Source organism: Sutterella wadsworthensis 2_1_59BFAA, from assembly GCF_000297775.1.
Lineage (GTDB): Bacteria > Pseudomonadota > Gammaproteobacteria > Burkholderiales > Burkholderiaceae_F > Sutterella > Sutterella wadsworthensis_A.
In genome coordinates this window covers 366,456-413,955 of record NZ_JH815514.1, presented here as the reverse complement: position 1 = coordinate 413,955, position 47,500 = coordinate 366,456, and the positions used below count along the sequence as shown (strand labels likewise).

The window sequence follows — 47,500 nt, the reverse complement described above, 5'->3', positions numbered from 1 at the left end:
CAGTCACACCGGATCCTCACGCCCACCTGCTGCGCGTCTCGCTCGAGCTGACGCCGCCGCAAGACGCCGTTACACTTCACATGCCTTCCTGGACAAGCGGCAGCTATCTCATTCGCGACTACGCAGGCCGCATCCGCGGCCCCCGCTCCAACACAGGCACGCTCGTCCAGACGGACAAGTGCCACTGGACCGTCTCGGGTCTGACACCCGGCGCCACCCTTCGCATCGAATGGGAAGCCTTCACTTATTCTGTAGGCATTCACGACGCTTGGCTCGACGACATCCGCGGCTTCTACAATCCGGCAGCCGTGCTTCTCATCCCCGAAGGCATCGACGCTCCCTGCCTTCTCGACTTTTCCGACTGCCGCTTTGTTCCTCACTGCAGTCTTGAACCCATCGGCACGCACAGTTTTGCAGCCTCCTGCACCCAGGAGCTTCTCGACGCCCCCGTCACCTTCACGTCTGCAAAGGGCGAACACTGCATTCTCAACCTCTCCGTCTGCGGCATTCCCCACACGCTTGTCTTCACCGGCCCCGGCTCCTCCACTCTCAACAAGGACCTCATCCTGCAGGATGCACAAGCCATTCTGAAAACTGTCCTCGACTTCTGGGGCGCCGCCCCCTTCCGTCAGTATCTGTTTCACATCCAAATCGGTCCCCGTCTCTATGGAGGTCTGGAACACGAAGCCTCCTGCGTGCTTCAGACAGACACACTGGCCCTTCCCGGCGCCAGCGAATCCTCCCGTCCGAAAGACTATGAGGACTTCCTCACTGTCTTCGCTCACGAATACTTCCATGCCTGGCTGGTGAAGCATCTTCGTCCCGCATCCTTCCTGCCCTACAAGCTCGAGCGCGAATGCCACACCCACGACCTCTGGGTCTTCGAAGGCTTCACCACCTATTACGAGAACGTTCTTCCTTTCAGAGCGGGCGTACTGGACGAAGACAAGCTCCTCTCCCTGACCTCCGCACGCTTCAACCGTGTTCGCGAACGCGAGGGCTTCCACGTCGAGTCCCTGTCAGACGCCAGCTTCAACGCATGGACGCACCTCTACAAGCAGACGCCCGACAGTGCCTACTGTCAGGCCTCCTATTACGGAAAGGGAGCCGTCCTCGCCTTCATGCTTGACGCAGCCCTCCGCAAGGCGGGATTCTCCCTTGATGAAGTGCTGAAGACCTGGTTTCACGAGGCACTTGCCGACCCGCAGGCAAGATCCCTTCCTGACGGCGGCTTCTTTGAACGCATCCCCGTCGCATCCATCGCCGAACGCTTCAAAAAACTCGTCACGTCCTCGGACCGCACCCTTTGGGAGAACGAATGGCGCTGCGCCCTGTCCACCCTCGGGATGTCGGAGGAAGCGGACAAGAACACGCCTGCGTCCAGAATGCACCTCGGCCTTCAGCTTGACGGGCTTCGCGTCCGCTACGCCGAAAGTCGCGGTTCCGCCTATGCGGCCGGTCTCTTCGCAGGCGATGAAATCATTGCCGTGAACGGCCTTCGAGCCGACGCCGCCACCATCGAGCGCATGATTACTCAGGCCAAGGGCTCAACCTTGCACATACACTACTTCCGCGAGCACCTGCTGCGAAGCGCCGAAATCGAGGTTCCCGTCAATCCTCTTCCCCAACCCGGCACCCTGAAAATCAAAAGCCCGACCGAATTCGGCCGGGCATGGATCAGATCGTCCAATCGACAGGCTTGAGGCCATGCGCCGCCAGCCACGTATTGGCGGCGCCGAAGTGACCACACCCGATGAAAGGCACGGGCGGCCGCAACGCTGAAAGCGGAGACGGATGATTGGCACAGAGGACCAGATGCTTCTCCTCATCGATGAGAGCGCGCTTGCCTTGAGCGAAATTGCCCCAAAGCATGAAAACGGCATGCGGTGCCGTCTCCGACACGGCCTGAATGATCGAGTCGGTCAGCATCTCCCAGCCCAGGGAGCGGTGACTTGCAGCCTCTCCTCCCCTCACCGTCAGAATGGCATTCAGAAGGAGCACCCCCTGATGCGCCCAGGACAGAAGCGATCCCTGCTGAGTCACGGGCACGCCCAGATCCCTCTGCAACTCCTTCTTGATGTTGCGAAGCGACGGTGGAACCTTGATGCCTGCGGGCACGGAAAAGGAAAGCCCTTCGGCCTGTCCCGGACCGTGATAGGGGTCCTGCCCCAAAATCACGACCCTGACCCCGTTCGACGGCGTCTCGTCCATGGCACGGAATACACGGGGCGGATAAACCTGATGTCCTGCCGCCACATCCTCGGCCACGCGCTCCACGGCTCGCCTTCCCTTGTCCGTCGCCATGAAGGCCTCAACAAGTTCATGCCACAGAGGATCCGCAGGCAACGTCATGTCCGGCATGACGCCTTCAGAAAACAGGCTCGCCGTCATTGCTTTGCCGAACTCAGGTAGCGGTTTTCAAGCATGTCGGTGCGCATGCGGTAGAGATTGATCCTGCAGGCAAGCGCCGCATTGTTCTCCTGCGTACTGCTTCCCTTGGTCGTATTCTTCACGAAGTCGCATTCGCGCTTGATGAAGTTGTCGAAGGCCTGATTGGCCCTCATGAGCTTGTCCCAACGCGTCCTGTTTCGATTGGGCTTGTCCCAGGCTTTCGCGACAACCGTCACGCGTTCGACCGCATCCTTGTACTCCGCCTGCACAAGCTTGCTCTCCTGCTCCAAGCAGGCGCCGATCTTCACGGCGTCATCACCCGCCTTCTGGTAGCACATGTTGATCTCCACCATGGGAGAGGCAGCGTGCGCCGCAAAGGACGCAGCGGCCAGCACGAGGCCGCAAAGCAAAATTCTCTTCAGATCCATTTCTCTGACGTCGATCCTTCCGGATTCATCCGCGCGGATCGATCAGGATCCGCGCCTTTAACAAATTACAGTCTGCCTGAGGCCACGATCCGCTCGCACACCTTTCTTGCGCTCGGATAGACGCGGGTGAATCCCGCCTCGCGGGCCCAGTCGGCAATGCTCACGCCTTCGTTGTATCCGGTCTCAACCAGAGCCACCGAAACCCCCGCCGCACGGCCCGCCAGCGCATCGTTCCGGCTGTCGCCCACCATGACGGTTTCCGACGCACAGACGTTCATCTCTGTCATGGCTCGAATCAGCATGTCGGGAGCAGGCTTGTTGTTCGGGCAGTCATCACCCGCCACCACCGTGTCAAAGAGACTCTCCAGTCCACGGGACTGGAGGAATTCGACCGTGAGGCTTCTCTGCTTGTTCGTCACAAGCGCCACCCTGATGCCCTTGTCCTTGAGCTGCTCGACGCCCTCGATCACCCCGGGATAGAAAGCCATGTGCCTGCCGCCCGACTCACTCCATGCCTTGAGAAGACGATCGAACAAATCGCGTCCCTGCTCGGATTCGACGGCAATGCCCAGAGCGGCACAGAGACGCTGAACAAGCACGAGGATCCCCCTGCCGATCATGGCGCCCACCGCCTCCTGGGACGGCGCCTTGAGCCCCATGTCCGACAATACGGTGTGAACGCCGTGGTACAACTCAGGAAGAGAGTCCACCAACGTGCCGTCCAGATCGAACAGAACAGCCTTGACCAGTCGCATTCTTTACTCCAGCGCCGCAACGGCAGCCTTCATTCTGGAGATCACGTCGGCATAACCCGCCGCATTGCCCGCCCCGAAAACGGCGGAGCCGGCAACAAAGGTGTCGGCACCCGCGAGGGCCACTTCGGCAATATTGGCAGGCTTGATGCCGCCATCTACTTCAAGCGCGATGCGACGGCCCGTTTCAGCCTCGTAGCGATCGAGCTTTTCACGCACGGCACGGATCTTGTCGAGCGTCACGCCGATGAAGCTCTGCCCGCCAAAGCCGGGATTCACGCTCATGAGCAACACCACGTCAATGCGATCGAGCTCATAGTCGAGATAAGTGAGCGGAGTTGCAGGATTAAAGACGAGACCGGACTTCATGCCGTGGTCACGGATGAGCTGCAGGGTGCGGTCGACATGCCTCGACGCCTCGCAATGGAACGTGATGATGTCGGCGCCTGCCTTCGCGAAGGCGGGCACGAGCTCGTCAACGGGCTCGACCATCAGATGCACGTCCACGGGCACCTTGGAGTACGGACGAATTGCCTTGAGCACGAGCGGGCCAACGGTCAGATTCGGAACGTAGTGGTTGTCCATCACGTCGAAGTGGATCCAGTCGGCGCCGCCTTCGACAACGTCGCTCACCTCCTGCCCGAGACGGGCGAAGTCGGCGGAAAGAATGGAAGGGGCAATTCGGCAAAGTCGCATGATTGAAAGTTCCTTCTCCGCATGGAATGCGGGTGACGAATGTTGACAGGGTTCATTGTATAGCGAGAGCCGTCGTCGGACTCAGGGCCCGTCCCGCACCTTTCATTTTTTTCAACCGTCCCTATCTTTTCGCCTAGAATCAACGCACGCGACTCGATCCACCTTCTCTTTCCAGACGACTCAACATGCTCTCCAGACTCATCCGCCTTGCGGCGCCTGCCGCTGCACTGCTCCTTGCCGCCTGCACGACGCCCGAGCCGCCGGTCAAGCCCGCACCGCCCGCTCATCCCGAGGTCGCCTTTGAGGAGAGTTCGTTTGACCGCCTGCCTCAGATTCAGGACCACACCTGGGAGCCTGCACTCGCAGCCTTCCAGCGTTCCTGCGAGGTCATGCAGGCAGGCCCCGTCTGGGAGGACGTCTGTCGAAGTGCGCTCGCGACCGACCCCATCGGCGCCCAGCGCTTCTTCCTTGCGAACTTCACGCCCTGGAAGGTCTTCGTCGCCAATGATGACGCGACGCTCGTTCAGGATACGGGCCTGATGACAGGCTACTACGAGCCCGAGCTGCTCGGCAGCCGCACGCGAAGCGCTCCCTTCACCCATCCGATCTACGGCGTGCCGGACGATCTGCTCGTCATCGATCTTGCCGAACTCTACCCGCAGCTGAAGGAGCTTCGCCTTCGCGGAAAGCTTGAGGGCCGACGCGTCGTGCCCTATGACGACCGCGCAACCATTCAGAAACGCACGGATCTTGCGCCCCGCGCCATCGCCTGGGTGAACGATCCCGTCGACGCCTTCTTTCTCCACATTCAGGGCTCGGGCCGCATCAGGCTCCCCGACGGCACCTTCATGCGCGTGGGCTTTGCCGACCAGAACGGCCGCAAGTACCACTCGATCGGCACCTGGCTCATCCGCGAAGGCCATCTGAAAAGCCACGAGCTTTCCATGCAGCGCATCCGTCGCTGGGCCCGTGAAAATCCTTCTCGTGTTGACGAGGCCCTCGCCCAGAATCCCAGCTACGTCTTCTTTGAAGAACGCAAAGGCTCCCCCGATCTCGGCCCGCTCGGTGCTCAGGGCGTGCCCCTTACGCCTGAAGCGAGCGTTGCCGTCGATCTTCGCTACTGGCGCCTCGGCACTCCCTTCATCGTCGACGCCTCTCAGGCCTCCCCCGCTCTGAAGATCGTGCGCCCCGTCATCGCACAGGATACGGGCGGCGCCATTCGCGGCATCATCCGCTTCGACTACTTCTGGGGATTCGGCGACAAGGCCGGCGAGGCTGCTGGCCGCCAGAAGAGCAACACATTCTCCTGGGTGCTCGTACCCAACGGCATGAAGCCCGAGGACATCATGGTCCGCCGCTGACGCCGAAGGGCAGGCCGCAAAGACAAAAAGGGAGGCGTTCGAAACGTCTCCCTTTTTGTCGTCAAAAACTTCGAGGCTTATTCCACCGTCGAGACGAGCTTCTCGAACTGAGAGGCCGCCATGGCGCCCGTCACCCTGTCGCCACTCTTGAAGAAGAAGGTCGGCGCGCCTGTCACGTTGAGGCGATTGGCCAGCACGAGGTTGCGCTGCAGCATGCTCGTGTCGCAACCCGCCAGAACGGAGTTCGGACGCACATTGTTGCCCATCCATTCATGCCAGGCCTTGGCGCGATCCTTGGCGCAAACGATCTCGCGGGCATTCGTCTCTCCGCGCAGCATCGGCGTGATGAAGGTGTAGACCGTCACGTTGCCCACCTGAGCATAGACCGACTCCATGGCGCGGCAGTAGGTGCAGTTGGCGTCGGAGAAGACGACAACCTCGCGCTCACCCTTGCCGAAGACCTGTTTGACAGCATCCTGAAACGGCCATTCCTTCCAGCGCTCGCGAGACCGCTCGCGAAGACGTTCATTCGTAAGGTTCGTCTGCTTGACCGTATCGATCAGGCTGCCGTAGAGCACGTAGCGCGCCTGATCATCGACATAGAACACCCTGTCCTGAACCACGACCTCCCACATGCCGGGCACGGGCGACTTCTGGACAGCGTCCGCCTTGAGGCCGGTCGTCTGCATGAGCGCATCCTCGACACTCTGGGGCGTTGCTGCAAAGACGGTGACGGCAAGGCCCGCACATAGGGCTACAAACAAACTCTTCTTAAGCATGATGTTCTTCAAGATCTCTTCGTTGATCAATTGTCGGAGCGGGCTGAACCGCCTTCTCGGAGTCTACCCGAACGGCACGCGCCTCAACACTTTCTTTTTGACATCCTTCCGGGTGTGAATACCCGGGTTTCCTCGTATTCGCGTCAAGACGCGAAGAAAAGGACGGTTCCTGCCGCTGACTTGTTGCCAAGTTCACTTGACGGGCGAACTGAGCCTGTCCGGCTCTTCTTCAGCACGTTGAGTGCACCTGCGACGTCCGCGTTTTCAGTGCAGCCGCAAAGTTGGCAACCGAAATGCGCCTGCGCAGGTCGATTTGTTGAACTCGTGTATCCGCACCTGGGACGAGTCTGGCTCGTGTACTTCGGATCGACGAGGATGAGCCGTCCGTCGGCCTTGAACAAGGCCCATTGGATGGCCATCCTCATACCATAGGGCGCAACGCGTGCCAAAGAACGGTTCAAGCCGCTCTTCTGCTTTAGGTTCCTGCCCGGATCCTTAACAGTACCTTCAGCAGACTTGGTCATGTTCTTCAGATTCATAACCTTCCTTTCTGGAAACCGCTCAGGACCGGATTATCCGCGCAGTCCACTGCACCACACGCGCTTCGCCTGCCCTCCCGCATCGAGCGAGTACGCCGTCCATACCAAATTTACGGTACAATCCACCTCTTTTACGACCGTACTATTGCCTTTTTCGAAAGGCGGGCATATAATGGTCGTCTAATTTGCGCGGCTGGGTAGCTCAGTTGGTAGAGCAGCGGATTGAAAATCCGCGTGTCGGCGGTTCGATTCCGTCCCCAGCCACCACAACCTTCGTGGGGCGCGGATTGACAATTTGTCCTGATGGCTGGGTAGCTCAGTTGGTAGAGCAGCGGATTGAAAATCCGCGTGTCGGCGGTTCGATTCCGTCCCCAGCCACCATACTGCAAGAAGCAGACTGTGAAGACGGCCTGCTTTTTTTTGTATCCACAGTTTCCCCTTCCCTCCGCCCGGACGGCAAAAACGGACGCGCCTCCCGGCCACGTCCGTTCTCTCAAGGATTCCTCCCCGATTGTCAGCCCGTCATCGGTCGCAATATCGCTCCCAGCCCTTTGCGCGAAGCTGACAGGCAGGACACGTTCCGCAGCCGTAGCCCCACTCATGAACGTGCTCATGATCGCCCAGATAGCAGGTGTGCGTGTCAAGACGGATCAAGTCGACCAGTTCCCTGCCACCAAGCGCTTCCGCCAGCATCCAGGTCTGAGCCTTGTCGAGCCACATGAGGGGTGTCTCAATGACCATCGGCGCATCGAGGCCAAGCGAAAGCGAGACCTGCAGGCTCTTCAATGTGTTGTCGCGGCAGTCGGCATATCCGGAATAGTCGGTTTCGCACATGCCGCCCACGAGCGTTTCAATGCCTCTTCTGTAAGCGAGCGCGGCCGCAAACGTGAAGAACAGAAGGTTCCTTGCGGGCACAAAGGTGTTGGGGATGTTGTTCTCCATGAAGCGAAGCTCCTGTTCGCGCGTCAGCGCGCAGTCGCTGATCTGGCCGAGAAGCCCCATGTCCAGCATGTGGTCCTCGCCGAGCCTCTGCACCCATTCGGGCCTGAAGGCGCGGAGCTTCTCGAGCACGGTCTTCCTGCACTCGAGCTCGACCGCATGGCGCTGACCGTAGTCAAACCCCAGAGTCTCCACCCTCTCGAAGCGCGAGAGAGCCCATGCAAGGCACGTCGTGGAGTCCTGGCCACCGGAAAAGAGAACCATGGCCGCGCCCCTGCGGGCGGGCTGCATTGCATTCGTTTCACTCATGATTGTTGTGCGTTTTTCTTCAAGCTGTCCTTTTCATAAGGCAGGAGTGCGGCCACGCGGCTTCGCACCGCAAGGCATTCACGGACGTGCTGCTCTCCGAGCCACTTGACGAGGCCGTAGGAGAGAGCCGCCGCAGCACCCTGTCCGACAATCGGCACCCAGCGGGCGGTCTTTCCCGCGCACCATCGGCTGCCGAGCTGCTTCGCAATTGTAAGCGCCGCGACGCCCGTCACGGATTTGCCCGCCATCACGGCGCCGACGCCCGAAAGAGCCTCGTAAACCGCCACGCGCTCCTCCATGCCGAGCCTCTCGATCTGATCGGGACTCAGGCAGAAGGCACGGTTGACGGCGTTCATCATGCTCACCAGCACGCCGACATCCACCGCCACATCGAGCCCCGGCAGCGGCACAAGCACGGCGCCTGCGCTCAAAAGCGCGCGCCGCTTCACTTCCTCGCGGGCCCGCCTGGCCGCCAGCGCCAGTTCACCCGCCGCGGGATCCGCCCACTCATCACGCATGACGCTCCTCCTGCAAGTGCTTCCTTCTTAAGCTATACACAACGTTGAGCCCTATATAATTCGCGCATTATTAAACATTGTTGCAACTTTTTCGTTGCGCTCCTCTTTCCCATCCCCGACGCGATGCATCTTCTTGCTATAGGTCTCAACCATACTACCGCTCCGGTTTCCGTCCGCGAGCGCGTAGCCTTTGGTCCCGAAGAAATCGCCGAAACCATCGGCCACATGCGCGAGCGGTTCTCCAGCACGCAGATGGGCGGCATTCACGAAGCCGCCATTCTGTCCACCTGCAACCGCACCGAAATCTACTGCGCCGCCGAAGACACGGACGCCGCCAGAGACTCCGTGCTCGGCTTCATCTGCGAACGCAAGAACGTCAGCCGCTCCGAACTCGAGCCTCACATCTATACGTTCACGCAGGAAGAGGCCGCCAAGCACACCTTCCGAGTGGCCTCCGGCCTCGACTCCATGGTGCTCGGCGAAACACAGATCGTCGGTCAGATGAAGAAGGCCGAGAAGATGGCCCGTGACGCACACGGCCTGGGCACGATGCTCAACCATCTTTTCCAGTCCACCTTCACGGTTGCCAAGGAAGTCCGCACCGCCACCGCCATCGGCGCCAACTCCGTGAGTCTCGCGGCCGCCGCTGTGCGCCTGGCGCTTCGTCTCTTCGGCAGCCTCAAGGACGAGCGCGTCCTCTTCGTGGGTGCGGGCGAAATGATCGAGCTCTGCGCAGCCCACTTTGCCGCGCAGCAGCCCAAGTCCATCACGATCGCGAACCGCACGCTCGAGCGCGGTCAGGTTCTCGCACGCACCGTGCACGCCGACGCCATCCGTCTTGCCGACCTGCCCGAGAAGATTGCCGGCTACGACATCATCGTCTCCTGCACGGCCTCCGCCCTGCCGATCATCGGTCTGGGCATGATCGAGCGTGCCATCAATGAACGCAAGCACCGTCCGATGTTCATCGTCGACCTTGCCGTTCCCCGTGACGTCGAGCCCGAGATCGATCGTCTCGACGACGTGTACGTCTACACCGTCGACGACCTCGGCAAGGTGGTCAACCAGGGCATGGCAAGCCGACAGGCCGCCATCACCCAGGCCGAAACCATCATCAGCCTGCGCATGAGCGACTTCGCCGAATGGCTCCGCCAGCGCGAGACCGTCCCCTTCATTCAGTCGCTTCGCGACCGAGCGCACCTTCTTGCCGAAGCCGAGCTCGCGCGCGCCCTGCGCCACCTCCATCACGGCGACAGCCCCGAGGAGGTCCTGCAGATGCTCGCCTACGGCCTCACCAACAAGCTCACGCACGATCCGACGATCCTGCTGCGCAACGGCGAGGGCCTCGACGACGAGGACCGCGATCTCATGGAGCGCCTGCTCAACCGCTTCTACCGCCGTCACGACCGCTGAGGCGGACAACCCTGACACACCAAGAGGAACCTGCGGGTTCCTCTTATTTTTTTGATATTCTTTAGGCCTGAATTCTCCGGCTGCACGACTGCGACCCACACGCCTTCATCGACAGACAACGCCATCATGATCAACGACAACATGCGTTCCAAACTCCGCCAGCTTGCCCGCCGTCTCGAGGAAATCGACGGCATGCTCGCCGACCCTGCCTGCGCCAGCGACATGTCGAAGTTTCGCGCACTCACGAAGGAGCGTGCCGACATTGAGCCCGTCGTGAAGAAGCATCTCGAGCTCGAGTCCGTCGACATGGACATCAGCACTGCTCAGGGAATGCTTGAGGACCCCGAAATGAAGGCGTTCGCTCAGGAGGAGATTCTGGAGGCCCAGAAGAAACTCGAAGTCATCGAGCACGAGCTTCAGATCCTGCTTCTGCCCAAGGACCCCAACGACAGCCGCAACATCTTCCTTGAAATCCGTGCGGGCACAGGCGGCGACGAGTCCGCCCTCTTTGCGGGCGACCTTCTGCGCATGTACCTGCGCTATGCCGAAGACCACCGCTGGCAGACGGAGATCGTCTCCAAGAACGACAGCGAGCTCGGCGGCTACAAGGAGGTCATTGTCCGCATCATCGGCGAGGGCGCCTATTCCAAGCTCAAGTTCGAGTCCGGCGGTCACCGCGTGCAGCGCGTGCCTGCAACCGAAAGTCAGGGGCGCGTCCACACGTCCGCATGCACCGTCGCCGTTCTGCCCGAGCTTGATGAAATCGGCGAAGTGAACCTCAACCCAGCCGACCTTCGCATCGACGTCTTCCGTGCCTCGGGCGCCGGCGGCCAGCACGTTCAGAAGACGGACTCAGCCGTCCGAATCACCCACCTGCCCACGGGCATGGTCGTCGAGTGTCAGGACGAGCGAAGCCAGACCCAGAACAAGGCGCGCGCCATGGCCGTCCTTGCCTCCCGCCTCCATGCCGCCCAGGTGGCCGAGCAGCAGGCCAAGGAGGCGAGCGAGCGCAAGAGCCTGATCGGCTCGGGGGACCGCTCCGAAAGAATCCGCACGTACAATTACCCTCAGGGCCGCGTGACCGACCACCGCATCAACCTCACGCTCTATCGCCTTGAGGCTATCATGAACGGTGATCTCGAGGAGATCATCACGGCTCTGACCACACAGCACCAGGCGGAGCAGCTCGCCGCGCTGGCCTAACAAAGTACGTATCGCGTCATGAACGAAGTCAAGCTCAACACCATCCGCGCCCTGATCGGCGAAGCGACCCCCAAGATCGGGCGCTTCGAGGCGATGATCCTTCTCGCCCACATTCTGGGCAAGCCCAAGGAATATCTGATCGCCCACGATGACGAAGAGCTTCCCGACACCACGCTCATGACGTTCGACGTCTACGTTTCCATGCGCCTTGACGGCGTGCCCGTCGCCTACCTTACCGGCCGTCAGGAGTTCTTCGGCCGTTACTTCACGGTCGACCACAACGTTCTCATTCCGCGTCCCGACACGGAGGTCCTCATTGAGCAGGCCCTGATCGTCGCCCCCGAAAAGCCCGAGATCCTCGACATGGGCACGGGCAGCGGCTGCATTGCCGTGACGCTCGCCAAGGAGTGCCCCGGGGCGCGCGTGACCGCCACGGACGTCTCCGAAGAGGCTCTCGCCATTGCCCGCGGCAACGCCGAGGCGCTGGGCGCCGAAGTCGAATTCCGCAAAGGCTCCTGGTGGGAGGCCGTCCCCGAAGGCGCACGCTACGATCTCATCGTGAGCAATCCCCCCTACATCCGCAGCGACGACGAGCATCTGCCCGCCCTTCGTCATGAACCTCAGGGAGCCCTGACCGACAGTGGAAACGGCCTCTCCTGCCTCGAGGAAATCGCAGCCCATGCGATGAGCCACCTCCGCCACGGCGGCTGGCTTCTCGTCGAGCACGGCTGGGACCAGGCCCCCGACGTCGCCGCACTCTTCCGCTCCGTCGGTCTAGCAGCGGTCCGAACCGTCCGCGACTACGGCGGAAACGACAGGGTGACGATGGGACGAAAGGCCGACGACTGAGTCAGGTCGACCGCGATTCAAGGCTCCGCACAAACAGGCGGGGCCTTTCTTGTGTCGGCCCTTGGGCAAAAGAAATCCCGCACCGCCTGAGACGGTACGGGATCCGAATTTGGTGCCCCTTATCTGACTCGAACAGATGACCTACCGCTTACAAGGCGGTTGCTCTACCAACTGAGCTAAAGAGGCTTGAAAAGCATTTGATTATAGCATTTCCTGCTTTCCGAGCATCACTTTACGCGCATCGGGCGGCGAACGCCGGGGGCGGGCTGTGCAGGCGCCTCCTCGGGCTCCTCGACGGGCGTCTCCGTCACTTCGAAATGAAGGGCGAATTGCTGGCACTCGAGAGGCGTCACGGCGATGATGCGGTTGAGCGGCACAAGCACGTCGAAGATCTCGTTGTTCTCACCGAAGCGGGCCTGAAAGGTGAGCTCGGTGTCCGAAATGGCAAGCCTGTTCACGGCCTCGTCCGTGAGGTCGAAGATGATGCGGCCGTCGCGCACGTATTCCTGCGGTACGCGGCAGGCATGATCCACCGCCACCATGACGTAGGGCGTCGTACCCGTATCGCGGCAGTAGTCGAGAACCGCATTGATCAGATACGGCTTCATCGGCCTCGGTTCCGTCGTCTGAGTGGTCATTTGAAGGATGCCTCCAAAAAGAAGTGCGAGATCAAAGCAAAACGGCCGGCGGCACTAGGGGCCGGCGGCCGTTCCCCTGAGAATCGGGGCGCGCCGGGAGCCTTTGCCTCCCGGCACTGCCTCAGCCGATCAGCGGCGCATCACGCGCTCGGACGGCGTCATCGAGTCGATGAAGGCAGGGCGCGAGAAGAGGCGTTCGCCGTAGGTCATCAGCGGCGCGGCGCTGCGCGGCAGCTCGATGCCGTAGTGGGACAGGCGCCAGAGCACCGGAGCGAGCATGATGTCGAGCAACGAGAACTCTTCGCCAAGCAGGTACACGCCGTTCGTCAGACGGCTGCCGATGACGGAAAGCTGGTCGTGCAGCTTGTGGCGGGCATTGTCGTGCATCTCTTCGCTCAGAGTACGGTTCTCAAGAATGCGGACCTGGGAGAATATCTCGCGGTTGAGAATGTAGAGGAAGAGACGGGCGCGGGCGCGGTGCATCGGATCAGGCGGCATCAGCTGCGGATGCGGGAAGCGGTCGTCGATGTACATGTTGATCACTTCGGCCTGGTAAAGCGTCAGCTCACGTTCGCGAAGGATCGGCACTTCACCGTAAGGATTGAGGGAACTGACATCGATCGGCTGGAACATGTCAATATCCTGAATCTCGAACTCGCAGCCCTTTTCGAAAAGCACGAAGCGGCAGCTGTGAGAGAACGGGCAGGTCATGCCCGAGTAAAGCACCATCATAAGATCTTATCCTTTGAACACACTGTCGATGCGCTCTTCGAGAATCGAAGAGCACTGGATTTTTCATTTTAGCGGAAGCGCCCACTCTTTTCTACTTGTATTGATTTTGCATCTTTATATTCGACTGTCACCCTAGTCATTAGGAGAAATGTAACCGGATTTCAAGCAGGAAGGTCAGACCGGATTTTCGTCATCAAACCAGAAAATCTCGAGTTCGGGCCACAGGTTCTTGATATGCCTGCCGAGGGCGCGGATGCCGAGCGTTTCGGTCGCGTGATGGCCGCAGGCGAGGTAGAGGATGCCGTTCTCCCTTGCCTCGTAGGTCGTGCGCTCGGAGATCTCGCCCGAGATGTAGACGTCGCAGCCGAGAGAGGCGGCCTCGACGAGCTCGTCCTGCGCTGCTCCCGAACACCAGCCCACGCGGCGGACCTCGGCGCCGGCCTCGCCCACGCGCACGCGAATGCCCCCGAACGCAGCGGCGACGCGCTCGACGAAAGCCTCGACGGGCACGGAACCGTCCTTCGGGCGGCCCACGCAAAGAAGTTCGAGGCTCCCCGCCCTCTGCTCGATCTCGAGTCCGAGCACCCTCGCGATCTCGGCGTTGTTGCCGACCTCCTCATGCGCATCAAGAGGCAGGTGATAGGCGATGAGATTGATGTCGTTCTTCAGGAGCGCCTTGAGGCGGCGCTGCTTCATGCCGACCACTTCGGAGCGCTCGCCCTTCCAGAACCAACCGTGGTGCACGAGAATGCAGTCCGCCCCCATGCTGCAGGCATGGTCGATGAGCGCCTGGCTTGCGCTGACGCCAAGCACGATGCGATGAATTTCGGGCTTTCCCTCGACCTGAAGGCCGTTCGGAGCGTAGTCTTTGAATGACGCCGCGTTAAGATAAGCGTTCAAATGTTCAATCAGGGCTTGAGTCTGCATAATGATCTACTCCCATTTGCTGTTCCTGAGCCTTCCGCTCGGAGGTTCCGTTCGATGATCCGCAAGCTGTGGCTCATTTTTGCACAAGCCGTCACCGTGTCGGCGGGCATTGCGGTCGGTCTGATCACCGTCACGGACTGGCGTCCGTTCGCGCCTGCACAGGAGGCCGTGCACATTCCCGACTTCAGCAGCGCCGTCGAACGTGCGGCTCCCGCCGTCGTCACTATTTTTGCACGGCATGCCACCCCGGGAAAGCGTGCCGAGCAGATCGGCACCAACTGGAACAGCCTTCCTGAAGAGGACTTCAACACGCTCGGCAGCGGCGTCCTCGTCTCGTCCGACGGCTTCGTGCTCACGAACTACCACGTCGTCGCTTCGATCCAGGGACTCTATGTCGGCCTGCCCGACAGCGGACAGGCTGAAGCCGTGCTGGTAGGCAGCGACCCCGAAACCGACCTTGCCCTCATCAAGATTTCCGGCGAGAGCGGCCTGCCCTTCATCGGTCTCGGCGACACCTCGAAGCTCAAGGTCGGCCAGTCCGTGCTTGCCATCGGGAACCCCTTCGACGTCGGCCAGACGGTCACCTCGGGCATCATTTCGGCCCTTGGGCGCCACGGGCTCGGCCTCAACAGCTATGAGGACTTCATCCAGACGGACGCCGCCATCAACCAGGGCAATTCGGGCGGCGCGCTCGTCAACACCGAGGGCGAGCTCATCGGCATCAACACGGCCATCTTTTCGCCCGAGCAGTCGGACGGCTTCATCGGCATCGGCTTTGCGATTCCGAGCTCGATCATCAGCCGCGTGCTTCCGAGCCTCATGGAGGGCAAAACCGTTGAACGCGGCTATCTTGGCTTCGTGCCCCGCCAGCTCTCGCGTGAATTCGCCATGGACCTCGGTCTCACCGTCACCCGAGGCGTGATGGTGAGTCACGTGCTCGGCAAGAGCCCCGCAGGCAGGGCGGGCCTTCGTGCATTCGACATCGTAAAGAGCCTCAACGGCGAGGAGATCCTCGGCGTCAACCGCCTCCAGCAGCTCATCGCCCGCCTCAAGCCGGGCGAACCCGCCGAGCTGACGGTGGTGCGAGGCGCGCAGACCCTCACGCTGACCGTGACGCCAACCGCCCGTCCGAAGAACGCGCGCGAACGCGAGAAGGCAGGCCCCGCCGCGATCAACACGATCTGACGAATCCAAGGCCCAAAGAAAAAAGCGCATCCCTCTGGGAATGCGCTTTTTTTTCATGCATGAGCCGGAAGCTTACTCCTCGTCCTCATCATCCTTGGGCATGCCGTCGATCTCGTCCTGCGACTTTCCGAAGAACTTCACGAGCCAGATGCCGGCCTGGAAGAGGATCACGAGCGGAAGAGCGAGAAGCAGCTGCGAGAGCACGTCGGGCGGCGTGAAGATAGCGGCGATCACGAAGGCGCCGACGATCACGAAGGGACGGGCCTTCACGAGCTTTTCGTAGCTGGCGAGCCCGACGTGATTGAGCACCATCACGACGATCGGCACTTCAAACGTGAGACCGAAGGCGACGAACATCGTCAGCACAAAGCTGAAGTAGGAGTCGATGTCAGGCGCGAAGTTGACGCTGTCGGGCGAGAAGCCTGCGATGAACTGGAACACCATGCGGAACACGATGAAGTAGCAGTAGGCCATGCCCACGGCGAACATCACGATCGAGGAGACCAGAATCGGAAGCGCGAGGCGCTTCTCGCGCCTGTAGAGCGCCGGCGCCACATACGCCCACAGCTGATAGAGCACGTACGGCAGCGCGATGAGGAACGCCACGAAGAGCGTCACCTTGAGCGGCACCATGAACGGCGCCACCACGCCCGTGGCCAGAAGCTTCACGCCCTGAGGCAGGGCGACCATGAGCGGCTGGCTCAGGAAGTCGAAGATCTGCTTCATGAAGGGCGAGAGGCAGGCGAAGATGACCAGAACAGCAATCGACGCCTTGACCGTGCGGTTGCGCAATTCGATCAGGTGGCTGACGAGCGGCTGCTCGTTCGCGGGATCGTCCGGCGCCTCAAGTAGTTTGTTGTTTTCAGCCATGATTGTTCTTTATCGGTAGATGCGCGGACGGTTCGTGCGCGCACGGGAAGCCAGACGACGGTTGCTGCCGCCCATCTGGGCTTCGCGAAGACCGAGTTCGCGGCGAAGCTTGGCGATTTCCTGCGCAAGCTCGTCAACCGACGGACCCGCATGATAGCGCTTCGTGAAGGTCTTGGGCTCCTCCCACTTGTACATGGGTTCGGCGGCCGGACCGTCCGAATTGTCGCCCCAGCCGTAGAAGTCCGAGATCTCGTCGTTGGACATCACGGTAGTCTGGCCGGACGCAGTCTCCTCAATTTCCTTGAGGTTGTCCTGGGTCTTTTCGGCGACGGCCTTGGCTTCGCCGGCGGCAGACTTGACGTCGCTTTCAATCTGGGCGGCCGACTTCTCGACCGTCGACTTGACGTCGTCGGCAAGAGCCTTGGCCTCGTCCTGAATGCGTTTAAGTTCGGAGAGCTCCGTTTCGCGGTCGATGTCCGACTTCACCTGGGCGACAAAGCGCTGGGCCTTTCCGACCCATTCGCCGGCTGTGCGTGCGACCACGGGGAGACGCTCTGGTCCGAGGACCACGAGGGCGATCACACCGATCACCAGCATCTCACTGAAACCAAAGTCAAACATGATTATTCCTGTCTTTCACTAAAGAGCCGCGGTCAGCCCCTGAGACTGCCGCGGCCGTTAGCTTAAGCGCCAGCACTGACAGACACGCCGTCAGTGCGGCAAGCCACATGGCCCGTCAGGGCCGTGCGGATCAAGAAGCGTTGGTCTTATCCTTGGCTTCGACGTCGACCGTGTTCTTGTCCTGGGCGATTTCCTTCTTCGCGTCGGACTTGTCGTCGTCGCCTTCCTTCATGCCTTCCTTGAAGCCCTTGATGGCGCCGCCAAGGTCCTTGCCCATGTTCTTGAGCTTACCGGTACCGAAAACCAGCACGACGATGACGAGAACGATCAGCCAGTGCCAAACAGAAAGGGAACCCATTTTTTACTCCTTATTTCGTCCAAGGCTGAGGACCGCCCAGAACATGAATGTGTAAGTGATCGACTTCCTGACCGCCGTCACGGCCAGTGTTGATGATGACGCGGAAACCGTTGACGGCACCTTCCTGCATGGCCAACTTTCGAGTCAACCCAAGCATTTTACCCAAAAGAGCGTTGTCCTCCGGCTCGGCGTGAGCCAGAGACTGAATGTGCTTCTTGGGAATGATCAGGAAGTGCACGGGAGCCTTCGGATGGATGTCCTTGAAGGCCAGTACTTCATCATCTTCATAAACTTTGGCTGCCGGAATTTCGCCACGGGCGATGCGGCAGAACAAGCAATCGTCAAGCTGCATGTAAACCTCTGGAAGAAGAGAGCCGTTCCCGGGCAAAAGACGGGATCGCGCTCATTTCGCACCCTGTCATAGCATTTTACTGGCCTGGGTTACACGTAGCTTACCATTGCCAGACAAAGCGCTTGAATTATGGAGGGAATTACCCATCCACGCCACCTACTTCGGTATAGGTTTCGACGCAAACGGGGGATTTCCCCGCATCTTTACAAATTCAAGTATTTCCACCCGGGAGGATGTCATTTTTCGTACATGTCCTCGGGCGCGCGCACGACAGGCTCGCACTCGCGCCAGCCGCCCGGCACGAGTTCGCGCCAGTAGCAGCTCGCATGTCCCGTATGGGACGCGACGCCGCCCTGCGGGTCCACGCGGTAGATGACGGACTGGCCATCCGTGGCGAGCTGCATGCCCACCACGACCTGATGGTTGCCGGACGACTCGCCCTTGCACCAGACCTGTCCTCTGGAGCGCGAGAAGTAGACGCCGCGACCGGTGGCGACGGTCGACTCGAGCGCCTCCCTGTTGGCCCAGCCGAGCATCAGAACGCGGCTGGTCTTCACGTCCTGAACGATGACGGGCACGAGGCCCTCTTCGTTGAAGTTAACTTCATCAATCCAGTTCATCTCAAACTCCTTAGGTCTTTATTTCAAGTTCAGACATCAATGCGGACAATGTCGGCGCCGAGCGCGCGGAGCTTCTCCTCCATGCGTTCATAGCCGCGGTCCAGATGGTAGATCCTGTCCACTGTACTCGAGCCCTGAGCCGCGAGCGCCGCAATGACGAGCGAGGCGGAGGCGCGCAGATCGGTCGCCATGATCGTCGTGCCCGTGAGCTGCGCAACGCCCTCAACGATGGCCGTATGGCCTTCGATCGTGATGTGGGCGCCCATGCGGCAGAGCTCCGGCACGTGCATGAAGCGGTTCTCGAAGATAGTCTCAGTGATGTTGGCGGTCCCTTCGGCAAAGCAGTTGAGCGTCATGAACTGCGCCTGCATGTCGGTGGGAAAGCCGGGATGCGGCACCGTGCGGATGGAAACGGGCTTCGGACGGCCCGTCATGCGCACGCGCACCCAGTCGGCGCCGATGTCGAGCACGGCGCCCGTGGCGCGGAGCTTGTCGAGCACCACCTCCATTTGGGAGGGCTGGCAGTGGGTCACCAGCACGTCGCCCTGCGTCACCACGCCTGCGACGAGGAAGGATCCGGCTTCAATGCGGTCGGCGATGACCGTGTGCTCGGCGCCGTGCAGGCGCTCGACGCCCTCGATGCTAATCACAGGCGTGCCCGCGCCGGTGATGTGCGCTCCCATGGCGTTGAGGCAGTCGCACAGATCGACCACCTCGGGCTCGCGGGCGGCATTTTCGATCACCGTCTCGCCCTCGGCGAGCACGGCGGCCATCACCAGATTCTCCGTGCCGGTCACCGTGACCATGTCGGTCACGATGTGCGCGCCCTTGAGGCGCTGTGCCGTCGCACGAACATATCCGTGGTCGATGTCCACAGTCGCGCCAAGCTGGCGCAGGCCGCGGATGTGCTGGTCCACGGGGCGGGCGCCGATGGCGCAGCCGCCAGGCAGGCTCACCTCGGCGCTTCCGAAGCGCGCGGCAAGCGGGCAGAGCGTCAGCACGGAGGCGCGCATCGTCTTCACGAGCTCGTACGGAGCCTTCGTGCTCGTCACGTTGCCTGCATTGAGCGTCACGTCCGTGCCCGACCGCGTCACCTTGACGCCCATGCCCTCGAGGAGCTTGAGCATCGTGCGCACGTCGGCCAGGTCCGGCACGTTGTGAAGCACCAGATCATCCGCCGTGAGCAGCGCCGCCGCAAGGATGGGAAGTGCGGCGTTCTTGGCGCCGGACGCGCGGACTTCGCCCACGAGGCGGTTGCCTCCGTTGATTCTGAGCTGTTGCATGATTTTGGAATTTCTTTGGTCTGTAGGGGTGTTTGTCTTCATTCGCTGCGCGGACCCGATCTTTGAACGCTACCACAATCGGGCAGGCGTCGGCGGAGAATCCGCTTGCGGCTTCAATTGTATCGGAGGCGACGGGAGGGACTCCGCGCCCAAGAAAAGGCGCGGGTTCAAACCCGCGCCGTCCATTCAGTCCGCCTGCACCGCCATCACACCTCTTCAAGGGCCGGCATGAGAAGCGTCTCAAGCCCGTAGAGCTTCACCAGATCCGCAAAGCCCCTCGGCGCCGACAGAATGCGGAGCGTGCTCCCCGCCTTCTTCGCCTCGCGCAACATGTGTAGCGAGAGCGCGAGAACCGTGCTGTCGATGCGATGCACGCCCTCGAAGTCGAGCACGAAGTCGCCGTTTCGCACGGCGATGGCAATGTCGTCCTTGGCCTTCTTAGCCTCGCGGAAGGTAATGCTCTCAGTTCCGAACTTCATGGCTTACTGCACCTTGTGGGCATTGGCATCGACCAGACCGTCGGCCTTCTCCTCGAGGAGCTTGATCAGACCGGGAATTCCTTCGGTGTTGAGGGTGGAGGCGAACTGCGAGCGGTAGTTCTCGACCATCCAGATGCCCTCGACGTTGACGTCGACGATCTTCCACTCGCCCGCCTTGTCGCGGTAGATGCGGAAGTCGATGCCGATGTCAGGATTGCCCGTCGACTTGAGGATGGTGCGGATGACCATCTCGTCCTTGATCGTCCTGTTGCGGGTCGGACGGAGTTCGCACTTGTGGTCCGTCACGGTCTTGAGGGCGCCGGAGTAGACGCGGATGAGCAGCTTCTCGAAGCCGTCCATCAGGCGTTGGCGTTCTTCCTTCGTGGCCTTTCGCCACTTCGGGCCGATCGTCATGCGCGTCATCATCGCAAAGTCCGCGGCCGCCATGACGCGACGGTCGACGAGCGCCTGAAGCGCCGTCTGATCACCCGAGTGCAGCTTGGGATCCGCGCGGATCTCGTCAAGAATGCTGTTGTTGAGGGCGACGATCCACTCGAAGGGATCGACGGCCTCGGCCGCAAGGGCGGGCATGGCCGCAAGCGCGAGGCCGCAGGCGCCGCCGAGAACCAAAGTACGTCTCTGCATGATTACTTTTCCTTGTCCTTGTCCGTTTCAGCCGGCTTGCCGGCGTCGTCCTCGGCCTCCTCGTCGTCAAAACTCAAGGGCGTCAGACTGTTGAGCTGGGCATCCTCGTCGATCTGACCGTCGGCAACGGCCATGCGGCGCGACTGACGGTAGGCGTCGCGGATCGCAACGTACTCGTCGACCACGTTGGCGCGCATGTCGTCAAGACCTGCGTCCATCATGCGGGAGCGGGTGTCGACCGCGTCGACGACCGCATACGCCGTGCTCCACTCCCACTCGTCCCACGTCAGATAGGTGATGGGATTGGTGGCGGTCTGCACGGGCCACTTGAAGATGTCGCGTCCGCCCGAGGGACCGAGAAGCGGCAGCTCGAAATACGGGCCCTCAGGCACGCCCCAGACGCCGAGCGTCTGGCCGAAGTCTTCGGGAGCCCTTTCCATGCCGACCCAGGTCGCCACGTCGAAGAGACCGAACACGCCGATCGTGGAATTGAGCATGAAGCGGAACGCGGACGTGATGCCCTGATCCACCTTGCCCTGCAGCACGTTGTTGAGCGTGTTGTTCACTTCGCCGAGGTTGTCGATCGCGTTGGAGACGCCGTCCTGGACGAACTGCGGCGTCACCCAGCGATAGCCCTTCGTGACGGGCTTGAGCGCCGCATCGTCGACCATCACGTTGAACGCGTGCATGTTGCGGTTGAATGCCTCGTACGGGTCCTCGGGATTCTGTCCGGCATCGGGGGGCACGTTCGCGCAGCCCGACAGTCCCAACGATAAGGCACTGAGAGTAAGAATGAGGATTTTCGTGTTTTTCATTTTTGTGACCCCGTGCTTCATTCCTTTCCGGTCTTTTCCGCCGTGTTGTAGAGGAACTGGCTGATCAGGGTTTCGAGTACGACCGCACTCTGGGTGCGGCGGATTTCATCGCCGTTCTTCAGGTTCTCCTCGTCGGCGCCGGCCTCAAGGCCGACGTACTGTTCGCCGAGAAGACCCGAAGTCAGGATCTTGGCCGAGGAGTCGGCCGGGAAGGGATAGGCGGCGTCGAGATCCATCGTGACCTTCGCCTGGAAGGACTCGGGATCGAAAACGACGGACTGCACGCGGCCCACCACGACGCCCGCAGACTTCACTGCGGCGCGGGCCTTGAGGCCGCCGATGTTGTCGAAGGCGGCCGTGACGCTGATCGTCTTGCCGCTGCCCGTGAAGCTGCCGAGGTTGGCCGCCTGCAGTGCCATGAACAGCATGGCAGCAAAGCCGAGGAACACGAAGATCCCGACGTAAAACTCGAGTGTGCGATTCTTGTCCATTTTAAAAATTCCCCATTCGCTTACACGGTCGTAAACATCCACGCCGTCATGATGAAGTCAAGGCCGAGCACGAGAAGCGAAGCCACCACCACGGTGCTCGTCGTGGCTCTGGAGACGCCTTCCGGTGTCGGACGGGCGGCATACCCGTTGAAAAGTGCGACGAGCGCGACGGCAACGCCGAAGACCACGCTCTTGATGAAGCCGTTGCCGATGTCGTGCCAGACGTCGACTGCGCTCTGCATCTGGCTCCAGAACGCGCCGCCGTCGGTGCCGATCATCTCCACGCCCACAAACCAGGCGCCCATGATGCCCACGGCCGAGAAGATCGTTGCCAGCACGGGCATCGCCACGAAGGCGCCGATGAATCGGGGGGCGAGGACGCGGCGGACCGGGTCGACGCCCATCATCTCCATGGCCGCGAGCTGCTCGCCCGCGCGCATGAGGCCGATTTCAGCGGTGAGCGCAGTGCCCGCCCGGCCCGCGAAGAGCAGCGCCGTCACGGCGGGGCCGAGCTCTCGCACAAGGGAGAGCGCGACCATGGTGCCGAGCGCCTGCTCGCTGCCGTAGGTGACGAGCACGTAGTAGCCCTGAAGGCCGAGCACGAAGCCCACGAAGAGGCCCGAAACCGCAATGATGAGAAGCGAGTAGTTGCCGATGAAGTGGATCTGCTGAACGACGTGGCTGAGCCTTGCGCCGCCCAGCCGCATCAGAAGCGTCCAAGAGAAGATCCCGAATCGGCCGACCCTGCAGAAGAGTCCGACCACGAAGCGGCCGATTGCCGTGAGGAGCTTTCTCATCTTTCCTCTCCTCCGAAGCAGGCCTCGATGCTGTTGGCCGGGTAGTGGAAGCGGACGGGACCGTCGGGAAGCGCATTGATGAACTGCTTGACGAACGGCTCCTCGGAACGGCACAGCTCCTCGGGAGAGCCCTCGGCCGCCACGCGGCCCGCATTGATCATGTAGACGTAGTCGGCGATCTCGAACGTTTCGACGACGTCGTGGGTCACGATGACAGACGTGGAGTGCAGCGCATCGTTGAGCTTGCGGATCAGGTTGGCGGTGACGCCGAGCGAAATCGGATCAAGGCCCGCGAACGGCTCGTCGTACATGATGAGCGCGGGGTCGAGCGCAATCGCACGTGCGAGCGCAACGCGGCGCGCCATGCCGCCCGAGATCTCGGAGGGCATCAGGTGCGCGGCGCCCCTCAGGCCCACGGCATTGAGCTTCATGAGCACCAGATCCCGAATGGTCTCCTCGTCGAGATCCGTCTGCTCGCGCATCGGGAAGGCAACGTTGTCAAAGACCGAAAGGTCGGTGAAAAGCGCACCGAACTGGAAGAGCATGCCCATGCGGCGGCGGATGCGGTAGAGGCGCTTCTGGTTCGAGGGATCGAGCGTTTCGCCCGTCACCTCGACCCTGCCGCCCTGAGGCGTCAGCAGGCCGCCGATCAGCTTGAGCAGCGTCGTCTTGCCCATGCCCGACCCCCCCATGATCGCGACGACCTTGCCGGCGCCGAACTTCATGGACACGTTCTGCAGGATCAGGCGATCGCCATAGCCGAATGTGACATCTTCAATTTTGACGGTATATTCCATAATTCCTCATTTGGACGCCGCGGCGAGTCCGGGACTCGGCGCAAAGCGGACCATCCGCCGGATACCCATGTCCCTGAGAACCTCCGCGTCGGGCGCAACGAGCCTGAACGACGCGCGCATCTCCTCGGGGATCTGCACGGGCGTGCGCCTTTCGTAGTCCACGAGCACCCATTCAGTGGCGCCGACGGTCAGAAGCTCGCCGTTGCGAAGCACTGCATAGCGCCTCAGGGACGACAGGCGCCTGACGCTCTCCACCCAGGTCGCAACGACAAGTTCGTCGCCCAGACGCGCGGAGCGCAGGTATTCGATCCAGTGCTGCCTGACGACCCACACACGGCCGGCCGACCGAAGGGCATCGAAGCTCCAACCGAGGGAGGCTGCGTGCGCGGTGGCCGCCGCCTCCATCCAGCGCATGTACTCGCGATTGTTGACGTGTCCGAGCAGATCGATGGACGACTCTCCGACAACGACGGGCATGCTGAAAACGGATTCCTGCATTTTATTATTCCCAGAGGCGTTTCCCCAAATTTGTACATTATCGCCCGAAAACCGGCCCGACTACGGTCTGACGGAGGGACCATGTCGCGAAGAAACTACACAACAAATGCGGACGGGAAGACTGCCTGCGTTCAAAAACCGCAGCGACTCCTGCCTCCCCGCACCTTGCATTTCCATACAAAAGACCCTGCTCCCTGAACGGTTCAATGCCCTCCGTGACCGCCGCCCCGCCGCCTTCTCGATTAGAATCGTTACATTCAGCCGACACGGCCGCGCATGACGGCCGTGTTTCTCTTTCGGCCCCACACATTCACGACAACACATCCACGTGACCCAGACCAAACGAACTACCGCCGCCAGAAAGAAGCCTGCGCGCAAATCCCCGCGCGCGGGTTCGGTTCTGGCCTGGCTCTTCGGCATTGCGGCTGCAGGCATCGCCTCCGGCGTTCTGCTCGCCGTCTTCGTCTTCGCCTTCATCTACAGGCAGCTCCCCCCGATCGACACGCTTGCCGACTATCGTCCGCGCGTGCCGCTTCGCGTCTGGAGCGCCGACGGCAAGCTCATCGGCGAGTTCGGGGAGGAGCGCCGCGACTTCGTGCGCCTCTCCGAAGTGCCCGACCACGTCAAGCACGCCATTCTCGCCGCCGAGGACGACGGCTTCTACGAACACCCCGGCATCGAGATCACCGGCATCATCCGCGCCGCACTCTCCAACGTGCTGACCGGCCGCCGCGGCCAGGGCGGCTCGACCATCACGCAGCAGGTTGCCCGCAACTTCTTCCTCTCGTCCGAGCGCACCTACACCCGCAAGCTCTACGAGATCGCGATGTCCTTCAAGATCGAGAAAACGCTTACGAAGGACCAGATCCTCGAGATCTACATGAACCAGATCTATCTGGGTCAGCGCGCCTACGGCTTCCAGAGCGCCGCACGAACCTACTTCGGCCGCTCGCTCGACCAGATCTCGATCGGCGAGGCCGCCACGCTCGCGGGTCTTCCCGTCGCGCCTTCGGCCTACAACCCGATCATCAATCCGACGCGCGCCACCATGCGCAAGAACTACGTGCTCGGACGCATGCGCGATCTCGGCTACATCGACGAACTCACCTATGAGACCGAGAAGGCCCAGCCGATGCAGCCCCGCCGCGTCGCCACGCAGCAGGAAATCGTGACCTCCAACATGAGCGAGGAGTTCGTCACCGCCAAGTACGCGGCCGAGCTTGCCCGCATGCTCGTCTACGACGTGTTCAAGGAGGAGACCTACTCGCGCGGCCTCAACGTCTACACGACGATCGACATGGGCGCCCAGAAGACGGCCGTCGACGCCGTCCGACGCCAGCTCATCTCGTATGACCGCAAGTACGGCTACCGCGGTCCCGAGTCCTACATCGACCTCGGCCCCGCCGACAAGCACGCCGAGAACATCCGCGCCGCGATCGCCAAGACGACCGCCTCTCCCTTCATGGTCGCCGCCGTCGTCACCGAAGCCGATCCCAAGGTCATCAAGGCCGCCCTGTCGGCCAACGAGATCGTGACGCTCGACGCCGAAAGCCTGAAGTTCGGCCGCCGTCATCTCGGAAAGGTCTCCAAGCAGTATCAGGACAGCGCGCTCAAGCCCGGCGCCGTCATCCGCGTGATGCGCTCCGCCAACGGCAAGCACTGGACGCTCGCCCAGGTGCCGCGCGTCGAGGCCGCGTTCGTTGCCGGCGACTTCAACACGGGTGCCGTGCGCGCGCTCGTGGGCGGCTTCGACTTCAACCTCAACATGTTCAACCACGTGACGCAGGCCTGGCGTCAGCCGGGTTCGTCCTTCAAGCCCTTCATCTACTCGGCCGCACTCGACAAGGGCTTCTCGACGACCACGATCATCAACGACGCCCCGATCAGCATCGATCCGAGGCTCACGGGCAACAAGCTCTGGGAGCCGAAGAACTATGAAGGCCGCTTCGACGGTCCGATGCCGCTCCGCATAGGTCTTGAGAAGTCGAAGAACCTCGTCTCGATCCGCGTGATGCAGGCCATCGGCCCCGAGTACGCGCAGGAGTTCGTCCGCAAGTTCGGCTTCCAGCCCGACAAGCACCCCGCCAATCTGCCGATGGCACTCGGCGCGGGCAGCGTCACGCCCTGGCAAATGCTCGGCGGCTACACGGTCTTCGCCAACGGCGGCTACCGAGTTCAGCCCTATTTGATCGAACGCGTCACCGACGTTGACGGCCGCACGCTCATGCGCACGACGAACCGCACCGCCGGCGACGAATCCATCCGCGCCATCGACGACAGGAACGCCTACATCATGCAGAGCCTGCTGCACGGCGTCGCCACCCGAGGCACCGCCGCACGCGCGAGCCGCATGCTCAAGCGCGGCGACATCGGCGGCAAGACCGGCACGACGAACAACAGTCATGACGCCTGGTTCTGCGGCTATGCGGGGGGCCTCGTCGCCGTCTCCTGGATGGGCTACGACAATCCCAAGCCGCTCGGCGCCCGCGAAACGGGCGGCGGTCTGGCGCTGCCCGTCTGGATCGACTTCATGAAGGCCGAGCTCAAGGGCGTGCCCGAATACACGCGCGTCATGCCCTCGAGCGTCGTCGAGCGCGACGGCGAGGTCTTCTACAGGGATCCCGTCAAGGGTGCCGCAGGCGCCTTCTCGGACCTCCTGATGTCAGGCAGGGACGAGGCGAGCGAGCTCGTGCGCGACCAGATCTTCTGACGACAGCCCTGAAAAAACGAAAAGAGACCGAAGAACTCATGTCTTCTGGTCTCTTTTCCTTATATGGAGTACGGAAATGTCCGCTACACTCTTCAGATCAGATGCGGCCGCCCAGCTTGCGGAGCGCCTCGGCGATCATGTCCTCGAGCGTGCGGTCCGTGCGGCTGTCGCGCCATGCGCCTTCACGCCATGAGAAGTGGTGGCCTCCGAAGCGCGAGGCGCACCAGATTTCATGCATCGGCGTCTGAATGTTGACGACGACCTGCTCGCCGCTGTCGAGCTCAATCGTCAGCACGTTGCCGCTGCGGCTGCAGTCGAAATCATCCCCGGCCTCTTCGAGCCAGTTTTCAAGGGACGCCATTTCGGCTTCGGCCATTGTCAAAAATTCAGTATCTTTATCCATTGCAAGGACTTCCTATGTTGAGAACCGCCATGCTCATGAGCATCATCGCCACCCTGTGCGCAGGCCTCTCGGGCTGCGGCCTGAAGGGTGACCTCTACATGCCCGACCGCCCGCACGCCGAACAGACGACGAGCCAGCAGTCCGGCCGTTGATTTCCGGACTTTAGCATACGAACCGCCCCTGCACTTTTCCCTCAAGATGTCTGAAAACAACCACAGGCCCTGCTTTCACAGGGAGGACGGCGTCCTCTTCTGCGAAGGCGTCTCCCTGCTCGAACTCTCCCGCCGACTCGAGCAGACCACCTACGTCTATTCCCGCGCTCGCATCGAGCGCAACTACCTCGCCTACGAAGAGGCGCTCGCCGACGTCCCGCATGCCATCTGCTATGCCATGAAGGCCAACTCGACGGCCGGCGTTCTTCAGGTGCTCGCGCGCCTCGGCGCCGGCGTCGACACCGTGAGCGGCGGCGAAATCGCCCGCGCGCTTCGCGCCGGCTTCCGCCCCGAGAAGATCGTCTACTCCGGCGTCGGCAAGACCGCCCGCGAGATCACCTTCGCGCTCAAGGCGGGCATCGGCTGCTTCAACATCGAGAGCGAGCCCGAACTCGAGCGGATCAACCGCATTGCGACCGAGCTCGGCGTGCGCGCACCCATCTCGATCCGCTGCAATCCCGACGTTGATCCGAAGACGCACCCCTACATTTCCACGGGCCTCAAGAACAACAAGTTCGGCATCGCCATCGCGGACGTGGAGGACATCTACCTGCGCGCCGCCAACATGCCCGGCATTGAAGTCAAGGGCATCGATGCGCACATCGGCAGCCAGATCACCGAAATCCAGCCCTACCTCGACTCCGTGCACCGACTGCTTGACACGATGTCCGCACTCCGCGACAAGGGTCTCGTGCTCCATCACCTCGACATGGGCGGCGGCCTCGGCATCCAGTACCGTCCCGAGGACCAGCCTCCCACGCCGCAGACCCTGCTGCGCCCCGTGCGCCGCATGATGGAGGAGCGCGGCTTCGGCGACGCGGTCCTCATGGTCGAGCCCGGCCGCTCGATCGTGGGCGATGCAGGTCTCATGCTCACTCAGGTCGAATACATCAAGCAGAGCGAGACGCGAAACTTCTGCATCGTCGACGGTGCCATGACCGACCTCATCCGTCCGGCCCTCTACTCCGCCTGGATGGACATCGTCCCCGTCGTCGAACGACATGACGCCGCGCCGCTTGTCATGGACGTCGTCGGCCCCGTGTGCGAATCGTCCGACTTCCTCGGCCGCGCCCGCGAGCTCGCCGTCAGGGAGGGTGACTGGATCGCCGTGTGCGATGCGGGCGCCTACGGCGCAAGCATGGCCAGCCGCTACAACAGCCGCATGCTTCCCATGGAGGTCATGATCGACGGAGAGCGCGTCCTCCCGCTGCGCACTCCCGACACGTTCGACGAAATGGTGAGCGGCGAAGTTCTGCTCGAACTTTGAGACGCCTGACGGGGCTACTACTTTCGACTGACTTGCGGTTTTTCAAAGCAACCCCGTAAAATGGGTAAACGCCGGATCTCGGAGACACTCCCGAGATGCGGCGTTTTTTTGTGTCTGCAGACAGGGCCATGCCCGAACGCCCAGACAGAAGGAGTCAGCCATGCATCTTGAGAATTCCGTCAAACTCGACTTCAAGGACGTCCTCATCCGCCCGAAGCGCTCGACGCTCACGAGCCGCAGCGAAGTGGACATCACCCGTGAATTCAAGTTCCTGCACTCTTCCGAGCCCTACCACGGCATCCCCATCATCGCCGCCAACATGGACACGACCGGCACCTTCGAGATGGCGTCCGCCCTCGGCAGGCACAAAATGTCCACCGCTCTTCACAAGCACTACACGGCCAAGGAATATGTCGACTTTTTCCAGAGGCTTGAGAACAAGTCCGACGCCTTCTATTCGCTCGGCATCGGCGAGCACGACTGGCAGAAGTTCCGCGAGGTGATGGCTGCCGCTCCCGGCGCGATCCGCTATGTCTGCATCGACGTCGCCAACGGCTACACGGAGGCGTTCGTCGCCTTCGTGAAGAAGGTTCGCGAAACCTATCCCGACATCGTGCTGATGGCGGGCAACGTCGTCACGGGCGACATGACTGAAGAGCTTCTTCTTGCTGGCGCCGACATCGTCAAGGTGGGCATCGGCCCGGGCTCCGTCTGCACGACCCGCAAGATGACCGGCGTGGGCTATCCTCAGCTCTCCGCGATCATCGAGTGCGCCGATGCGGCTCACGGTCTCGGCGGCCGCATCTGCGCCGACGGCGGCTGCACGGTGCCGGGCGACATCGCCAAGGCCTTCGGCGGCGGTGCCGACTTCGTGATGCTCGGCGGCATGCTTGCGGGCCATGACGAGGCCGCAGGCGACGTCGTCACGACTGAAGACGGGGTCTTCAAGCGCTTCTACGGCATGAGCTCTCGCAACGCCATGGACAAGTACGCGGGCGGCGTGGCCAAGTACCGCGCGGCCGAGGGCAAGGCCGTCCTCATTCCCGCCCGCGGTCCCGTCGAAAGCACCATCCAGGACATCCTCGGCGGTGTGAGGAGCGCCTGCACCTACGTGGGCGCGCGCCGCCTCAAGGAGCTCACCATGCGCACGACCTTCGTCCGGGTGTCCATGCAGCTCAACGAGGTCTTCGGCAAGGCGCCGTAATCCGCGCCGTCCCTCCTGACGCAGGCCCCCGATTCTTGCCAGATTCGGGGGTCTTTTCGTGCCCTGCGCAGTACAATGACGGCACTCCAAGACTTTTCACCGACGAGGTTACCTTGAGCATCTTCGACACCGCTCGTTTTGTCATCTCCGCCGCCAAGCTCTCGGGCCTGCCGCCCGAAGCCGTGCCTGAAATCGCCTTTGCCGGCCGCTCCAACGCCGGTAAGTCGACCACCATCAACGTGCTGACGCGCAAGACCCGCCTCGCCTTCGCGAGCAAGACGCCGGGCCGCACCCAACTCATCAACTTCTTCGCCCTGTCGAAGAAGAACGAGGCGGGCGTGCGCGAGGACGTCGGCTGCCTCGTCGACCTTCCGGGCTACGGCTTTGCCAAGGCGAGCGAAGACACCCGCAAGACCTGGTCGCAACTCGTGGGCGGCTACATCGCGCAGCGCCCGAACATGGTCGGTCTCGTCATCGTGATGGACGCCCGCCGTCCCTTCATGCCCACCGACGAGTGGCTCATCGAATTCATGGCGGGCCGCCCCAACGTGCGCATGCACTGGCTGCTCAACAAGGCCGACCAGCTCAAGAATCAGGAGAGGCGCACGACGCTTCGCAACGCGCAGAAGCGCGCCGCCGAGATCGGCCCCCACGTCACGGTCCAGCTCTTCTCGGGCATGAAGAAGGAAGGCACCGAGGAACTCGGCGCCGTGCTTGAGGGCTGGCTTGGCCTTAATGCTCAGGAAAGCCCGAAGGAATAAAGTAAGGGCAATGCTTCAGAAAGGCTTCGGCACCTCCGAAGCCGTCTTTTTATTCGTAGGAACACCAAATGCAGACTCTTGGCGCGTATCCCAGCGTTCGCATGCGCCGCATGCGTCATGACGACTTCTCCCGCCGCCTGATGCGCGAAAACGTCGTGACCCCCAACGATCTGATTCTCCCGGTCTTCGTGATCGAGGGCACCGGCCTTCGCGAGCCGGTTTCGTCCATGCCCGGCGTCGACCGCCTGAGCATCGACGAACTCCTCAAGGTCGCCGGCGAGTGCGTGGAACTCGGCATTCCGATGATCGCGCTCTTCCCGCACATCGAAGAAGCCCTGAAGACGCCCGACGGCCGTGAAGCCGCGAACCCCGACGGCCTGATCCCGCGCGCCGTCAAGGCCCTCAAGGCCGCCTATCCGCAGCTCGGCGTGATGACCGACGTTGCGCTTGACCCGTACACCACGCACGGTCAGGACGGCCTCATCGACGAAGAAGGCTACATCCTGAACGACGAGACGATCGAAATGCTCGTCCAGCAGGTACTCGCTCAGGCCCGAGCCGGCGCCGACGTCGTTGCGCCCTCCGACATGATGGACGGCCGCATCGGCATCATCCGCAAGCGCCTCGAGGATGAAGGTCTCATCCACACGCGCATAATGGCCTACTCCGCCAAGTACGCCAGCTCCTACTACGGTCCGTTCCGCGACGCCGTGGGTTCCTCCTCCAACCTCGGCAAGTCCAACAAGGCCGTCTACCAGCAGGACCCCGCCAACGGCAACGAAGCCCTCTGGGAAGTGGGCCTCGACCTCGCCGAAGGCGCCGACATGGTCATGGTCAAGCCGGGCGTTCCCTATCTCGACGTGCTCTGGCGCGTCAAGCAGGAGTTCAAGGCTCCGACCTTCGCCTACCACGTCTCCGGCGAATACGCGATGATCAAGTTCGCCGCTCAGGCCGGCGCCATCGACGAAAAGAAGATCACCTTCGAGACGATGGTCTGCTTCAAGCGCGCGGGTGCCGACGGCATCCTGACGTACTGCGCCCTTGACGTCGCCCGCTGGATCCGCGAAGGCTACAACTACTGAGCCTCACGTCAGGATTCCTGAATGACGAAAGCCCGCACGATGTGCGGGCTTTCGTCGCTTTGGGAGCCGGAAAGGCCCTTACTTCATTTTGTGCTGCCATTCCCTCAGCAGGCGGCCATCCTTCTTGGTCGGTCGTCCCTGACGAATGTAGGAGGCGGGCTCGGAGGCAAGCCTCAGCATCTCCTTCATCTGCGCACGGGTCATCTTGCTCTCCTCGGTTTCACGATAGAGCTTCTGAGCCTCTGCGGCAGGCCCGCGAGTATTGGAGAGTCCTTCGACAAAGACATGGAAGGTCTCCTCGCCGCGGCGGATCGTGAGGCGGTCTCCGACGCGCACGTCGCGGGATGCCTTCATGCGCTGGCCGTCGATGTGAACGCGCCCAAGGCCGACCTCCTCCTGTGCGATGGTGCGGGTCTTGAAGAACCTGGCGGCCCAGAGCCACTTGTCGATGCGCATAGCGTCCAAATCAGTCTCCCTAATGAGAAAAAAGGCCCGACCGCAGCAACGATCGAGCCTTTGTCAAAGCAGTGCAGCCTCAGAAATTATTCTTCGGACTTGACTTCTTCAACGGCAACAGCCTTTTCCGTGAGTTCCATGTAGGCCATCGGGGCGTTGTCGCCAACGCGGAAGCCCATCTTGAGGATGCGGGTGTAGCCGCCGTTGCGGTTGGCAAAGCGCGGGCCGATTTCGTTGAACAGCTTGCAGACGACTTCGCGGTCACGGAGACGGTTGAAGGCGAGGCGCTTGTTGGCAACGGTCGGTTCCTTGGCGAGGGTGATCATCGGTTCGACGACGCGACGAAGTTCCTTAGCCTTGGGAAGGGTCGTCTTGATGGCTTCGTGCTTGATGAGAGAGCACATCATGTTGCGAAGCATGGCGAGACGGTGGGCGCTGGTACGGTTCAGCTTGCGGAGACCAAGACGGTGACGCATTTTGTATGTTCCTAAAAATATCTATGAAAGGATGCCGGCTTTGACCGGCAGGCTTGCCCCGAGTCTTCTATCTCTTGAGAAATTCGAGCGGTCGGGTGAAAGCGATGGGCGTGATCGCGAGATCACGCCCATGTGAGCCAAACGGCAGGACGGGATTATTGCACAGCAACAATCGGGCGTCAAACGAAATCAGATGAAATTTTGAGCCTTCATCGGACTGCGACGACGCCCTTCCTGTCCATTAGTGTTCCTGGGCGGGCGGCCAGTTTTCGAGACGGGAGCCGAGCGTGAGGCCGTGGGCGGCGAGCACTTCCTTGATTTCGTTCAGGGACTTGCGGCCGAGGTTCGGCGTCTTGAGAAGCTCGTTTTCCGTGCGCTGGATCAGATCGCCGATGTAGTAGATGTTCTCGGCCTTGAGGCAGTTGGCGGAACGAACCGTGAGCTCGAGATCGTCGACCGGACGGAGCAGGATCGGATCGAGCGGCGGCGGAACGTCTTCGTCTTCCTCGGCAGGAGTAGCGTCGGCGCCGGTGTCCTGATGGATCGTGCCGAACACGGCGAGCTGATCCTGGAGGATGCGGACGGCTTCACGAAGGGCGTCTTCGGGACCGATGGCGCCGTTGGTCTCGATCGTCATCTCGAGCTTGTCGAGGTCGGTGCGCTGGGCCACGCGGGCGGCCTGAACCTGATAGGCAACGCGGAGGATCGGGGAGAAGGAGGCATCCATGATGATGCGGCCGATGGCAGCCTTGGAGTAGTCATCGCGGAAGGCGCGGACGTCACCCGGCTGATAGCCGCGGCCCTTTTCAATCTTGACCTGCATTTCGAGACGACCGCCGGAGAGGTGGGCGATCACGTGGTCGGGATTGACGACGGAAACGTCGTGGGGAAGATCGAAGTCGGCGGCGGTCACAACGCCTTCGCCGTCCTTGCGGAGCATGACGGTGACTTCGTCGCGGCCGTCAAGCTTGAAGACAACACCCTTGAGGTTGAGAAGGATGTCAACGACGTCTTCGAGAACGCCGTCGATCTGGGAGTATTCGTGAACGATGCCCGTGATCTGGACTTCCGTCGGCGCAAAGCCGATCATGGAGCTCAGAAGGATGCGGCGGAGCGCATTGCCGAGCGTGTGGCCGTAGCCGCGTTCGAACGGTTCGAGCGTGATGACGGCGCGGTTCGGATTGTTTTCGGAAAGCGCGACTTCGACAGAGGTCGGCTTCAGAAGCGAGGTGTTAGCCATAGTTTGAGATCCTTTGCATTCCCCCGGGCGCGTTAAGCCCGCGGACGAATAAGGCGGCAGCACAGAATTGCGGCGGCTGCCCGGCCGCACGGCCATTGTAGACCATTTGAAAGCGCCCTCTGGAGTAAAGGACGCTTTCAAATGAGGGACCGAAACGTGGGCCCATCAGGCAAGAAAACGCGGACACTTGCGTGACCGCGTTTTCCATTGCTTTTCCTGCCTTGTGTCTGCGGAGCTACAGCGCACTACACCGAGCTCCACAAGTACATTCAAGCGATATTAGCGGGAGTAGCGTTCGACGATGAGAGCTTCGTTGATTTCGTAAGCGATTTCATCGCGAGCAGGAACGTTCTTGAACGTGCCTTCGAACTTCTTCGGTTCGACGCTAACCCAGCCCGGGAAGCCGTTCTGCTGAGCCAGTTCAAGGGCTTCAGCGATACGAGCCTGCTTCTGGGCCTTTTCGCGCACGGAGATGACGTCGCCCGGCTTGACGTGGTAAGAAGGAATGTTCACCTTCTTGCCGTTGACAAGGATGGCGCCGTGAGAAACCACCTGGCGGGCTTCAGCGCGCGTGGAGCCGAAGCCCATGCGGTAAACCACGTTGTCCAGACGGGATTCAAGAAGGGCGAGAAGGTTTTCACCGGTGTTGCCGGTGATACGTTCAGCTTCCGCGAAGTAACGACGGAACTGACGTTCGAGAACGCCATAAAGACGCTTGGCCTTCTGCGTTTCGCGCATCTGAGCGCCGTAGTCGGACGTGCGGGCTCCGGAAATCTTACCGTGCTGGCCCGGCTTGGAACCGGCGTCCTTGACCTTGGACTCAAACGAACGACGGGCGCTCTTCAAATTAAGATCAATGCCTTCGCGACGCGAAAGCTTGAGCTTAGGACCGAGATATCGTGCCATTTAAAATTGCCTCTCTTATCCTGTAGGTATCCCTACATTCAGTCCACGTGCCTCAGTATGCATGTGGACACGGGATTCAACAGAAAAATGAAAAATTAGACGCGGCGACGCTTGGAGGGACGCACACCGTTATGCGGGATCGGCGTCACATCCTGAATAGACGTCACACGAATGCCGAGCGCATTGAGAGCGCGAATCGAGGATTCGCGGCCGGGACCGGGGCCCCAAATGCGGACTTCGACGTTCTTAAGACCGTATTCAAGAGCAGCCTTGCCAGCGACGTCCGCAGCAACCTGAGCAGCGAACGGGGTGGACTTACGGGAACCCTTGAAGCCCTGAGCGCCGGAGGAAGACGCCGAAATGGCGTTGCCCTGGCGGTCAGTGATCGTGATGATCGTGTTGTTGAAGGAAGCATGCACGTGAGCGATACCTTCCGTCACAACCTTCTTGACCTTCTTACGAGCACGCTGCGCAGCAGCCTGCTTGGAATTATTGCCAGCCATAGTTGTCCTTTATTACTTCTTGAGCGTCACACCGGCCTTACGCGGGCCTTTACGGGTGCGAGCATTCGTACGAGTACGCTGACCGCGGCAGGGAAGACCCTTGCGGTGACGCATACCACGATAGGTGCCAAGGTCGATCAAACGCTTGATCGAGAGCTGAATTTCGCGACGGAGGTCGCCTTCAACCGTAAACTTGCCAACCTGTTCGCGGATCTTTTCGAGATCAGCGTCGGTCAGATCCTTGACCTTCTTGGAAAATTCGATGCCGCAATTCGTCAGAATTTCACGAGCGCGAGAACGGCCGATGCCATAGATGGCAGTGAGACCGATTTCGGCATGCTGCTGCGGCGGAATGTTAATACCGGCGATACGAGCCATTTTTTACCTCTTTAGCCTTGACGCTGCTTGTGACGCGGGTCAGCACAGATCACGCGCACCACGCCTTTGCGCTTAATGATCTTGCACTTGCGGCACATCTTTTTGACCGAAGCGTTAACCTTCATTCTCATCTCCACGTGCGTAAGCACGGATAACAATGCCCACATGGCAGGAAAGCGCAGAAGAATACTACAGCTTTCTGTTTATTGCAAGTCAAAAACGAGCGTAGTGCACTCTTTGTTGTCCAACCGCAATAATTTAATGAAAATCGGGGGCGCAGGCCGTCTCCGGCCGCGCCCTCGGTCATCATTCCATGCTTGCCCCGGTGGTTAAGACCGGGGCCGAGCATCGGTTGATTGTAAGTCAACCCGCACTGACTGATCAGTGCTTGGGCTGACCCAAACCGCGGAAGTTGGTCTTCCGCAGCAAACTTTCATACTGGTGGGTCATCAGGTAAGCCTGGACCTGACTCATGAAGTCCATCGTGACAACGACCACGATCAGCAGCGAGGTGCCGCCGAAGTAGAACGGGACGTTGAAGCGAAGGTTCAGGAATTCAGGCACAAGGCACACGAAGACCAGATAGACAGCACCGCCCAAGGTCAAGCGCAGAAGCACTCGGTCGATGTAGCGGGCGGTCTGATCACCCGGACGGATGCCCGGAATGAACGCACCACTCTTCTTGAGGTTTTCCGCCGTTTCCTTCGGATTGAAAACAAGAGCCGTGTAGAAATAGGCGAAGAAAACAATCAGCACTGCGTACAGAAGCGTGTACAGCGGCTGGCCCGGGGAAAGGGCTGCGGCAAGATCACGGATCCAGCGAGTGGAGTCGCCGGAGGTGAACCAGCCGGCCAGCGTAGCCGGGAACAGGATCAGAGACGAAGCAAAGATCGGGGGAATAACACCCGACATGTTCATCTTGAGCGGCAGATACGAGCTCTGGCCGCCGTAGATCTTGTTGCCGATCTGGCGCTTGGCATAGTTGACGGTGATTCGACGCTGACCACGTTCGATGAAGACCACGAAGGCGGTGACCGCCAGGATGATCGCAATCACGAAGATGGCCGCCAGCGGGCTGATGGCACCCGTGGACACGAGCTGGAAGAGACCAGACGTACCGCTCGGGAGGCCAGCAACAATACCGGCGAAGATGATGATCGAAATACCGTTCCCAAGACCGCGTTCGGTGATCTGTTCACCGAGCCACATCAGGAACATCGTACCCGTCAGCAAGGAGATCGTGGTGGTGATCCGGAACATGAAGCCCGGATCAAGCACCAGACCAGCCTGGCTTTCGAGAGCGACGGCAATGCCGAAACCTTGGAAGAGACCCAGAAGCAACGTGCCGTAGCGCGTGTACTGGGTGATCTTGCGTCGGCCGGACTCGCCTTCCTTTCGCAATGCTTCAAGCTCAGGCAACACGTACGACAGCATCTGCATGATAATCGATGCAGAGATGTACGGCATGATGCCGAGCGCGAACACCGAGAAGCGCGACAAGGCGCCACCGGAGAACATGTTGAACAGCCCGAGAATGCCGCCCTGCTGCTCATCGAAGAGCTGCTTGAGCATATCGGGATCGATACCTGGCACCGGCACATGTGCACCGATGCGGTAAACAACGAGCGCGAGCGCTAGGAAGATCAGGCGACCCTTAAGGTCGCCGTACTTGCTGAGGCCCGACTGTTGCTTAGAGCTGGGGCTGGTCGCCACGTCGGTGTCCTCTTTGGTTAGCAGTCTTATTCGTTGTCAGCAATGGAGCCGCCGGCAGCTTCGATAGCAGCGCGGGCACCCTTGGTGACGCCGAGACCACGCACGGTGACCTTGCGGGTGATTTCACCGGCGAGGATCACACGGGCGTTCTGAGCAAGGGCGGAAACGACGCCGGCAGCCTTGAGGACGGCCAGATCGATTTCGTCACAGCTCAGACGTTCCAAATCGGACAGACGCACCACCTCGCAGTACTTGCGGGTGAGCGAGGTAAAGCCACGCTTCGGGAGGCGGCGATACATCGGCATCTGGCCGCCTTCGAAACCGACCTTGTGGAAGCCACCGGCACGGGACTTCTGGCCCTTGTGGCCGCGGCCGGCAGTCTTGCCCCAACCGCTGCCAACACCGCGACCGACGCGGTGGTGGGCGTGCTTAGAGCCCTCAGCGGGCTTGATCGTATTCAAACGCATTTCGTTATCCTTTCGATCATTCGGCGCGCACGAGGTACGCAACCTTGTTGATCATGCCACGGACAGCAGGCGTGTCTTCGAGAACGCGAGACTGGCGGATCTTCTTGAGACCGAGGCCAGCGAGCGTAGCGCGATGATCAGCCTTCGTACCGATGGGGCTCTTGACAAGAGTAACCTTAACGGTCTTCTTTTCGGACATGTCTTGGACTCCTGATTAGCCGAGCAGCTCTTCGACCGTCTTGCCGCGCTTGGCAGCAATTTCGGCCGGGCTACGCAGATTGTTGAGAGCCTGGATGGTGGCACGAACGAGGTTGTACGGGTTCGTGGAACCGTAGGCCTTGGCGACGACGTTGCGGATGCCGACAGCTTCAAAAACAGCGCGCATCGGACCGCCGGCGATCACGCCGGTACCTTCCGGGGCGGGCATCATGATCACGCGGGAAGCGCCGTGACGGCCTTCGACAGCGTGATGAATGGTGCCGTTCTTGAGCGGGAAGCGCTTCATGTCGTGACGGGCACGATCCATGGCCTTGCTGACGGACTGCGGCACTTCGCGGGACTTGCCCGTACCCATGCCGACGCGACCGTCGCAGTCGCCAACAACCGTAAGAGCGGCGAAAGCGAGAATGCGGCCACCCTTAACAACCTTCGTGACGCGGTTAACCGCGATCATCTTTTCGCACAGACCGTCGCCCTGTTCGTCGACCATCTGATTTTTACCTTGAGCCTTAGCCATTTCGCCCTGCCTTAGAACTTGAGACCGGCTTCGCGCGCAGCTTCAGCGAGCGCGGCGACACGGCCATGGTAACGGTAGCCGGAACGGTCGAAGGCGCAGGATTCAATACCGGCAGCCTTGGCCTTTTCGGCAAGACGCGTGCCAACGAGCTTGGCAGCGGCAACGTTGCCACCGCGGCCAGAGACGTTCGCGAGCTGAGCACGCACTTCGGGTTCGACCGTGGAGGCCGAAACCAGCGTACGGCCGTTGTCGGCCGAGATGATGCTGGCGTAGATGTGCAGGTTGGTGCGATGAACCGTCAGGCGATCGACCTTCTGCAACAGAATGCGAGCGCGCGTGGCACGAGCACGACGCAAGCGGCTTTGTTTCTTGTTGATCATTTTGTATCGCCCCGATTACTTCTTCTTGGTTTCCTTGATCACAACGACTTCGTCGGCGTAGCGGACACCCTTGCCCTTGTAGGGTTCGGGAGCGCGGTACGAACGAATGACGGCAGCGGTCTGACCGACCTTCTGCTTGTCAGCGCCCTTGATCAAAATTTCAGTCTGGCTCGGCGTTTCGCACTTGACACCAGCGGGCATCTGATGGACGACCGGGTGGGAGAAGCCGAGGGAGAGATTGAGCTTGTCGCCCTGAGCCTGGGCACGATAGCCCACGCCGACGAGCTGAAGCTTCTTCTGGAAGCCAACGGAACAACCCTTGACCATGTCAGCCACGAGAGCGCGCATCGTGCCAACGTTGGCGTTGGCTTCGCGGGTTTCTTCAACCTGCTTGAAGTGCAGAGCACCGTCTTCTTCCGTGATGGTCACGAAGGGAAGAATGTGCATGGAGACTTCACCCTGCGGGCCCTTAACCGTGATGTTGTCAGCGGTCAGCGTGTAGCTGACGCCCTGAACGATCTGAACCGGAATCTTAGCAATTCGACTCATTTCACACTCCTCGGTTAGGCGACGTAGCAAAGAACTTCACCACCGATACCGGCGGAACGAGCAGCGCGGTCGGTCATGACACCCTTCGGCGTGGAAACGATCGCGATGCCGAGACCGTTCATAACCTGGGGAATGGAACCGTGGTTCTTGTAGATACGGAGGCCGGGACGGGAAACGCGTTCGAGGCGTTCGATGACCGGGCGACCGGCGTAGTACTTAAGACCAACGTGAAGTTCGGGCTTGCCTTCGTTGGCAACGACGGTGTAGCCGTCGATGTAACCTTCATCCTTGAGGACCTTGGCGATGGCGACCTTCAGCTTGGAGGACGGCATCACAACTTCGGCCTTTTCGACGATCTGACCATTGCGGATGCGGGTCAGCATGTCGGCGATCGGATCACTCATACTCATTGTCGTAATCTCCTCGCTTACCAGCTAGCCTTGACAAGGCCAGGAATGTCACCGCGCATGGCGGCATCACGAATCATGCCACGGCACAGACCGAACTTGCGGAACGTGCCACGGGGACGACCGGTCAGGGCGCAACGATTGCGCTGGCGGACCGGGCTCGCGTCGCGCGGGAGAGCCTGCAGCTTGGCGCGGGCTTCCAGGCGCTCTTCCATCGAGCGGGTAGCGTCGTTAATAATTGCCTTGAGGGCGGCGCGCTTGGCCGCATACTTCGCAACCGTAGCAGCACGCTTGGCTTCACGGTTAATCAGAGCAAGTTTTGCCATTTTGCGTCAACCTCAGTTGCGGAACGGGAAGCTGAAACCGGCGAGAAGAGCCTTGGCTTCTTCGTCGGACTTCGCCGTCGTGGTAATAGAAATGTTCATGCCACGGAGACGATCGATCTTGTCGTATTCGATTTCCGGGAAGATGATCTGTTCCTTGAGACCGATGTTGTAGTTGCCGCGGCCGTCGAAAGCACGACCGGAGACACCACGGAAGTCACGGACGCGCGGGAAAGCGACGGTCACGAGACGGTCAAGGAAGTCATACATGCGTTCGCCACGGAGGGTGACCATGCAGCCGATCGGCATGTTTTCGCGGATCTTGAAGTTCGCGATAGCCTTGCGGGTGCGGGTGACCATCGGCTTCTGGCCGGCGATCTTGGTCATGTCGCCAACGGCGGCGTCGACAAGCTTCTTGTCGTTAACGGCTTCACCGACACCCATGTTCAGCGTGATCTTAGTGATACGCGGAACCTGCATCGTGGTCTTGTAGCCGAACTTCTTCATGAGTTCGGGGACAATGGTGTCGTGATACATGGAACTAAAACGAGACATTGTCACCCTCATTAGGCCTTGGCGCCGACAACGGCACCGTTGCTCTTGAACACGCGAACCTTCTTGCCGTCAACTTCCTTGAAGCCGACGCGGTCGCCCTTGCCCGTTTCCGGGTTGACCAGCATGACGTTGGACTGATCGATCGGCATGTTCTTTTCAACAATGCCGCCGGCAACGCCGAGATGCGGATTCGGACGAACGTGCTTCTTAACGACGTTCACGCCTTCGACGATGACATGGCTGTCGTCAACGCGGGAGAGGACGGTGCCCTTCGTGCCCTTGTCACGGCCAGCAATGACGACGACTTCGTCGCCCTTACGGATACGCTGCATCGCTTCTCCTTAATTAAAGAACTTCGGGAGCGAGCGACACGATCTTCATGAACTGCTCGGTACGCAGTTCGCGCGTGACCGGCCCGAAGATGCGGGTGCCAATCGGCTCCAGCTTGCTGTTGAGAAGAACGGCGGCATTGCCATCAAAATTGATGGAGGAGCCATCCGGGCGGCGAACGCCGTGAGCGGTGCGAACGACGACCGCATTGTAGACTTCGCCCTTCTTGACACGGCCGCGGGGGGCCGCTTCTTTGACAGTCACCTTGATGACGTCACCGATGTTGGCATAACGGCGCTTGGAGCCGCCCAACACCTTGATACACATCACCGAACGAGCACCGGTGTTATCGGCGACGTCCAGTCGGCTTTGCATCTGAATCATGGTTTAGAAAATCCCAACTTATTCCACATTAGCGGATAGTATTGGTCCCGTTTAGGGGAGGAAGGCAGTAAATCGGCCGTCTCGGAAGCCTTGCCTGGCGCAAGGGGAGGCGGACAATTCACAACCCAAGAAAAGTAATCGCCCGAGACACCGCTAGGGGTACCCCGGGCGATTGGCTTGCAACTATAAACTAATGTTTAGAGCTGTGCAAGCGAATCTGGCGATTTTTTTTCGCCGGCTTCAACTTAGAGGACAACGGCCTTTTCGAGAACCTTCGTCACCGTCCAAGACACGGTCTTGGAGAGGGGACGGCATTCAGCGATTTCAACCTTGTCGCCTTCGTTGCAGCCAATTTCGTCGTGAGCATGATACTTCTTGCTCTTGACGACGTACTTGCCATACAGCGGATGCTTGACCTTACGTTCAACGAGGACCGTAACGGTCTTTTCCATCTTGCTGCTGGAGACCGTGCCGACGAGGGTACGGTTCAGAGACTGAGCGGTTTCCGTCATTTCGTGGTCGCCTTTTCGGTAAGGATCGTGCGAACGCGCGCGATATCACGACGCGTCGTGCGCAGCGAACTCGTGTTCGTGAGCTGCTGGGTGGCCTTCTGCATACGCAGCTTGAAGTGCGTGTTCTGAAGGTCGTTCAGTTCCTGTTTGAGCGCGGCCTCATCCTTGGCGCGCAGTTCCTTAGCGTTCATGTCCGTCTCCTTACATGCCGATCTGGCGGACAACAAACGTGGTCTTCACGGGCAGCTTGGCGGCAGCGAGAGCAAAAGCTTCGCGGGCGAGCTGTTCGTCAACCCCGTCCATTTCATAGAGCACACGGCCCGGCTGAACCAGCGCAACCCAGTACTCCGGATTACCCTTACCGTTACCCATTCGGACTTCAGCAGGCTTGCTGGAGATGGGCTTGTCCGGGAACACACGGATCCACACGCGACCACCACGCTTAATGTGGCGGGTGATGGCGCGACGGGCAGCTTCAATCTGGCGAGCCGTAATGCGGCCGCGTTCGAGCGTCTTCAGACCGAATTCGCCGAAAGAAACATTGGCACCGCGCGTGGCGAGACCATAGTTACGGCCCTTCTGGTCCTTACGATATTTGCGACGATTAGGTTGCAGCATCGTTATTCTCCGTCCTTAGCAGCCGGCTTGCGGGCCTGCTGCTGCTTGTCATTGCGACGACCGTTGTTGCGGCGAGCACCCGGCTTGCCGGCACGGTCACCGGGGCGACGGCCACGACGATCTTCGCGGGGAGCTTCAACAGCTTCTTCCTGGCCGAAGTTGTCACCCTTGTAAACCCAGACCTTAACACCGACGATACCGTACGTGGTAAGGGCTTCGGAGAAGCCGTAGCCGATGTTGGCGCGAAGGGTCTGAAGAGGCACGCGGCCTTCACGGTACCATTCGCAACGGGCGATGTCGGCACCGTTGAGGCGGCCGGACGACATGATCTTGATGCCCTGGGCACCGAGACGCATGGCGTTCTGCATGGCGCGCTTCATGGCGCGACGGAACATAACGCGCTTTTCGAGCTGCTGCGTGATGCCGTCAGCGATGAGCTGAGCGTCGAGTTCCGGACGGCGGACTTCTTCGATGTTGACGTGAACGGGCACGCCCATCATCTTCTGAACTTCAGCCTTGAGAGCCTCGATGTCGGCACCCTGCTTGCCGATCACGATACCCGGACGTGCGGAGAAGATCGTGATGCGAGCATTGTTAGCCGGACGTTCGATGAGAATACGGCTGACGCTGGCGTTGCGAAGCTTCTTGAGAAGGAAGCTGCGAACAGCGAGGTCTTCACCGAGCGTGCGGGAAAAATCACGGCCAACCGCGTACCAACGCGACGTCCAATTGCGCGTCACGGGAAGACGGAAGCCGGTGGGATTAATTTTCTGACCCATGGTACACCTTTACTTAGCTTTCGCGTCGCCAACAGAAATATAGATATGGCTGGTCTGCTTGTTGATGCGGGTGCCGCGGCCCTTAGCGCGGGCAGCGAAACGGCGCAGCGTAGCAGCCTTTTCCACGTGAATCTTGGTCACGACCAGCGTGTCGATGTCGGCACCGTCATTGTGCTCGGCATTGGCGATGGCGCTCTCAAGAGCCTTCTTGATGATGACAGCAGCCTTCTTCTGCGTGAAGGTGAGGATGGCGAGAGCCTTGTCCACGGGCTTGCCGCGAACGAGGTCAGCAACCAAACGACCCTTCTGAGCCGAAAGGCGGACACCACGGACGATAGCAGTAGTTTCCATTTACTTACCCACCTTCTTGTCGCCGGCAGCGTGGCCCTTGAACGTGCGGGTATTCGCAAATTCGCCGAGCTTGTGGCCGACCATGTTTTCATTGATGTACACCGGAACGTGCTGACGGCCGTTGTGGACGGCGATGGTCAGACCGATGAACTCGGGAAGAATCGTAGAGCGACGGGACCAGGTCTTGAGCGGACGCTTGTCGCGGCTCGCCTGGGCGGCTTCAACCTTCTTCATCAGGTGCCCGTCAACAAACGGGCCTTTCTTCAAGGAACGAGACATTCAGGCCCCCTTATTTACGGTTACGACGCGAGACAATCATGTTGTCCGTGCGCTTGCAGTTGCGGGTACGGTAGCCCTTCGTGAGCTGACCCCACGGCGTGACAGGAGCGCGACCGGTACCGGTCTTGCCTTCACCACCACCATGCGGATGGTCAACCGGGTTCATGGCAACGCCACGGACCGTCGGACGGACACCGCGCCAGCGCTTGGCACCGGCCTTGCCGAGTTCGCGGAGGCTGTTTTCTTCGTTGCCGACCGTACCGATCGTGGCGCGGCATTCGATGAGAACGCGGCGGACTTCACCGGAACGGAGGCGGATCTGGGCGTATTCACCTTCACGGGCCACGAGTTGGGCGAAAGCACCGGCAGCGCGGACCATCTGAGCACCCTTGCCCGGGAGCATTTCGATGCAGTGAATCGTGGAACCGACGGGAATGTTGCGGAGCGGAAGCGTGTTGCCGACCTTGATCGGGGATTCCGGACCGTTCATGATTTCCTGACCAACGGTCAGGCCCTTCGGAGCAATGATGTAGCAGCGTTCGCCGTCGGCGTAGCAGACCAGAGCGATGTGAGCGGAACGATTCGGATCGTATTCGATACGTTCAACGCGGGCGGGCACACCGTCCTTCTGGCGCTTGAAGTCGATGATACGATAAGCGCGCTTGGCACCGCCGCCCTTGTGACGGCAGGTGATATGACCGTTGTTGTTACGGCCGGAACCGCGGTTCTTCTTTTCAGTCAGAGCGGCCCAGGGCTTGCCCTTGTGGAGCTCCTTGTTGACAACCTTAACCGCATGACGGCGACCGGCGGACGTCGGCTTGAGTTTGACGAGAGCCATTACTTCACCTCTTGCGCGAAGTTGATTTCCTGACCCTGAGCGAGCGTGACGTAAGCCTTGCGGACGTCATTGCGCTTGCCCATGAAGCGGCCAAAGCGCTTCTGCTTGCCCTTCAGGTTCAGGATTTGAACGGATTTGACCTGCACCTTGAAGAGCAGTTCAACAGCAGCCTTGACCTCGGCCTTGTTGGCGTCGGGAACGACGACGAAGCAGGCCTGGTTCAGCTTCTCGGCGACCATGGTGCTCTTTTCAGAGATCACCGGGGCGACGAGCACCTTCAAAAGACGTTCCTGGTTCATGCCAGCATCTCCTCAATCTCGGACACAGCGGCCTTCGTCACCACCACCTTGTCGAAGTAAAGGAGGCAGAGCGGATCGGCGTAACGGGTCGGGACAACGAGCACATCCTTCATGTTGCGGGAAGCGAGGATGAGGTTGTCGGTGAGTTCTTCAGCGCCAACGACGAGAAGAACCTTGTTCTGCAGACCCATCGTCTTGAGCTGCGTGGCAAAAGCCTTGGTCTTCGGGGATTCGACCGCGAAGGATTCGACAACGCAAAGACGTTCGTCGGCAACGAGCTTCGACCAGATGGAAGCCATCGCAGCGCGGTACATCTTCTTGTTGACCTTCTGGCTGAAGTTTTCGTCCGGGGAGTTCGGGAAGGCACGACCGCCGCCACGCCACACCGGGGAAGACGTCATACCAGAGCGGGCACGACCCGTGCCCTTCTGGCGCCAGGGCTTCTTGGTGGAGTGATGCACAGCTTCACGGGTGAGCTGAGCACGCGTACCAAGACGCGCATTAGCCTGGAAAGCGACCACGATCTGGTGCACCAGAGCTTCATTGTATTCACGACCGAACACGGCTTCGTTGACATCAACGGTCTTGCCCTGTTCGTTCAGGAAATTGAGTTCCATTGTTTCGCTCCTTACGCCTTAACAGCCGGACGGACGATCACTTCGCCGCCCTTGGCGCCGGGAACAGCACCGCGAACCAGCAGAAGCTGACGTTCAGTGTCAACGCGCGCAATGATGAGGTTCTGCGTCGTGCGCTGCACATCGCCCAGATGACCGGCCATACGCTTGCCGGGGAAAACGCGGCCCGGGTCCTGACGGTTACCGATAGAACCAGGGGCACGGGTCGTCACGGAGTTACCGTGGGACGCGCGGTTGGACGAGAAGTGGTGACGCTTGATACCACCCTGGAAACCCTTACCGATGGTCGTGCCGGTCACGTCGACCTTCTGACCTTCCGTGAACATTTCGGCCTTGAGGGCCATGCCGGGCTTGAATTCGGCAACCTGTTCAGCTTCGATATGGAACTCTTTGAGCATGCTGCCAGCTTCAACGCCAGCCTTAGCAAAATGGCCAGCAAGGGGCTTGCTCACGCGCGTGGGCTTCTTGGAGCCGAACGCGACTTGGATTGCATTGTAGCCGTCGGTTTCAACCGTCTTCACCATAGTGACACGGTTGTTCGACACATCGAGCACAGTCACGGGAACGGACACGCCGTCTTCCGTGAAAATGCGCGTCATGCCGATCTTGCGACCGACGATGCCGAGCTTATCACTCATTGTTTTCTCCACCCCGGCTGCGATTGGCCGGGACCGTTTTCATGAAAAAGCCAACTGGTTCCTGAGTTGTGAACCGTTTGGACTGAAAGGCGCGATTGTAGCTGTGATTCTCTGAGTGTGCAACTCATTTTGCGACTTTTCTTGTGAAGCACAGCTGACAGTCTGAATTTGATTACTGGACCTTGATCTTGACGTCGACGCCAGCCGGGAGGTCAAGCTTCATGAGAGCGTCAACCGTCTTGTCGGTCGGATCAACGATGTCCATGAGACGCTGGTGGGTGCGGATTTCGAGCTGATCGCGGGACGTCTTGTTGACGTGCGGGGAGCGAAGGATGTCGAAGCGCTGGATGCGGGTGGGAAGGGGGACCGGACCACGGACCACGGCGCCGGTGCGCTTGGCGGTGTCGACGATTTCGAGAGCCGACTGGTCGATCAACTTGTAGTCATACGCCTTGAGGCGGATGCGAATGCGCTGAGACTGCATTTCGTATTCCTGTAAAAAAAGAACAGATAAAAGAACAGAGGGAGCGGAGTATACACCCCGCTCCCTCGAGCGATCAAGTCAAATTACCGAAAAAATTCGATTATTCGATGACAGCGGCAACGACGCCAGCGCCGACGGTGTGACCGCCTTCGCGGATGGCGAAGCGGAGACCCTGTTCCATGGCGATCGGGCAGATGAGCTTGACAGTCATCTGGATGTTGTCGCCAGGCATGACCATTTCAACACCTTCCGGCAGTTCGATCGTGCCCGTAACGTCCGTCGTACGGAAGTAGAACTGCGGACGATAGCCCTTGAAGAACGGGGTGTGACGGCCGCCTTC

Annotated in this window: 66 protein-coding genes, 3 tRNA genes and 1 pseudogene (1 of these 70 running past the window's edge); 14 read left to right on the top strand and 56 right to left on the bottom strand. The window is 60.6% G+C overall.

Translation table 11 applies throughout. The features are described 5' to 3' along the window. Positions 1–1,703 carry the 3' portion of a M61 family metallopeptidase gene (locus HMPREF9465_RS04150; protein WP_005434375.1) on the top strand. It extends 13 nt beyond the left edge of the window, so 1,703 of the gene's 1,716 nt are visible here — the last part of the coding sequence; the start codon falls outside the window, past its left edge; the stop codon is at positions 1,701–1,703. Here the strand turns inward: HMPREF9465_RS04150 and HMPREF9465_RS04145 are convergent. The 4 genes from HMPREF9465_RS04145 to rpe form a co-directional block, all read right to left on the bottom strand. Continuing rightward, a complete protein-coding gene (locus HMPREF9465_RS04145) occupies positions 1,678–2,391 on the bottom strand; it encodes a uracil-DNA glycosylase (RefSeq protein WP_005434373.1) in 714 nt (237 codons plus the stop codon). The two genes, HMPREF9465_RS04150 and HMPREF9465_RS04145, sit on opposite strands and share 26 nt — an antisense overlap. Beyond that, positions 2,388–2,819: a lysozyme inhibitor LprI family protein gene (locus HMPREF9465_RS04140; protein WP_005434371.1), complete on the bottom strand. Its 432-nt coding sequence runs from the start codon at positions 2,817–2,819 to the stop codon at positions 2,388–2,390. Before HMPREF9465_RS04140 ends, HMPREF9465_RS04145 begins: the two co-directional genes overlap by 4 nt. 65 nt (positions 2,820–2,884) lie before the next feature. After that, on the bottom strand, positions 2,885–3,574 hold the full coding sequence (locus tag HMPREF9465_RS04135) for an HAD-IIIA family hydrolase (RefSeq protein ID WP_005434369.1): 690 nt from the start codon (positions 3,572–3,574) through the stop codon (positions 2,885–2,887). Positions 3,575–3,577: 3 nt separating this feature from the next. Beyond that, positions 3,578–4,267, bottom strand: a complete 690-nt coding sequence (gene rpe / locus HMPREF9465_RS04130) for a ribulose-phosphate 3-epimerase (RefSeq protein WP_005434365.1) — start codon at positions 4,265–4,267, stop codon at positions 3,578–3,580. A gap of 185 nt (positions 4,268–4,452) precedes the next feature. On the opposite strand from rpe, the gene HMPREF9465_RS04125 reads away from it, so the two are divergent. Continuing rightward, positions 4,453–5,628 (top strand): murein transglycosylase A, encoded by a 1,176-nt coding sequence (locus HMPREF9465_RS04125; RefSeq protein ID WP_005434362.1) that lies wholly within the window; start codon positions 4,453–4,455, stop codon positions 5,626–5,628. Between the two features lie 77 nt (positions 5,629–5,705). On the opposite strand, the gene HMPREF9465_RS04120 is transcribed toward HMPREF9465_RS04125, so the two are convergent. Next, on the bottom strand, positions 5,706–6,407 hold the full coding sequence (locus tag HMPREF9465_RS04120; RefSeq protein ID WP_005434360.1) for a DsbC family protein: 702 nt from the start codon (positions 6,405–6,407) through the stop codon (positions 5,706–5,708). A 143-nt stretch (positions 6,408–6,550) separates the two neighbouring features. Further along, positions 6,551–6,946 carry a zinc ribbon domain-containing protein gene (locus HMPREF9465_RS04115; RefSeq protein WP_005434358.1) on the bottom strand — a complete coding sequence of 132 codons (396 nt, stop codon included), beginning with the start codon at positions 6,944–6,946 and terminating at the stop codon, positions 6,551–6,553. Between the two features lie 191 nt (positions 6,947–7,137). On the opposite strand from HMPREF9465_RS04115, the gene HMPREF9465_RS04110 reads away from it, so the two are divergent. Further along, positions 7,138–7,213: transfer RNA gene (locus HMPREF9465_RS04110), tRNA-Phe, on the top strand. Between the two features lie 38 nt (positions 7,214–7,251). Continuing rightward, positions 7,252–7,327: transfer RNA gene (locus HMPREF9465_RS04105), tRNA-Phe, on the top strand. A gap of 141 nt (positions 7,328–7,468) precedes the next feature. Here the strand turns inward: HMPREF9465_RS04105 and queC are convergent. Both queC and HMPREF9465_RS04095 read right to left on the bottom strand, forming a co-directional pair. Next, the gene (queC, locus tag HMPREF9465_RS04100; RefSeq protein WP_005434356.1) at positions 7,469–8,194 is read right to left on the bottom strand and encodes a 7-cyano-7-deazaguanine synthase QueC; all 726 of its coding nucleotides are present in this window, start codon (positions 8,192–8,194) and stop codon (positions 7,469–7,471) included. Beyond that, positions 8,191–8,712 (bottom strand): hypothetical protein, encoded by a 522-nt coding sequence (locus HMPREF9465_RS04095; RefSeq protein ID WP_005434355.1) that lies wholly within the window; start codon positions 8,710–8,712, stop codon positions 8,191–8,193. Before HMPREF9465_RS04095 ends, queC begins: the two co-directional genes overlap by 4 nt. 123 nt (positions 8,713–8,835) lie before the next feature. Between HMPREF9465_RS04095 and hemA the strand changes: the two genes are divergently transcribed. The 3 genes from hemA (at position 8,836) to prmC (ending at position 12,177) form a co-directional block, all read left to right on the top strand. Then, positions 8,836–10,125, top strand: coding sequence for a glutamyl-tRNA reductase (hemA, locus tag HMPREF9465_RS04090; protein WP_005434353.1), 1,290 nt, complete (start codon positions 8,836–8,838; stop codon positions 10,123–10,125). Between the two features lie 129 nt (positions 10,126–10,254). Next, positions 10,255–11,328, top strand: a complete 1,074-nt coding sequence (gene prfA, locus HMPREF9465_RS04085; protein ID WP_196793849.1) for a peptide chain release factor 1 — start codon at positions 10,255–10,257, stop codon at positions 11,326–11,328. 18 nt (positions 11,329–11,346) lie between these two features. Further along, positions 11,347–12,177, top strand: coding sequence for a peptide chain release factor N(5)-glutamine methyltransferase (prmC, locus tag HMPREF9465_RS04080; protein ID WP_005434350.1), 831 nt, complete (start codon positions 11,347–11,349; stop codon positions 12,175–12,177). Between the two features lie 110 nt (positions 12,178–12,287). On the opposite strand, the gene HMPREF9465_RS04075 is transcribed toward prmC, so the two are convergent. The 4 genes from HMPREF9465_RS04075 to HMPREF9465_RS04060 all read right to left on the bottom strand — a co-directional run bounded on the left by HMPREF9465_RS04075 (position 12,288) and on the right by HMPREF9465_RS04060 (position 14,474). After that, positions 12,288–12,363: transfer RNA gene (locus HMPREF9465_RS04075), tRNA-Thr, on the bottom strand. Between the two features lie 41 nt (positions 12,364–12,404). Further along, positions 12,405–12,815, bottom strand: a complete 411-nt coding sequence (locus HMPREF9465_RS04070; RefSeq protein ID WP_005434349.1) for a ClpXP protease specificity-enhancing factor SspB — start codon at positions 12,813–12,815, stop codon at positions 12,405–12,407. A gap of 129 nt (positions 12,816–12,944) precedes the next feature. Then, positions 12,945–13,547: a glutathione binding-like protein gene (locus tag HMPREF9465_RS04065; protein ID WP_005434348.1), complete on the bottom strand. Its 603-nt coding sequence runs from the start codon at positions 13,545–13,547 to the stop codon at positions 12,945–12,947. 174 nt (positions 13,548–13,721) lie between these two features. Beyond that, complete coding sequence (locus HMPREF9465_RS04060) at positions 13,722–14,474, bottom strand: Nif3-like dinuclear metal center hexameric protein (protein ID WP_005434347.1); 753 nt, start codon at positions 14,472–14,474, stop codon at positions 13,722–13,724. A 54-nt stretch (positions 14,475–14,528) separates the two neighbouring features. Between HMPREF9465_RS04060 and HMPREF9465_RS04055 the strand changes: the two genes are divergently transcribed. Further along, positions 14,529–15,659, top strand: coding sequence for a S1C family serine protease (locus HMPREF9465_RS04055; protein WP_005434346.1), 1,131 nt, complete (start codon positions 14,529–14,531; stop codon positions 15,657–15,659). A 72-nt stretch (positions 15,660–15,731) separates the two neighbouring features. On the opposite strand, the gene tatC is transcribed toward HMPREF9465_RS04055, so the two are convergent. The 13 genes from tatC to HMPREF9465_RS03990 form a co-directional block, all read right to left on the bottom strand. Continuing rightward, the gene (gene tatC, locus HMPREF9465_RS04050; protein ID WP_005434345.1) at positions 15,732–16,529 is read right to left on the bottom strand and encodes a twin-arginine translocase subunit TatC; all 798 of its coding nucleotides are present in this window, start codon (positions 16,527–16,529) and stop codon (positions 15,732–15,734) included. A gap of 9 nt (positions 16,530–16,538) precedes the next feature. Continuing rightward, on the bottom strand, positions 16,539–17,150 hold the full coding sequence (gene tatB, locus HMPREF9465_RS04045) for a Sec-independent protein translocase protein TatB (RefSeq protein ID WP_005434344.1): 612 nt from the start codon (positions 17,148–17,150) through the stop codon (positions 16,539–16,541). Positions 17,151–17,280: 130 nt separating this feature from the next. Next, a complete protein-coding gene (gene tatA / locus HMPREF9465_RS04040) occupies positions 17,281–17,508 on the bottom strand; it encodes a Sec-independent protein translocase subunit TatA (protein WP_005434343.1) in 228 nt (75 codons plus the stop codon). Between the two features lie 10 nt (positions 17,509–17,518). Continuing rightward, positions 17,519–17,860, bottom strand: coding sequence for a histidine triad nucleotide-binding protein (locus HMPREF9465_RS04035; RefSeq protein ID WP_005434342.1), 342 nt, complete (start codon positions 17,858–17,860; stop codon positions 17,519–17,521). A gap of 236 nt (positions 17,861–18,096) precedes the next feature. Continuing rightward, a complete protein-coding gene (hisI, locus tag HMPREF9465_RS04030) occupies positions 18,097–18,480 on the bottom strand; it encodes a phosphoribosyl-AMP cyclohydrolase (RefSeq protein ID WP_005434340.1) in 384 nt (127 codons plus the stop codon). 29 nt (positions 18,481–18,509) lie between these two features. After that, positions 18,510–19,763 carry a UDP-N-acetylglucosamine 1-carboxyvinyltransferase gene (gene murA / locus HMPREF9465_RS04025; protein ID WP_005434338.1) on the bottom strand — a complete coding sequence of 418 codons (1,254 nt, stop codon included), beginning with the start codon at positions 19,761–19,763 and terminating at the stop codon, positions 18,510–18,512. A 206-nt stretch (positions 19,764–19,969) separates the two neighbouring features. Then, entirely contained in the window at positions 19,970–20,242 is a 273-nt protein-coding gene (locus HMPREF9465_RS04020) for an STAS domain-containing protein (RefSeq protein ID WP_005434336.1), read from the bottom strand. 3 nt (positions 20,243–20,245) lie between these two features. Beyond that, positions 20,246–20,887: an MlaC/ttg2D family ABC transporter substrate-binding protein gene (locus HMPREF9465_RS04015; protein WP_005434334.1), complete on the bottom strand. Its 642-nt coding sequence runs from the start codon at positions 20,885–20,887 to the stop codon at positions 20,246–20,248. Positions 20,888–20,889: 2 nt separating this feature from the next. Next, positions 20,890–21,633, bottom strand: a complete 744-nt coding sequence (locus HMPREF9465_RS04010; RefSeq protein WP_231289335.1) for a VacJ family lipoprotein — start codon at positions 21,631–21,633, stop codon at positions 20,890–20,892. 86 nt (positions 21,634–21,719) lie between these two features. Further along, positions 21,720–22,193: an outer membrane lipid asymmetry maintenance protein MlaD gene (gene mlaD / locus HMPREF9465_RS04005; protein ID WP_005434331.1), complete on the bottom strand. Its 474-nt coding sequence runs from the start codon at positions 22,191–22,193 to the stop codon at positions 21,720–21,722. A gap of 20 nt (positions 22,194–22,213) precedes the next feature. Next, positions 22,214–22,990, bottom strand: a complete 777-nt coding sequence (gene mlaE, locus HMPREF9465_RS04000; RefSeq protein WP_005434329.1) for a lipid asymmetry maintenance ABC transporter permease subunit MlaE — start codon at positions 22,988–22,990, stop codon at positions 22,214–22,216. Next, positions 22,987–23,787, bottom strand: coding sequence for an ABC transporter ATP-binding protein (locus HMPREF9465_RS03995; protein ID WP_005434327.1), 801 nt, complete (start codon positions 23,785–23,787; stop codon positions 22,987–22,989). Before HMPREF9465_RS03995 ends, mlaE begins: the two co-directional genes overlap by 4 nt. A gap of 6 nt (positions 23,788–23,793) precedes the next feature. Further along, positions 23,794–24,285 (bottom strand): acyl-CoA thioesterase, encoded by a 492-nt coding sequence (locus HMPREF9465_RS03990; RefSeq protein WP_005434325.1) that lies wholly within the window; start codon positions 24,283–24,285, stop codon positions 23,794–23,796. Positions 24,286–24,613: 328 nt separating this feature from the next. Between HMPREF9465_RS03990 and HMPREF9465_RS03985 the strand changes: the two genes are divergently transcribed. Further along, the gene (locus HMPREF9465_RS03985) at positions 24,614–26,995 is read left to right on the top strand and encodes a penicillin-binding protein 1A (protein ID WP_005434323.1); all 2,382 of its coding nucleotides are present in this window, start codon (positions 24,614–24,616) and stop codon (positions 26,993–26,995) included. A gap of 97 nt (positions 26,996–27,092) precedes the next feature. Here the strand turns inward: HMPREF9465_RS03985 and cyaY are convergent, their stop codons facing one another. Continuing rightward, positions 27,093–27,398 (bottom strand): iron donor protein CyaY, encoded by a 306-nt coding sequence (gene cyaY / locus HMPREF9465_RS03980; protein WP_005434321.1) that lies wholly within the window; start codon positions 27,396–27,398, stop codon positions 27,093–27,095. A 14-nt stretch (positions 27,399–27,412) separates the two neighbouring features. Between cyaY and lptM the strand changes: the two genes are divergently transcribed. The 5 genes from lptM to hemB all read left to right on the top strand — a co-directional run bounded on the left by lptM (position 27,413) and on the right by hemB (position 31,924). Next, positions 27,413–27,550 (top strand): LPS translocon maturation chaperone LptM, encoded by a 138-nt coding sequence (gene lptM, locus HMPREF9465_RS12685; protein WP_005434319.1) that lies wholly within the window; start codon positions 27,413–27,415, stop codon positions 27,548–27,550. Positions 27,551–27,596: 46 nt separating this feature from the next. Beyond that, a complete protein-coding gene (gene lysA / locus HMPREF9465_RS03975; RefSeq protein ID WP_005434317.1) occupies positions 27,597–28,877 on the top strand; it encodes a diaminopimelate decarboxylase in 1,281 nt (426 codons plus the stop codon). Between the two features lie 160 nt (positions 28,878–29,037). Then, positions 29,038–30,081 (top strand): GMP reductase, encoded by a 1,044-nt coding sequence (locus HMPREF9465_RS03970; protein WP_005434315.1) that lies wholly within the window; start codon positions 29,038–29,040, stop codon positions 30,079–30,081. A gap of 113 nt (positions 30,082–30,194) precedes the next feature. Beyond that, entirely contained in the window at positions 30,195–30,842 is a 648-nt protein-coding gene (gene yihA, locus HMPREF9465_RS03965; RefSeq protein WP_005434313.1) for a ribosome biogenesis GTP-binding protein YihA/YsxC, read from the top strand. A 68-nt stretch (positions 30,843–30,910) separates the two neighbouring features. Then, a complete protein-coding gene (gene hemB, locus HMPREF9465_RS03960; RefSeq protein WP_005434311.1) occupies positions 30,911–31,924 on the top strand; it encodes a porphobilinogen synthase in 1,014 nt (337 codons plus the stop codon). Positions 31,925–32,002: 78 nt separating this feature from the next. Here the strand turns inward: hemB and HMPREF9465_RS03955 are convergent, their stop codons facing one another. The 30 genes and pseudogenes from HMPREF9465_RS03955 to tuf all read right to left on the bottom strand — a co-directional run. After that, positions 32,003–32,380: an RNA-binding S4 domain-containing protein gene (locus HMPREF9465_RS03955; protein WP_005434309.1), complete on the bottom strand. Its 378-nt coding sequence runs from the start codon at positions 32,378–32,380 to the stop codon at positions 32,003–32,005. 86 nt (positions 32,381–32,466) lie between these two features. After that, positions 32,467–32,856: a 50S ribosomal protein L17 gene (gene rplQ / locus HMPREF9465_RS03950; protein WP_005434304.1), complete on the bottom strand. Its 390-nt coding sequence runs from the start codon at positions 32,854–32,856 to the stop codon at positions 32,467–32,469. Positions 32,857–33,097: 241 nt separating this feature from the next. Further along, positions 33,098–34,096, bottom strand: a complete 999-nt coding sequence (locus tag HMPREF9465_RS03945; protein WP_005434303.1) for a DNA-directed RNA polymerase subunit alpha — start codon at positions 34,094–34,096, stop codon at positions 33,098–33,100. A gap of 279 nt (positions 34,097–34,375) precedes the next feature. After that, complete coding sequence (rpsD, locus tag HMPREF9465_RS03935) at positions 34,376–35,002, bottom strand: 30S ribosomal protein S4 (protein WP_005434301.1); 627 nt, start codon at positions 35,000–35,002, stop codon at positions 34,376–34,378. Between the two features lie 95 nt (positions 35,003–35,097). Then, positions 35,098–35,505 carry a 30S ribosomal protein S11 gene (gene rpsK, locus HMPREF9465_RS03930; RefSeq protein WP_005434300.1) on the bottom strand — a complete coding sequence of 136 codons (408 nt, stop codon included), beginning with the start codon at positions 35,503–35,505 and terminating at the stop codon, positions 35,098–35,100. A 12-nt stretch (positions 35,506–35,517) separates the two neighbouring features. Continuing rightward, positions 35,518–35,883 (bottom strand): 30S ribosomal protein S13, encoded by a 366-nt coding sequence (rpsM, locus tag HMPREF9465_RS03925; protein ID WP_005434299.1) that lies wholly within the window; start codon positions 35,881–35,883, stop codon positions 35,518–35,520. 11 nt (positions 35,884–35,894) lie between these two features. Then, a complete protein-coding gene (gene rpmJ, locus HMPREF9465_RS03920; protein ID WP_038006473.1) occupies positions 35,895–36,008 on the bottom strand; it encodes a 50S ribosomal protein L36 in 114 nt (37 codons plus the stop codon). Positions 36,009–36,264: 256 nt separating this feature from the next. Then, positions 36,265–37,596, bottom strand: coding sequence for a preprotein translocase subunit SecY (secY, locus tag HMPREF9465_RS03915; RefSeq protein WP_005434292.1), 1,332 nt, complete (start codon positions 37,594–37,596; stop codon positions 36,265–36,267). Between the two features lie 26 nt (positions 37,597–37,622). Further along, positions 37,623–38,063, bottom strand: coding sequence for a 50S ribosomal protein L15 (rplO, locus tag HMPREF9465_RS03910; protein ID WP_005434291.1), 441 nt, complete (start codon positions 38,061–38,063; stop codon positions 37,623–37,625). 16 nt (positions 38,064–38,079) lie between these two features. After that, the gene (gene rpmD / locus HMPREF9465_RS03905) at positions 38,080–38,262 is read right to left on the bottom strand and encodes a 50S ribosomal protein L30 (RefSeq protein ID WP_005434290.1); all 183 of its coding nucleotides are present in this window, start codon (positions 38,260–38,262) and stop codon (positions 38,080–38,082) included. 15 nt (positions 38,263–38,277) lie between these two features. Continuing rightward, entirely contained in the window at positions 38,278–38,799 is a 522-nt protein-coding gene (gene rpsE, locus HMPREF9465_RS03900) for a 30S ribosomal protein S5 (protein ID WP_005434289.1), read from the bottom strand. Positions 38,800–38,810: 11 nt separating this feature from the next. After that, the gene (rplR, locus tag HMPREF9465_RS03895) at positions 38,811–39,176 is read right to left on the bottom strand and encodes a 50S ribosomal protein L18 (protein WP_038006471.1); all 366 of its coding nucleotides are present in this window, start codon (positions 39,174–39,176) and stop codon (positions 38,811–38,813) included. An 18-nt stretch (positions 39,177–39,194) separates the two neighbouring features. Next, a complete protein-coding gene (gene rplF, locus HMPREF9465_RS03890; protein ID WP_005434281.1) occupies positions 39,195–39,728 on the bottom strand; it encodes a 50S ribosomal protein L6 in 534 nt (177 codons plus the stop codon). Positions 39,729–39,742: 14 nt separating this feature from the next. Continuing rightward, positions 39,743–40,138: a 30S ribosomal protein S8 gene (gene rpsH, locus HMPREF9465_RS03885; RefSeq protein WP_005434279.1), complete on the bottom strand. Its 396-nt coding sequence runs from the start codon at positions 40,136–40,138 to the stop codon at positions 39,743–39,745. A 17-nt stretch (positions 40,139–40,155) separates the two neighbouring features. After that, a complete protein-coding gene (gene rpsN, locus HMPREF9465_RS03880) occupies positions 40,156–40,461 on the bottom strand; it encodes a 30S ribosomal protein S14 (protein WP_005434278.1) in 306 nt (101 codons plus the stop codon). 12 nt (positions 40,462–40,473) lie between these two features. After that, a complete protein-coding gene (rplE, locus tag HMPREF9465_RS03875) occupies positions 40,474–41,013 on the bottom strand; it encodes a 50S ribosomal protein L5 (RefSeq protein WP_005434275.1) in 540 nt (179 codons plus the stop codon). A gap of 11 nt (positions 41,014–41,024) precedes the next feature. Then, positions 41,025–41,345, bottom strand: a complete 321-nt coding sequence (gene rplX / locus HMPREF9465_RS03870; protein ID WP_005434273.1) for a 50S ribosomal protein L24 — start codon at positions 41,343–41,345, stop codon at positions 41,025–41,027. Positions 41,346–41,358: 13 nt separating this feature from the next. Beyond that, a complete protein-coding gene (gene rplN, locus HMPREF9465_RS03865) occupies positions 41,359–41,727 on the bottom strand; it encodes a 50S ribosomal protein L14 (RefSeq protein ID WP_005434271.1) in 369 nt (122 codons plus the stop codon). Positions 41,728–41,972: 245 nt separating this feature from the next. Continuing rightward, positions 41,973–42,239 (bottom strand): 30S ribosomal protein S17, encoded by a 267-nt coding sequence (gene rpsQ / locus HMPREF9465_RS03860; RefSeq protein ID WP_005434269.1) that lies wholly within the window; start codon positions 42,237–42,239, stop codon positions 41,973–41,975. Further along, positions 42,236–42,430, bottom strand: coding sequence for a 50S ribosomal protein L29 (gene rpmC, locus HMPREF9465_RS03855; RefSeq protein ID WP_005434268.1), 195 nt, complete (start codon positions 42,428–42,430; stop codon positions 42,236–42,238). The genes rpsQ and rpmC overlap by 4 nt, the downstream gene beginning before the upstream one ends. A gap of 10 nt (positions 42,431–42,440) precedes the next feature. Beyond that, positions 42,441–42,857 (bottom strand): 50S ribosomal protein L16, encoded by a 417-nt coding sequence (rplP, locus tag HMPREF9465_RS03850; RefSeq protein WP_005434266.1) that lies wholly within the window; start codon positions 42,855–42,857, stop codon positions 42,441–42,443. A 2-nt stretch (positions 42,858–42,859) separates the two neighbouring features. After that, the gene (gene rpsC / locus HMPREF9465_RS03845) at positions 42,860–43,636 is read right to left on the bottom strand and encodes a 30S ribosomal protein S3 (protein ID WP_005434264.1); all 777 of its coding nucleotides are present in this window, start codon (positions 43,634–43,636) and stop codon (positions 42,860–42,862) included. 9 nt (positions 43,637–43,645) lie between these two features. Further along, positions 43,646–43,987: a 50S ribosomal protein L22 gene (rplV, locus tag HMPREF9465_RS03840; protein WP_005434263.1), complete on the bottom strand. Its 342-nt coding sequence runs from the start codon at positions 43,985–43,987 to the stop codon at positions 43,646–43,648. Next, entirely contained in the window at positions 43,988–44,266 is a 279-nt protein-coding gene (rpsS, locus tag HMPREF9465_RS03835; RefSeq protein WP_005434261.1) for a 30S ribosomal protein S19, read from the bottom strand. Between the two features lie 10 nt (positions 44,267–44,276). Further along, positions 44,277–45,104, bottom strand: a complete 828-nt coding sequence (rplB, locus tag HMPREF9465_RS03830) for a 50S ribosomal protein L2 (protein WP_005434259.1) — start codon at positions 45,102–45,104, stop codon at positions 44,277–44,279. Beyond that, positions 45,104–45,403 (bottom strand): 50S ribosomal protein L23, encoded by a 300-nt coding sequence (gene rplW / locus HMPREF9465_RS03825; RefSeq protein ID WP_005434258.1) that lies wholly within the window; start codon positions 45,401–45,403, stop codon positions 45,104–45,106. The genes rplB and rplW overlap by 1 nt, the downstream gene beginning before the upstream one ends. After that, complete coding sequence (rplD, locus tag HMPREF9465_RS03820) at positions 45,400–46,020, bottom strand: 50S ribosomal protein L4 (RefSeq protein ID WP_005434256.1); 621 nt, start codon at positions 46,018–46,020, stop codon at positions 45,400–45,402. The genes rplW and rplD overlap by 4 nt, the downstream gene beginning before the upstream one ends. Before the next feature lie 11 nt (positions 46,021–46,031). Beyond that, complete coding sequence (gene rplC, locus HMPREF9465_RS03815; RefSeq protein ID WP_005434254.1) at positions 46,032–46,676, bottom strand: 50S ribosomal protein L3; 645 nt, start codon at positions 46,674–46,676, stop codon at positions 46,032–46,034. Positions 46,677–46,848: 172 nt separating this feature from the next. Further along, the gene (rpsJ, locus tag HMPREF9465_RS03810) at positions 46,849–47,160 is read right to left on the bottom strand and encodes a 30S ribosomal protein S10 (RefSeq protein ID WP_005431601.1); all 312 of its coding nucleotides are present in this window, start codon (positions 47,158–47,160) and stop codon (positions 46,849–46,851) included. Between the two features lie 100 nt (positions 47,161–47,260). Beyond that, a pseudogene (gene tuf, locus HMPREF9465_RS03805) lies at positions 47,261–47,500 on the bottom strand (elongation factor Tu); the annotation flags it as partial.

What these genes read in the sequence shown, in the direction of transcription:
- HMPREF9465_RS04145 (WP_005434373.1), bottom strand. Translation starts at nt 2,391, where the DNA reads ATGACGGCGAGCCTGTTTTCTGAAGGCGTCATGCCGGACATGACGTTG.
- HMPREF9465_RS04140 (WP_005434371.1), bottom strand. Translation starts at nt 2,819, where the DNA reads ATGGATCTGAAGAGAATTTTGCTTTGCGGCCTCGTGCTGGCCGCTGCG.
- HMPREF9465_RS04135 (WP_005434369.1), bottom strand. Translation starts at nt 3,574, where the DNA reads ATGCGACTGGTCAAGGCTGTTCTGTTCGATCTGGACGGCACGTTGGTG.
- rpe (WP_005434365.1), bottom strand. Translation starts at nt 4,267, where the DNA reads ATGCGACTTTGCCGAATTGCCCCTTCCATTCTTTCCGCCGACTTCGCC.
- HMPREF9465_RS04125 (WP_005434362.1), top strand. Translation starts at nt 4,453, where the DNA reads ATGCTCTCCAGACTCATCCGCCTTGCGGCGCCTGCCGCTGCACTGCTC.
- HMPREF9465_RS04120 (WP_005434360.1), bottom strand. Translation starts at nt 6,407, where the DNA reads ATGCTTAAGAAGAGTTTGTTTGTAGCCCTATGTGCGGGCCTTGCCGTC.
- HMPREF9465_RS04115 (WP_005434358.1), bottom strand. Translation starts at nt 6,946, where the DNA reads ATGAATCTGAAGAACATGACCAAGTCTGCTGAAGGTACTGTTAAGGAT.
- queC (WP_005434356.1), bottom strand. Translation starts at nt 8,194, where the DNA reads ATGAGTGAAACGAATGCAATGCAGCCCGCCCGCAGGGGCGCGGCCATG.
- HMPREF9465_RS04095 (WP_005434355.1), bottom strand. Translation starts at nt 8,712, where the DNA reads ATGCGTGATGAGTGGGCGGATCCCGCGGCGGGTGAACTGGCGCTGGCG.
- hemA (WP_005434353.1), top strand. Translation starts at nt 8,836, where the DNA reads ATGCATCTTCTTGCTATAGGTCTCAACCATACTACCGCTCCGGTTTCC.
- prmC (WP_005434350.1), top strand. Translation starts at nt 11,347, where the DNA reads ATGAACGAAGTCAAGCTCAACACCATCCGCGCCCTGATCGGCGAAGCG.
- HMPREF9465_RS04070 (WP_005434349.1), bottom strand. Translation starts at nt 12,815, where the DNA reads ATGACCACTCAGACGACGGAACCGAGGCCGATGAAGCCGTATCTGATC.
- HMPREF9465_RS04065 (WP_005434348.1), bottom strand. Translation starts at nt 13,547, where the DNA reads ATGATGGTGCTTTACTCGGGCATGACCTGCCCGTTCTCTCACAGCTGC.
- HMPREF9465_RS04060 (WP_005434347.1), bottom strand. Translation starts at nt 14,474, where the DNA reads ATGCAGACTCAAGCCCTGATTGAACATTTGAACGCTTATCTTAACGCG.
- HMPREF9465_RS04055 (WP_005434346.1), top strand. Translation starts at nt 14,529, where the DNA reads ATGATCCGCAAGCTGTGGCTCATTTTTGCACAAGCCGTCACCGTGTCG.
- tatC (WP_005434345.1), bottom strand. Translation starts at nt 16,529, where the DNA reads ATGGCTGAAAACAACAAACTACTTGAGGCGCCGGACGATCCCGCGAAC.
- tatB (WP_005434344.1), bottom strand. Translation starts at nt 17,150, where the DNA reads ATGTTTGACTTTGGTTTCAGTGAGATGCTGGTGATCGGTGTGATCGCC.
- tatA (WP_005434343.1), bottom strand. Translation starts at nt 17,508, where the DNA reads ATGGGTTCCCTTTCTGTTTGGCACTGGCTGATCGTTCTCGTCATCGTC.
- HMPREF9465_RS04035 (WP_005434342.1), bottom strand. Translation starts at nt 17,860, where the DNA reads ATGCAGCTTGACGATTGCTTGTTCTGCCGCATCGCCCGTGGCGAAATT.
- hisI (WP_005434340.1), bottom strand. Translation starts at nt 18,480, where the DNA reads ATGAACTGGATTGATGAAGTTAACTTCAACGAAGAGGGCCTCGTGCCC.
- murA (WP_005434338.1), bottom strand. Translation starts at nt 19,763, where the DNA reads ATGCAACAGCTCAGAATCAACGGAGGCAACCGCCTCGTGGGCGAAGTC.
- HMPREF9465_RS04020 (WP_005434336.1), bottom strand. Translation starts at nt 20,242, where the DNA reads ATGAAGTTCGGAACTGAGAGCATTACCTTCCGCGAGGCTAAGAAGGCC.
- HMPREF9465_RS04015 (WP_005434334.1), bottom strand. Translation starts at nt 20,887, where the DNA reads ATGCAGAGACGTACTTTGGTTCTCGGCGGCGCCTGCGGCCTCGCGCTT.
- mlaD (WP_005434331.1), bottom strand. Translation starts at nt 22,193, where the DNA reads ATGGACAAGAATCGCACACTCGAGTTTTACGTCGGGATCTTCGTGTTC.
- mlaE (WP_005434329.1), bottom strand. Translation starts at nt 22,990, where the DNA reads ATGAGAAAGCTCCTCACGGCAATCGGCCGCTTCGTGGTCGGACTCTTC.
- HMPREF9465_RS03995 (WP_005434327.1), bottom strand. Translation starts at nt 23,787, where the DNA reads ATGGAATATACCGTCAAAATTGAAGATGTCACATTCGGCTATGGCGAT.
- HMPREF9465_RS03990 (WP_005434325.1), bottom strand. Translation starts at nt 24,285, where the DNA reads ATGCAGGAATCCGTTTTCAGCATGCCCGTCGTTGTCGGAGAGTCGTCC.
- cyaY (WP_005434321.1), bottom strand. Translation starts at nt 27,398, where the DNA reads ATGGATAAAGATACTGAATTTTTGACAATGGCCGAAGCCGAAATGGCG.
- lptM (WP_005434319.1), top strand. Translation starts at nt 27,413, where the DNA reads ATGTTGAGAACCGCCATGCTCATGAGCATCATCGCCACCCTGTGCGCA.
- lysA (WP_005434317.1), top strand. Translation starts at nt 27,597, where the DNA reads ATGTCTGAAAACAACCACAGGCCCTGCTTTCACAGGGAGGACGGCGTC.
- HMPREF9465_RS03970 (WP_005434315.1), top strand. Translation starts at nt 29,038, where the DNA reads ATGCATCTTGAGAATTCCGTCAAACTCGACTTCAAGGACGTCCTCATC.
- hemB (WP_005434311.1), top strand. Translation starts at nt 30,911, where the DNA reads ATGCAGACTCTTGGCGCGTATCCCAGCGTTCGCATGCGCCGCATGCGT.
- HMPREF9465_RS03955 (WP_005434309.1), bottom strand. Translation starts at nt 32,380, where the DNA reads ATGCGCATCGACAAGTGGCTCTGGGCCGCCAGGTTCTTCAAGACCCGC.
- rplQ (WP_005434304.1), bottom strand. Translation starts at nt 32,856, where the DNA reads ATGCGTCACCGTCTTGGTCTCCGCAAGCTGAACCGTACCAGCGCCCAC.
- HMPREF9465_RS03945 (WP_005434303.1), bottom strand. Translation starts at nt 34,096, where the DNA reads ATGGCTAACACCTCGCTTCTGAAGCCGACCTCTGTCGAAGTCGCGCTT.
- rpsD (WP_005434301.1), bottom strand. Translation starts at nt 35,002, where the DNA reads ATGGCACGATATCTCGGTCCTAAGCTCAAGCTTTCGCGTCGCGAAGGC.
- rpsK (WP_005434300.1), bottom strand. Translation starts at nt 35,505, where the DNA reads ATGGCTGGCAATAATTCCAAGCAGGCTGCTGCGCAGCGTGCTCGTAAG.
- rpsM (WP_005434299.1), bottom strand. Translation starts at nt 35,883, where the DNA reads ATGGCTCGTATCGCCGGTATTAACATTCCGCCGCAGCAGCATGCCGAA.
- rpmJ (WP_038006473.1), bottom strand. Translation starts at nt 36,008, where the DNA reads ATGAAGGTTAACGCTTCGGTCAAAAAGATGTGCCGCAAGTGCAAGATC.
- rplO (WP_005434291.1), bottom strand. Translation starts at nt 38,063, where the DNA reads ATGCGTTTGAATACGATCAAGCCCGCTGAGGGCTCTAAGCACGCCCAC.
- rpmD (WP_005434290.1), bottom strand. Translation starts at nt 38,262, where the DNA reads ATGTCCGAAAAGAAGACCGTTAAGGTTACTCTTGTCAAGAGCCCCATC.
- rpsE (WP_005434289.1), bottom strand. Translation starts at nt 38,799, where the DNA reads ATGGCTAAGGCTCAAGGTAAAAATCAGATGGTCGACGAACAGGGCGAC.
- rplF (WP_005434281.1), bottom strand. Translation starts at nt 39,728, where the DNA reads ATGAGTCGAATTGCTAAGATTCCGGTTCAGATCGTTCAGGGCGTCAGC.
- rpsH (WP_005434279.1), bottom strand. Translation starts at nt 40,138, where the DNA reads ATGAGTATGAGTGATCCGATCGCCGACATGCTGACCCGCATCCGCAAT.
- rpsN (WP_005434278.1), bottom strand. Translation starts at nt 40,461, where the DNA reads ATGGCAAAACTTGCTCTGATTAACCGTGAAGCCAAGCGTGCTGCTACG.
- rplE (WP_005434275.1), bottom strand. Translation starts at nt 41,013, where the DNA reads ATGTCTCGTTTTAGTTCCATGTATCACGACACCATTGTCCCCGAACTC.
- rplX (WP_005434273.1), bottom strand. Translation starts at nt 41,345, where the DNA reads ATGCAGCGTATCCGTAAGGGCGACGAAGTCGTCGTCATTGCTGGCCGT.
- rplN (WP_005434271.1), bottom strand. Translation starts at nt 41,727, where the DNA reads ATGATTCAGATGCAAAGCCGACTGGACGTCGCCGATAACACCGGTGCT.
- rpsQ (WP_005434269.1), bottom strand. Translation starts at nt 42,239, where the DNA reads ATGACGGAAACCGCTCAGTCTCTGAACCGTACCCTCGTCGGCACGGTC.
- rpmC (WP_005434268.1), bottom strand. Translation starts at nt 42,430, where the DNA reads ATGAACGCTAAGGAACTGCGCGCCAAGGATGAGGCCGCGCTCAAACAG.
- rplP (WP_005434266.1), bottom strand. Translation starts at nt 42,857, where the DNA reads ATGCTGCAACCTAATCGTCGCAAATATCGTAAGGACCAGAAGGGCCGT.
- rpsC (WP_005434264.1), bottom strand. Translation starts at nt 43,636, where the DNA reads ATGGGTCAGAAAATTAATCCCACCGGCTTCCGTCTTCCCGTGACGCGC.
- rplV (WP_005434263.1), bottom strand. Translation starts at nt 43,987, where the DNA reads ATGGAAACTACTGCTATCGTCCGTGGTGTCCGCCTTTCGGCTCAGAAG.
- rpsS (WP_005434261.1), bottom strand. Translation starts at nt 44,266, where the DNA reads ATGTCTCGTTCCTTGAAGAAAGGCCCGTTTGTTGACGGGCACCTGATG.
- rplB (WP_005434259.1), bottom strand. Translation starts at nt 45,104, where the DNA reads ATGGCTCTCGTCAAACTCAAGCCGACGTCCGCCGGTCGCCGTCATGCG.
- rplW (WP_005434258.1), bottom strand. Translation starts at nt 45,403, where the DNA reads ATGAACCAGGAACGTCTTTTGAAGGTGCTCGTCGCCCCGGTGATCTCT.
- rplD (WP_005434256.1), bottom strand. Translation starts at nt 46,020, where the DNA reads ATGGAACTCAATTTCCTGAACGAACAGGGCAAGACCGTTGATGTCAAC.
- rplC (WP_005434254.1), bottom strand. Translation starts at nt 46,676, where the DNA reads ATGAGTGATAAGCTCGGCATCGTCGGTCGCAAGATCGGCATGACGCGC.
- rpsJ (WP_005431601.1), bottom strand. Translation starts at nt 47,160, where the DNA reads ATGCAGTCTCAGCGCATTCGCATCCGCCTCAAGGCGTATGACTACAAG.